Source organism: Komagataeibacter swingsii, assembly GCF_003207895.1.
Lineage (GTDB): Bacteria > Pseudomonadota > Alphaproteobacteria > Acetobacterales > Acetobacteraceae > Komagataeibacter > Komagataeibacter swingsii.
The window spans coordinates 1-55899 of record NZ_NKUB01000007.1 but is presented as its reverse complement, the minus strand read 5'-3'; the positions used below and the strand labels follow the sequence as shown (position 1 = coordinate 55899).

Annotated in this window: 54 protein-coding genes, 1 tRNA gene and 1 other RNA gene (1 of these 56 only partly in view); 23 read left to right on the top strand and 33 right to left on the bottom strand. The window is 64.8% G+C overall.

The window, feature by feature from the left end:
* On the top strand, window positions 1–395 hold the 3' portion of the coding sequence (thiE, locus tag CFR76_RS07420; RefSeq protein ID WP_110556564.1) for a thiamine phosphate synthase. It extends 241 nt beyond the left edge of the window; only the last 395 of its 636 coding nucleotides appear in the window; its start codon lies beyond the left edge, outside the window; it ends in the stop codon at window positions 393–395.
* A gap of 153 nt (window positions 396–548) precedes the next feature.
* Here thiE and epmA read toward each other — a convergent pair whose 3' ends face one another.
* Entirely contained in the window at window positions 549–1568 is a 1020-nt protein-coding gene (gene epmA / locus CFR76_RS07415; RefSeq protein WP_110556563.1) for an EF-P lysine aminoacylase EpmA, read from the bottom strand.
* Window positions 1569–1618: 50 nt separating this feature from the next.
* On the opposite strand from epmA, the gene CFR76_RS07410 reads away from it, so the two are divergent.
* The 6 genes from CFR76_RS07410 to CFR76_RS07385 all read left to right on the top strand — a co-directional run bounded on the left by CFR76_RS07410 (window position 1619) and on the right by CFR76_RS07385 (window position 7198).
* Entirely contained in the window at window positions 1619–2677 is a 1059-nt protein-coding gene (locus CFR76_RS07410; protein WP_110556562.1) for a lysine-2,3-aminomutase-like protein, read from the top strand.
* An 85-nt stretch (window positions 2678–2762) separates the two neighbouring features.
* Window positions 2763–3329, top strand: a complete 567-nt coding sequence (efp, locus tag CFR76_RS07405) for an elongation factor P (protein WP_010510155.1) — start codon at window positions 2763–2765, stop codon at window positions 3327–3329.
* 105 nt (window positions 3330–3434) lie between these two features.
* A complete protein-coding gene (locus tag CFR76_RS07400; RefSeq protein WP_026019777.1) occupies window positions 3435–4256 on the top strand; it encodes an inositol monophosphatase family protein in 822 nt (273 codons plus the stop codon).
* A 74-nt stretch (window positions 4257–4330) separates the two neighbouring features.
* A complete protein-coding gene (locus CFR76_RS07395; protein ID WP_110556561.1) occupies window positions 4331–5149 on the top strand; it encodes an OmpA family protein in 819 nt (272 codons plus the stop codon).
* A gap of 12 nt (window positions 5150–5161) precedes the next feature.
* On the top strand, window positions 5162–6208 hold the full coding sequence (locus CFR76_RS07390) for a flagellar motor protein MotA (protein WP_110556560.1): 1047 nt from the start codon (window positions 5162–5164) through the stop codon (window positions 6206–6208).
* Window positions 6209–6235: 27 nt separating this feature from the next.
* The gene (locus CFR76_RS07385; RefSeq protein WP_110556559.1) at window positions 6236–7198 is read left to right on the top strand and encodes a peptidoglycan -binding protein; all 963 of its coding nucleotides are present in this window, start codon (window positions 6236–6238) and stop codon (window positions 7196–7198) included.
* 311 nt (window positions 7199–7509) lie between these two features.
* On the opposite strand, the gene CFR76_RS07380 is transcribed toward CFR76_RS07385, so the two are convergent.
* From CFR76_RS07380 to CFR76_RS07370, 3 genes are all read right to left on the bottom strand, one after another.
* Entirely contained in the window at window positions 7510–8100 is a 591-nt protein-coding gene (locus tag CFR76_RS07380; RefSeq protein ID WP_408884361.1) for a tetratricopeptide repeat protein, read from the bottom strand.
* Window positions 8101–8221: 121 nt separating this feature from the next.
* A complete protein-coding gene (gene ykgO, locus CFR76_RS07375; protein WP_003617324.1) occupies window positions 8222–8347 on the bottom strand; it encodes a type B 50S ribosomal protein L36 in 126 nt (41 codons plus the stop codon).
* Between the two features lie 98 nt (window positions 8348–8445).
* Window positions 8446–9381 carry a hydrogen peroxide-inducible genes activator gene (locus CFR76_RS07370; RefSeq protein ID WP_110556557.1) on the bottom strand — a complete coding sequence of 312 codons (936 nt, stop codon included), beginning with the start codon at window positions 9379–9381 and terminating at the stop codon, window positions 8446–8448.
* Between the two features lie 127 nt (window positions 9382–9508).
* On the opposite strand from CFR76_RS07370, the gene CFR76_RS07365 reads away from it, so the two are divergent.
* The 4 genes from CFR76_RS07365 (at window position 9509) to CFR76_RS07350 (ending at window position 12182) form a co-directional block, all read left to right on the top strand.
* On the top strand, window positions 9509–10051 hold the full coding sequence (locus tag CFR76_RS07365; protein ID WP_110556556.1) for a peroxiredoxin: 543 nt from the start codon (window positions 9509–9511) through the stop codon (window positions 10049–10051).
* Between the two features lie 136 nt (window positions 10052–10187).
* Window positions 10188–10715 carry a carboxymuconolactone decarboxylase family protein gene (locus CFR76_RS07360; protein ID WP_025439639.1) on the top strand — a complete coding sequence of 176 codons (528 nt, stop codon included), beginning with the start codon at window positions 10188–10190 and terminating at the stop codon, window positions 10713–10715.
* A gap of 139 nt (window positions 10716–10854) precedes the next feature.
* A tRNA-Asp gene (locus CFR76_RS07355) sits at window positions 10855–10931 on the top strand.
* A gap of 153 nt (window positions 10932–11084) precedes the next feature.
* A complete protein-coding gene (locus CFR76_RS07350) occupies window positions 11085–12182 on the top strand; it encodes an NADH:flavin oxidoreductase/NADH oxidase (protein WP_110556555.1) in 1098 nt (365 codons plus the stop codon).
* Between the two features lie 110 nt (window positions 12183–12292).
* Here the strand turns inward: CFR76_RS07350 and CFR76_RS07345 are convergent, their stop codons facing one another.
* The 11 genes from CFR76_RS07345 to tkt all read right to left on the bottom strand — a co-directional run bounded on the left by CFR76_RS07345 (window position 12293) and on the right by tkt (window position 25270).
* On the bottom strand, window positions 12293–13111 hold the full coding sequence (locus tag CFR76_RS07345; RefSeq protein ID WP_110556554.1) for a fructosamine kinase family protein: 819 nt from the start codon (window positions 13109–13111) through the stop codon (window positions 12293–12295).
* Complete coding sequence (locus CFR76_RS07340; protein ID WP_110556553.1) at window positions 13108–13575, bottom strand: low molecular weight protein-tyrosine-phosphatase; 468 nt, start codon at window positions 13573–13575, stop codon at window positions 13108–13110. The genes CFR76_RS07345 and CFR76_RS07340 overlap by 4 nt, the downstream gene beginning before the upstream one ends.
* Before the next feature lie 9 nt (window positions 13576–13584).
* Window positions 13585–14151: a gluconokinase gene (locus CFR76_RS07335; protein ID WP_208623949.1), complete on the bottom strand. Its 567-nt coding sequence runs from the start codon at window positions 14149–14151 to the stop codon at window positions 13585–13587.
* Complete coding sequence (gene rpiA, locus CFR76_RS07330) at window positions 14148–14852, bottom strand: ribose-5-phosphate isomerase RpiA (RefSeq protein ID WP_110556551.1); 705 nt, start codon at window positions 14850–14852, stop codon at window positions 14148–14150. The genes CFR76_RS07335 and rpiA overlap by 4 nt, the downstream gene beginning before the upstream one ends.
* 96 nt (window positions 14853–14948) lie before the next feature.
* Window positions 14949–15698 (bottom strand): 6-phosphogluconolactonase, encoded by a 750-nt coding sequence (gene pgl, locus CFR76_RS07325; RefSeq protein ID WP_110556550.1) that lies wholly within the window; start codon window positions 15696–15698, stop codon window positions 14949–14951.
* Entirely contained in the window at window positions 15691–16521 is an 831-nt protein-coding gene (locus CFR76_RS07320; protein WP_110556549.1) for a Cof-type HAD-IIB family hydrolase, read from the bottom strand. The genes pgl and CFR76_RS07320 overlap by 8 nt, the downstream gene beginning before the upstream one ends.
* 27 nt (window positions 16522–16548) lie before the next feature.
* Complete coding sequence (locus CFR76_RS07315) at window positions 16549–17382, bottom strand: Cof-type HAD-IIB family hydrolase (protein WP_208623948.1); 834 nt, start codon at window positions 17380–17382, stop codon at window positions 16549–16551.
* Window positions 17382–18911 (bottom strand): glucose-6-phosphate dehydrogenase, encoded by a 1530-nt coding sequence (gene zwf, locus CFR76_RS07310; RefSeq protein WP_110556547.1) that lies wholly within the window; start codon window positions 18909–18911, stop codon window positions 17382–17384. The genes CFR76_RS07315 and zwf overlap by 1 nt, the downstream gene beginning before the upstream one ends.
* A 152-nt stretch (window positions 18912–19063) precedes the next feature.
* Window positions 19064–20062: a phosphogluconate dehydrogenase (NAD(+)-dependent, decarboxylating) gene (gene gnd / locus CFR76_RS07305; RefSeq protein ID WP_110556546.1), complete on the bottom strand. Its 999-nt coding sequence runs from the start codon at window positions 20060–20062 to the stop codon at window positions 19064–19066.
* Between the two features lie 123 nt (window positions 20063–20185).
* Entirely contained in the window at window positions 20186–23044 is a 2859-nt protein-coding gene (locus tag CFR76_RS07300; RefSeq protein ID WP_110556545.1) for a bifunctional transaldolase/phosoglucose isomerase, read from the bottom strand.
* Between the two features lie 114 nt (window positions 23045–23158).
* Window positions 23159–25270 (bottom strand): transketolase, encoded by a 2112-nt coding sequence (gene tkt, locus CFR76_RS07295; protein ID WP_110556544.1) that lies wholly within the window; start codon window positions 25268–25270, stop codon window positions 23159–23161.
* 384 nt (window positions 25271–25654) lie between these two features.
* Here tkt and CFR76_RS07290 point away from each other — a divergent pair, with 384 nt between their 5' ends.
* From CFR76_RS07290 to CFR76_RS07275, 4 genes are all read left to right on the top strand, one after another.
* Complete coding sequence (locus tag CFR76_RS07290; protein WP_110556543.1) at window positions 25655–26680, top strand: MBL fold metallo-hydrolase; 1026 nt, start codon at window positions 25655–25657, stop codon at window positions 26678–26680.
* A 103-nt stretch (window positions 26681–26783) separates the two neighbouring features.
* Entirely contained in the window at window positions 26784–27332 is a 549-nt protein-coding gene (locus CFR76_RS07285) for an ankyrin repeat domain-containing protein (RefSeq protein WP_110556542.1), read from the top strand.
* A gap of 94 nt (window positions 27333–27426) precedes the next feature.
* Window positions 27427–28497 carry a histidinol-phosphate transaminase gene (hisC, locus tag CFR76_RS07280; RefSeq protein WP_110556541.1) on the top strand — a complete coding sequence of 357 codons (1071 nt, stop codon included), beginning with the start codon at window positions 27427–27429 and terminating at the stop codon, window positions 28495–28497.
* Window positions 28498–28629: 132 nt separating this feature from the next.
* On the top strand, window positions 28630–28908 hold the full coding sequence (locus CFR76_RS07275; protein WP_110556540.1) for a hypothetical protein: 279 nt from the start codon (window positions 28630–28632) through the stop codon (window positions 28906–28908).
* 108 nt (window positions 28909–29016) lie between these two features.
* On the opposite strand, the gene CFR76_RS18695 is transcribed toward CFR76_RS07275, so the two are convergent.
* Window positions 29017–29151, bottom strand: a complete 135-nt coding sequence (locus CFR76_RS18695; protein WP_264986463.1) for a hypothetical protein — start codon at window positions 29149–29151, stop codon at window positions 29017–29019.
* Window positions 29152–29332: 181 nt separating this feature from the next.
* Window positions 29333–30649, bottom strand: a complete 1317-nt coding sequence (locus CFR76_RS07270; protein WP_110556539.1) for an MFS transporter — start codon at window positions 30647–30649, stop codon at window positions 29333–29335.
* Window positions 30650–31405: 756 nt separating this feature from the next.
* On the opposite strand from CFR76_RS07270, the gene CFR76_RS07265 reads away from it, so the two are divergent.
* Window positions 31406–31855, top strand: a complete 450-nt coding sequence (locus CFR76_RS07265) for a hypothetical protein (RefSeq protein ID WP_110556538.1) — start codon at window positions 31406–31408, stop codon at window positions 31853–31855.
* 19 nt (window positions 31856–31874) lie between these two features.
* Here the strand turns inward: CFR76_RS07265 and mdoH are convergent, their stop codons facing one another.
* From mdoH to CFR76_RS07250, 3 genes are all read right to left on the bottom strand, one after another.
* On the bottom strand, window positions 31875–34052 hold the full coding sequence (gene mdoH / locus CFR76_RS07260) for a glucans biosynthesis glucosyltransferase MdoH (RefSeq protein ID WP_110556537.1): 2178 nt from the start codon (window positions 34050–34052) through the stop codon (window positions 31875–31877).
* The gene (locus CFR76_RS07255) at window positions 34040–35545 is read right to left on the bottom strand and encodes a glucan biosynthesis protein (protein ID WP_110556536.1); all 1506 of its coding nucleotides are present in this window, start codon (window positions 35543–35545) and stop codon (window positions 34040–34042) included. The genes mdoH and CFR76_RS07255 overlap by 13 nt, the downstream gene beginning before the upstream one ends.
* Window positions 35546–35681: 136 nt before the next feature.
* Window positions 35682–36026 (bottom strand): winged helix-turn-helix domain-containing protein, encoded by a 345-nt coding sequence (locus CFR76_RS07250; RefSeq protein ID WP_025439659.1) that lies wholly within the window; start codon window positions 36024–36026, stop codon window positions 35682–35684.
* Between the two features lie 81 nt (window positions 36027–36107).
* Here CFR76_RS07250 and CFR76_RS07245 point away from each other — a divergent pair, with 81 nt between their 5' ends.
* Complete coding sequence (locus tag CFR76_RS07245; RefSeq protein WP_110556535.1) at window positions 36108–36650, top strand: GNAT family N-acetyltransferase; 543 nt, start codon at window positions 36108–36110, stop codon at window positions 36648–36650.
* Between the two features lie 135 nt (window positions 36651–36785).
* Here the strand turns inward: CFR76_RS07245 and CFR76_RS07240 are convergent, their stop codons facing one another.
* From CFR76_RS07240 to CFR76_RS07225, 4 genes are all read right to left on the bottom strand, one after another.
* A complete protein-coding gene (locus CFR76_RS07240; protein ID WP_110556534.1) occupies window positions 36786–38249 on the bottom strand; it encodes a mannitol dehydrogenase family protein in 1464 nt (487 codons plus the stop codon).
* A gap of 29 nt (window positions 38250–38278) precedes the next feature.
* Window positions 38279–39406, bottom strand: a complete 1128-nt coding sequence (locus tag CFR76_RS07235; RefSeq protein WP_110556533.1) for an FUSC family protein — start codon at window positions 39404–39406, stop codon at window positions 38279–38281.
* A gap of 5 nt (window positions 39407–39411) precedes the next feature.
* Window positions 39412–40995, bottom strand: coding sequence for a DegQ family serine endoprotease (locus CFR76_RS07230; RefSeq protein WP_110556532.1), 1584 nt, complete (start codon window positions 40993–40995; stop codon window positions 39412–39414).
* A 78-nt stretch (window positions 40996–41073) separates the two neighbouring features.
* Window positions 41074–42237, bottom strand: coding sequence for an OpgC family protein (locus CFR76_RS07225; RefSeq protein WP_110556531.1), 1164 nt, complete (start codon window positions 42235–42237; stop codon window positions 41074–41076).
* A 107-nt stretch (window positions 42238–42344) separates the two neighbouring features.
* On the opposite strand from CFR76_RS07225, the gene CFR76_RS07220 reads away from it, so the two are divergent.
* Window positions 42345–43634 carry an Mrp/NBP35 family ATP-binding protein gene (locus CFR76_RS07220; protein ID WP_110556530.1) on the top strand — a complete coding sequence of 430 codons (1290 nt, stop codon included), beginning with the start codon at window positions 42345–42347 and terminating at the stop codon, window positions 43632–43634.
* A 98-nt stretch (window positions 43635–43732) separates the two neighbouring features.
* On the opposite strand, the gene CFR76_RS07215 is transcribed toward CFR76_RS07220, so the two are convergent.
* The 5 genes from CFR76_RS07215 to queA are packed head-to-tail and all read right to left on the bottom strand — an operon-like array spanning window position 43733 to window position 48168.
* Entirely contained in the window at window positions 43733–44548 is an 816-nt protein-coding gene (locus tag CFR76_RS07215; RefSeq protein ID WP_110556529.1) for a TerB family tellurite resistance protein, read from the bottom strand.
* Window positions 44549–44574: 26 nt separating this feature from the next.
* Window positions 44575–44856: a ribbon-helix-helix domain-containing protein gene (locus CFR76_RS07210; RefSeq protein WP_110556626.1), complete on the bottom strand. Its 282-nt coding sequence runs from the start codon at window positions 44854–44856 to the stop codon at window positions 44575–44577.
* A 20-nt stretch (window positions 44857–44876) separates the two neighbouring features.
* Window positions 44877–45953 (bottom strand): tRNA epoxyqueuosine(34) reductase QueG, encoded by a 1077-nt coding sequence (gene queG, locus CFR76_RS07205; RefSeq protein WP_110556528.1) that lies wholly within the window; start codon window positions 45951–45953, stop codon window positions 44877–44879.
* The gene (gene tgt, locus CFR76_RS07200) at window positions 45953–47113 is read right to left on the bottom strand and encodes a tRNA guanosine(34) transglycosylase Tgt (RefSeq protein WP_110556527.1); all 1161 of its coding nucleotides are present in this window, start codon (window positions 47111–47113) and stop codon (window positions 45953–45955) included. The genes queG and tgt overlap by 1 nt, the downstream gene beginning before the upstream one ends.
* A complete protein-coding gene (gene queA / locus CFR76_RS07195) occupies window positions 47110–48168 on the bottom strand; it encodes a tRNA preQ1(34) S-adenosylmethionine ribosyltransferase-isomerase QueA (RefSeq protein WP_110556526.1) in 1059 nt (352 codons plus the stop codon). Before queA ends, tgt begins: the two co-directional genes overlap by 4 nt.
* Before the next feature lie 200 nt (window positions 48169–48368).
* Here queA and CFR76_RS07190 point away from each other — a divergent pair, with 200 nt between their 5' ends.
* Together CFR76_RS07190 and CFR76_RS07185 are read left to right on the top strand one after the other, a co-directional pair.
* Complete coding sequence (locus tag CFR76_RS07190) at window positions 48369–48596, top strand: hypothetical protein (protein WP_025439670.1); 228 nt, start codon at window positions 48369–48371, stop codon at window positions 48594–48596.
* Between the two features lie 67 nt (window positions 48597–48663).
* Complete coding sequence (locus CFR76_RS07185) at window positions 48664–49158, top strand: kinase inhibitor (RefSeq protein ID WP_110556525.1); 495 nt, start codon at window positions 48664–48666, stop codon at window positions 49156–49158.
* Between the two features lie 132 nt (window positions 49159–49290).
* Here the strand turns inward: CFR76_RS07185 and CFR76_RS07180 are convergent, their stop codons facing one another.
* The 4 genes from CFR76_RS07180 to ssrA all read right to left on the bottom strand — a co-directional run bounded on the left by CFR76_RS07180 (window position 49291) and on the right by ssrA (window position 52607).
* A complete protein-coding gene (locus tag CFR76_RS07180; RefSeq protein WP_110556524.1) occupies window positions 49291–49683 on the bottom strand; it encodes a VOC family protein in 393 nt (130 codons plus the stop codon).
* 64 nt (window positions 49684–49747) lie between these two features.
* Complete coding sequence (locus CFR76_RS07175) at window positions 49748–51400, bottom strand: fumarate hydratase (protein ID WP_110556523.1); 1653 nt, start codon at window positions 51398–51400, stop codon at window positions 49748–49750.
* A gap of 103 nt (window positions 51401–51503) precedes the next feature.
* Window positions 51504–52091 carry an SspB family protein gene (locus CFR76_RS07170; RefSeq protein WP_110556522.1) on the bottom strand — a complete coding sequence of 196 codons (588 nt, stop codon included), beginning with the start codon at window positions 52089–52091 and terminating at the stop codon, window positions 51504–51506.
* Window positions 52092–52287: 196 nt separating this feature from the next.
* Window positions 52288–52607: a transfer-messenger RNA gene (ssrA, locus tag CFR76_RS07165) on the bottom strand.
* Window positions 52608–52977: 370 nt separating this feature from the next.
* On the opposite strand from ssrA, the gene thyX reads away from it, so the two are divergent.
* The 3 genes from thyX to CFR76_RS07150 all read left to right on the top strand — a co-directional run bounded on the left by thyX (window position 52978) and on the right by CFR76_RS07150 (window position 55719).
* Window positions 52978–53928, top strand: coding sequence for an FAD-dependent thymidylate synthase (gene thyX / locus CFR76_RS07160; protein WP_167402075.1), 951 nt, complete (start codon window positions 52978–52980; stop codon window positions 53926–53928).
* 422 nt (window positions 53929–54350) lie between these two features.
* Window positions 54351–55088 (top strand): MlaA family lipoprotein, encoded by a 738-nt coding sequence (locus CFR76_RS07155; protein ID WP_110556625.1) that lies wholly within the window; start codon window positions 54351–54353, stop codon window positions 55086–55088.
* A 13-nt stretch (window positions 55089–55101) separates the two neighbouring features.
* A complete protein-coding gene (locus CFR76_RS07150) occupies window positions 55102–55719 on the top strand; it encodes an MlaC/ttg2D family ABC transporter substrate-binding protein (RefSeq protein ID WP_110556520.1) in 618 nt (205 codons plus the stop codon).
* Window positions 55720–55899 lie beyond the last annotated feature (180 nt).

Genomic DNA, 55899 nt, shown 5'->3' with positions numbered 1-55899 from the left:
GGGCGCATGTGGGCATGGACGATACGGATGTGGCCACGGCGCGCCGCATACTGGGCGACGAACTACAACTGGGCGTGTCGTGCTACGACAGTCGCGACATGGCCCTGCGCGCGGGTGAGGCCGGGGCCGATTACGTGGCGTTCGGCGCGTTTTTCCCCTCCCCCTCCAAGGAAACCGAAATCCGCGCCGATCCCGCCCTGCTGACGTGGTGGAGCAGCATGATCGAGCTGCCCGTCGTGGCCATTGGCGGCATCACGCCGGAAAACTGCGGCACACTGGTACGCGCGGGCGCTGATTTCCTGTCGGTCATCGGCGCCGTGTGGTCCCATCCCGATGGGCCGGGGGCGGGTGTACGCGCCATGAACGCAGCGATTGCGACAGCGGAAACCGCCTGAAAAATCAATAAAAGCCTTTGCGCGCCGCCTTTTTCCAAAAAGGCGGCGTTCTTTCGAAGCTTTTATAAAAAGCTTCACCAAAACTTCCTTTGATTTTAAAGCACTATCATGAGCTGACTTTCCAAACAGTCTCTTAAAAAAGCTTCTTTATCTTCAGCCTTCTCCCATCCACTGCACATCACTGATCCGCCCGGTCCCGGCCGCAAGCATGACCAGCCGGTCAAAGCCAAGGGCGAGACCCGCGCATGGTGGCAACGTGTCGAGAGCGGACAGGAAGGCTTCATCCACCGGCCAGTCCAGACCGGGTTCATCGGGATAGAGCGCCAGACGCCGGGCGCGGTCAGCCCTGAACCGCTGGCGCTGTTCGGTGCTGTCGGTCAGTTCCTCGAACGCATTGGCCAGTTCGATCCCGCCCGCATACAGCTCGAACCGCAGCGCTACGCGCGGGTCCGCCGGGTCACGGCGCGCAAGGGCGGCCTGGCTTGCGGGCCAGTGCGTCAGGAAGGTGGGGCGCGTGCGGCCGATATGTGGCTCGATCCGTGCCATCATCAGGCGGAAGAACAGGTCTTCCCATGTCTCGCCCCGCCGCAGCTCGCAGCCCGCCGCATAGGCCAGGGCGGCGGCATCCCCTTCATTGGCCAGGATATCCACGCCGACATAACGATGGAATGCATCCGCGACCCGCAGCCGTTCAAAGGGGGCCTCGATGCCGATTTCATCCCCGCCCGCCCGCACCACGGGCGGCAGGACGGCACGCAGCAGGCTTTCCGTCTCATCCATCAGCGCATCAAGCGTGGCACCGGGGTGATACCATTCCAGCATGGTGAATTCATGCGCATGCAGCCGGCTGCCTTCCGCATTCCGCCATACGCGGGCCAGTTGGTACACCGGCAGGCCGGTGGCCGCCACGATCCGCTTCATGGCGAATTCCGGGCTGGTGTGCAGCCATAGCGGCTGGCGCGCGCCATCCGCGCCCTCGCGTTCGGTGCGGAATACCTTCAGGTGCACCTCCTCGCCCGGAGTCGGCACGGCATAGGGGGTTTCCACCTCCACATAGCCGCGTGCATCGAAAAACGCCCGCACGCCACGCAGCACGAGGTTGCGCCGCAGCAGGAACGGCAGGCGGTCGGCAATACGGGCGGAATCGGGCTGGGGGGCGACAGAATCGGGCATGGGCGGGATCTCCGGTTGCAGCGGACGGGCGGGCGCAGTACAGCCCCGGCATGGCATCATCGGTCAATCCCCCCCCGCGCACGCTGCGCACCGTCACGGACCTGCTGGAGGCGGGGCTGGTCACCCCCACGCAGGCCCCGGCCCTGGAACAGGTGGCCCGGCGGTACGCAACCGCCATTCCCCCCGCCTTTGCCGGATTGATCGAAAGCCCCGACGACCCGATCGGGCGGCAGGTCATTCCCGATGCGACGGAATGCGAAATGGACCCCATGGAGCACCCGGACCCGATCGGGGACGACGCGCTGTCCCCCGTGCCGGGAATCGTGCACCGCTATGCCGACCGCGCGCTGCTCAAGCCGCTGCTGGTGTGCCCGCTGTACTGCCGCTTCTGCTTCCGGCGCGAACATGTCGGCCCCGGTGGCGGCGTGCTGGATGACGCGGCCCTTGAACGGGCGCTGGACTGGCTGCGCACCCATACGGACATTCATGAAGTCGTGATGACCGGGGGCGACCCGCTGATGCTGTCCCCGCGCCGCATGCGCGCGATCATGGCGGCGCTGGAGGGGATGGCGCATATCCACACCATCCGCATCCATTCGCGCGTGCCGGTGGCCGACCCCGAACGCCTGAATGACGAGATGGCGGCGGCACTCGAGACCACGCGCTCCATGTGGCTGGTGGCGCATGTCAATCACGCCCGTGAGCTTACCCCCGCCGCCCGCGCGGCCATCCGTCGCGTGCAGGCGCGCGCGATTCCGGTGCTGGGCCAGTCCGTGCTGCTGCGCGGCGTCAACGACACACCCGAGGCGCTGGAGGCCCTGCTGCGCGCGCAGGTGGCCGCGCGCATCCGCCCCTATTACCTGCACCAGCTTGACCCCGCCCCCGGCACCGCGCGCTTCCATGTGCCCATACGCGAGGGGCAGCGCCTTCTGGCCGCCCTGCGCGGGCGGGTGACGGGCATTGCCTGGCCAACCTACATACTTGATATCCCTGGCGGCCATGGAAAGGTGCCCATCGCCCCCGACTACCTGCATACGGGTGCGGATGGCACCCTGCGGGTGCGTGCGCCCGATGGCACAATCCACCGGCTTGCGCGTGAACCCGGCTGAAAAGACAGCCCGCAACCTTGCCCTGAGGCGCGTGGGGCGCTAGAAGCCGAACCGCCATACTTCCCACAACCATACAGGGACCACCATGAAGCAGCAGGCAAACCTGATCCGCGCCGGACAGGTTATTGAGCACGACGGCCGTCGCTGGACGGTCCTGAAACAGCAGATCATCACGCCGGGCAAGGGTGGCGCGTTCATCCAGGTGGAGATGCGCGACCTCAAGACCGGCAACAAGACCAACGAACGCTGGCGCACCGCCGACACCGTTGAACGCCTGATGACCGAGGAGAAGGAATACACCTACTCCTACATGGACGGCGACAACATCGTGCTGATGGACCCCGAGACGTTCGAACAGCTTATCCTGCCGCTGGACCTGCTGGGTGACCAGGCGCCGTTCCTGCAGGACAACATGACGCTGGTGCTGAACCTGGTCGAAGGCGACCCGGTTGGCGTCGTCCTGCCCGCGCAGGTCACGCTGGAAGTGGTCGAGGCCGATCCCGTGGTGAAGGGCCAGACCGCAAGCTCGTCCTACAAGCCCGCGCGCCTGTCCAACGGCGTCAAGACCATGGTGCCCCCCTTCATCGAAGCGGGCGAGCGTATCGTGGTCCGCACCGAGGACAGCACCTACGTCGAGCGCGCCAAGTCCTGACCATCCGCCCGCCCGTGCCGGGGTGTCCGCACCCCGCACGGGCCGGTTTTTCAATCCCCCGCCCCGTTCCACCGCACGAACCAGACAGGACCGATCACCGTGGCAATGCGACTCTCTCCCCATATGACGGTGATGCAGAACGCTGCCCAGAAGGCCGCACGCCGTCTTCTGCGTGACTTCAACGAAGTCGAGCAGCTTCAGGTCAGCATCAAGGGGCCTGGCGATTTCGTGTCGCAGGCCGACCTGCGGGCCGAAACCGCCATCCGCGAGGAACTGGCGCGCGCGCGCCCCGGCTATGCCTTCCTGATGGAGGAAAGCGGCGCCTCGGGGAACGAGGGATGGACGTGGCGCTGGATCGTCGATCCGCTGGACGGCACGACCAACTTCCTGCACGGCATCCCGCACTGGGCCATTTCGATTGGCCTGCAGCGCCGCCTGCCCGACGGCACGATCGAGATCGTGGCGGGGCTGGTGTACAACCCGGCCGCCAACGAGATGTTCTGGGCCGAAAAGGGCGTGGGCGCGTTCCTCAACGACCGCAGGCTGCGCGTCTCCGCGCGCCGGTCGATGAACGAGGCCCTGTTCGCCACCGGCATCCCGTTTGCCCGGGTTTCGGCCCGCAACCGCCTGTCATTCGCCCGCACGCTGGGCGCGCTCATGCCGCAGGTGGCCGGCATCCGCCGATTCGGTGCGGCAGCCCTCGACCTCGCCTGGGTCGCGGCGGGGCGGTATGACGGCTACTGGGAAATGGGCATCAAGCCATGGGACTGCGCGGCCGGCATCCTGCTGGTGCGTGAGGCGGGTGGCTATGCCACCGACCCCGAAGGCGTTGACCTCAATGACCTTGGCGCCTCCATCGACGCGGTGGCGGGCAACCCGCAATTGCATGGGCCGCTGCGCGAACTGGTGGCCAGCAGCATCGCCTGAAGCCCGCGGGCGCGGGCGCGCGGCCCGTTTGCCGATTGCGCCCCCGCCCGTCGCCCGGTAGCCTGCCGGGCACGATGCGATACATATCCCCCCCCTTTCGCCGCCGGTCCCTGCGTGGGCTGATCGTGCTGGGTGCTGCGGCAGTCGGGCTGTCCGCCCCCATTGCGGGCGCCCATGCACAGGTTACGACCAGCAGGAACGCGCTGGACGCGCTGGGCGCGCCACGGCGGCCCGCCATGCTGCCCGATGGCGGCAGCATGTCCGCCTCCCCCACCGGCACCACGACCAGCACGGAAGGCGGCAGCACCCCGGCTGCCAGCAGCACTGGCGGCCATGCCACCGGGGACATTCCCGGCAGCCACGCCCCCGCCACGGCCATTGCGTCGCCCGCGGCCATTGCCGCCCTGCCGCCGGTCGCGGCCCAGCCCCCCGCCAATCCCGTGCTGCGCCCACCGGAACTGCATGTGCCGCTGCATCCCTTCCCCATGCCGCCCGAGGTCAAGGCCGACCCGCAGGCGCGCGGGCGGGCGGAAAAGATTGCCGGCGGCACGCGCCTGCACTTCACCCCGCAATCGGCGGAGATGAATCCCCGCATGATTTCGGCGCTGCAAACATTTGCCACAGTCATGCAGAAGCTGCCCGACCAGCACATCAGCATCGCAGCCTACGGCGAAGGCCGCGCCGATGATCCGTCCACACCCCGCCGTGTCGCGCTGTCGCGCGGGCTTGCCGCGCGTTCGGTGCTGCTGCACGCAGGGATCGCGCCGACGCGCATCTATGTCCGCGCGGTGGGCCTGCCGGATGAAAATGCGCATGGGGCGGGCGCGGATTGTATTGACGTCACCCGTTCGGGTGTGGTGGCCTCGAACGCTACAGGCTCACCTTCGCGTTAAGGAAACCACTGCGTGACACGACCGACGACCTATCTTGTCCGGGTTCTGCTGTTCCTTCTGGCGGTCGGGGTTGTCGTAGCCCTGCTTTCCTCCACACTGTATCAGGCGTTTTGCAACAATCCCTACCTTGACGGCCTGATCATCGGCATCCTGCTGCTGGGCATCGGGTGGAACATCTCCATGATCCTGCGGCTGATCCCCGAAGTCCGCTGGGTCAACATCCTGCGCCACCCGCGCGAGGGCCTGACCACGCCGCCGCCGCCGCGCCTGCTGGCGCCCATGGCGTCCATGCTGGCCACCCATGACAAGGGACGCAGGCTGACCCTGTCCGCCCCGGTCATGCAGTCGCTGCTGGACAGCCTGTCGGCGCGGCTGGATGAAGGGCGCGAGCTGTCACGCTACCTGACGGGGTTGCTGATCTTCCTCGGCCTGCTGGGCACGTTCTATGGCCTGCTGCTTACGGTTGGCTCCATTGCCGACGTAATCGGCAACATGTCGGTGGGCAGCGGGGACACCACCGTCATGTTCGACCAGCTCAAGTCCGGGCTGGCCGGTCCGCTGCATGGCATGGGCACCGCGTTTTCGGGGTCCATGTTCGGGCTGGCGGGCGCGCTGGTGCTGGGCTTTCTCGATCTTACGGCGGGACAGGCGCAGACGCGCTTCTTCAACGAACTGGAAGAATGGCTGGCCACCATCACCCGCCTTTCGGCGGGCGGGCTGCAGGTGGGCGGCAATGACGCCAGCATTCCGGCCTATGTGCAGGCGCTGTTGGAACATACGGCCGAAAACATGGAAAAACTCCAGATCCTGCTGGCCCGCAGCGAGGAGACCCGCGCGCAGGAACAGCGCCTGCTGACCGCGCTGAACGACCGCCTGACGCAGCTTGCGGACAGCCGGGGCGAGGAACACCTGCAGGGCATCGAATCCCTGCTGGCCCGGCTGGTGCAGGAATCCGCGGCGGGACGGGAGCAGATCGCAACCGACATCCGCAACGACCTGCGCCTGCTTGCACGCACCATCGCCGCAAGCGCCCCGGGAACGAACCACTCCGCTTCCTGACCGTATCCCAAGGCTGAGGTTCATCCCATGGCGCGCCGTTCCCGTCGCTCGATCCGTTCCGAACTGAATGCATGGCCCGGCTATGTTGACGCGCTGTCAACGCTGCTGATGGTCATCATATTCGTGCTGCTAGTTTTCGTGCTGGGGCAGGCTTTCCTGTCCGTGGCGCTGAACAAGCGCCAGCAGGCCCTTGACCAGCTTGAGCGCGAGGTGGCGAAGCTGGGGCAGATGCTTTCCCTCGAAAAAAGCCACACGACATCGCTGCAGGGCGAGGTCGCCAGCCTGCACAAGGCGCATGATGCCGACATGGCCACCGCAACGTCACTGACCGCGCAGCTCAACCAGCAGACCAGCGAGCGCGACAGCGCGCAGGCCCGCGCCACGGCGCTGGATGACCAGGTGGCGCAGTTGCGCGCGCAGCTTGCCGCCGTCAGCACGGCGCTGGAAGTGACCGAGGACGAAGTGCATGACCGCGACCAGAAAATCAGCAGCCTGGGCATGCAGCTGAATGTGGCGCTGGCGAAAAAGGTCGAGCAGTTGCAGCAGTACCGTTCCGAATTCTTCGGTCGCCTGCGCAGCGTGATGCAGGACCACAAGGGCGTGCAGATCGTCGGTGACCGCTTCGTGTTCCAGAGCGAGGTACTGTTCCCCGTAGGCAGCGCCGAACTGTCGCCGGAAGGGGAGGCGGAAATCAAGGTGCTGGCCCGGACCCTGCGCCAGGTCGCAGCCCAGATTCCGCCCGATGTCCCGTGGATACTGCGCGTGGATGGCCATGCCGACCGCCAGCCGATCCACACCGCCTTCCCCAGCAACTGGGAACTGTCATCCGCGCGCGCCATTACGGTGGTCAAGCTGCTGATCGCCGAAGGGATCGACCCGCACCATCTGGCCGCGACCGGCTTTTCCGATTACCAGCCACTGGACCACGGCACGTCCCCCGAGGCCCTCGCCCGCAACCGGCGCATCGAATTCCGCCTGACGGATCGCTGATCCACCATGGGTGATACGTGGCGACAGCCAGCCCCGGCTGGTCTGTCGCTGCGTTATCATATCCGGGACACAAACGCGGCCACTACCTGCCGCAATGCCACGATCTGGCGAAAATGGTAAAAGTTTTAGAGACTGTTTGAAAAGTCAGATCATGATAGCGTTTTAAAATTAAAGGAAGTTTTTGGTGAAGCTTTTTGCAAAAGCTTCGAAAGAACGCCGCCTTTTTGAGAAAAAGGGGGCACCCAAAAACTTTTATTGTTTTTTATCAATGATTTGTTTTCAAACAGCCTCTTACCAAAAACTTCTCATGATTAAGTGGGCTGCCCGAAGGCTTTCAGGCGCAGGCGCTCTGTTTCATGGCCAGCATCGGGAATGGTGGGGTCAAGCTGGATCACGTGCTGCCACGCCTTCCATGCCGCCTGCCAGTCGCCACGCTGTTCCTCGGTATCCTCAAGGACCTTCCACGCGGTCACGTCGCGCCCGTCATGGTGCAGCGCCACGCCAATATCCGCCACCGCGCCATCGGGATTGGCCGCCGCCAGCCGGGCCTGCGCACGGTTACGCCACAGTACCTCGACATCCGGCTGCAGCAGCAGGGCATCATCCATGTCCTGCACCGCATCCAGCGGGCGCTGGGCATCGAGGTCGTCCTGCGCGCGCCTGAGCAGCAGGTTGGTGGTGGGGGCAAGATCCTTCTGGCGTATCTGCTCGATCCGGGCCAGCAGGTCGCGCGCCCCACGGGCGGTTGACGCATGGGCCAGTTCGGTTTCCAGATCATCCAGCGACGGTTCGGCTTCCGCCTTCCCCCTGGCCGGGGCATGGCTGTTCACGGCGGCCGGGCCGGCATGCTGGTCCACGCCATGCGCCGGCAGGGCGGCATGGGCCTGCGGGCCGCTGCCCATCAGGGTCACGGCCAGAATCATGGGTACGCACGAAAAGCCGCGAAAACAGGTTCCTAAAAACCTGCCTGCGCAGCTTTGCGGCTGTTCAAAGATGAACCTGACGGTCAAGGCCGTCCGGCAATCAGCCCTGACGGGCCTTCATGCGGGGGTTCTTCTTGTTGATGACGTAGACCTTGCCACGGCGACGGACCACACGGCAGTCCTTGTCCCGAACCTTGGCCGATTTCAGGCTGTTTCTGATTTTCATGATCCGACCCTCGACTAGCGGCGGAATACCGCCAAAGAGGCGCCCGAATACCCCTGCCTGCGCCAAGAGTCAACCGGCGGGCCGGATTCTGGCGTCATTTACAGGCGTAAAATCGTATCTGTGATCGAATCCGGCACGAAAAACGGGGCAATGGTCTGGAAATCGGCGGTGCGGGGCGAACGGGGCCGCCAGGCCAGCCCGATGGTGCGCCAGGCCTGCGCGCCGCTTACCGGGCGCGCCACCACGTCCAGCCCCGCCATCAGCGCGGATTCGACCGCAAGCCGGGGCAGCAACGCAAGACCCATGCCCGCCGCGACCATTTCCACCATGGTGTACAGGGAACTGACGGTGCATTCCGCCTCGTCCTCCGGCTGGGTCCAGCCCCGGACCTGCCGGCACATGGCCAGTGTCTGGTCACGCAGGCAGTGCCCGTCCTCCAGCAGGATCATCCGCTCATGCACGATGCTGCGCACCGGCACGTCCGGCAGGTGCGCCAGCGCATGGTCGCGCGGCAGGACCACCATGAAGGGATCGCGCCACAGGGGCAGCGTCTCGCTATCGGCGCAGTCGCACGGCATGGCCAGCAGCACGAGGTCCAGCCGCCCCGCCGCCAGCTTTTCCATCACGTTATGGGTCACGTCCTCGTTCAGCGACAGGCGCAGCTGCGGATAGGCGCCGGGCAGCCTGCGCACCAGTGTCGGCATGACAAACGGGCCGATGGTGGGAATGACCCCAAGGCGCAGCAGGCCGCTCATCGGCTCGCGCGAGGCCAGGGCCACGTCCAGCACATCCTGCAGCGCCTCCAGCGCCGTGCGGGCGCGCACGACCACCTTGTCCCCCAACGGGGTGAACACGACCTTCTTGCCCACGTCACGGTCAAGCAGCCTGACATCCATCTGGCGTTCCAGCGCCAGTATCCCGGCGGACAGCGTGGACTGCGTCACCGCGCAGGCCTTTGCCGCCCGGCCGAAATGGCGCAGTTCGGCAAGAGTGACGAGGTAGCGCAGCTGCTGTGCGGAGGGCATCGGAAGCATCGATAATTCCGATCATGCATATGTAAATTATTCAATGGCATGATAGCATCACTCCCGGCATAGATACAGCCTGCGGGGCGGCGCGCCCGTCCCGGCCCCATATAACACCCAACAGGAGATCACCCTGATGCTGACAGTCGGTGACAAGTTTCCCGCCTTCAACCTGAGCGCCGTTCCCGGTGGCCCCGAAGGCCTGAAGGGCGATTTCGTCCAGATCACGGACGAATCCGACAAGGGCAAGTGGAAGGTCGTCTTCTTCTGGCCGCTGGACTTCACCTTCGTCTGCCCGACCGAGATCGTGGCGTTCGGCAAGCTGGCCGGTGAGTTCAAGGACCGTGACGCGGTGGTCTACGGCGTGTCGATCGACAGCGCGTTCGTGCACCTGAACTGGCGCCTGAACCATGCCGAACTGAAGAACCTTGAAATCCCCATGCTGTCCGACATCAAGCGCGAGCTGATCGAAAGCTGTGGCGTGATGGCCGAGCAGGCCGGGGCAGCCCTGCGCGCCACCTTCATCGTGGACCCGCAGGGCGTCATCCGCCACGTCAGCGTCAATGACCTGTCGGTTGGCCGCAACCCGCAGGAAATCCTGCGTATCCTTGACGGCCTGCAGAGCGACGAGCTGTGCCCGTGCAACTGGAAGAAGGGCGACGCCTTCATCAAGGCCTGATCGCCGCGCGACCGGCCGCCCCCGCGCCCCGCACGGGGCGCGGCCACGCCGCCTGTCCCGATCCCTGCCCCGCCCGCAGGGGTCGGGACAGGTGGCGCGCCACCATCACACCCCCGGCAATACACGGAACCCGCCCATGTCGATCGACTCCCTCAAGGCCGCCCTGCCCGACTACGCCAAGGACCTGAAGCTGAACCTTGGCGCCCTTGCCAATGACTTCGTGCTGACGCCGCAGCAGCTGGGCGGCACGTTCATCGCGTCCGCCATCGCGTCGCGCAACCCGGCGGTGACGCATGCGCTGGTGGGGGAATACGGCCCGAAACTGTCGCCCGAGGCCCTGCAGGCCGCACGCGCGGCCGCCGCCATCATGGGCATGAACAATGTCTATTACCGTTTCGTGCACCTGGTGGGTGGCGATTATGAAAAAATGCCCGCCCGCCTGCGCATGAACGTCATTGCCAACCCCGGCGTGGACAAGGCGGATTTCGAACTGTGGGCCATGGCGGTCTCGGCCATCAACGGCTGTGGCCTGTGCATGGAAAGCCACGAACGCCAGTTGCGTGAAGCCGGCGTCACGACCGAGCAGATCCAGGCCGCCGTGCGGGTCGCCGCAACCGTGCATGGCGTGGCCGTGACGCTGGATGGCGTGGAAATCCCCGCCTGATCCCTTCCCGGTTACTGACAGGGCGCCATGAACATGTCGGTCATGGCGTTTTTTTTCACCTGCCCTGTTGCCATGATGGGGCCAGCCTGTTATTTGCCCTTTCACCGAACGGTTGCAGCCCCACGGGGCGGTAACGGATGCGGGTGTAGCTCAGTTGGTTAGAGCGCCGGCCTGTCACGCCGGAGGTCGCGGGTTCGAGCCCCGTCACTCGCGCCATTTTACGGTGCATTCTCCCCATACAAACATGCTGCGCGGTCTGTCCGGGCTGAAACCTGTCCTGCCGTTTCAGCATGTCCGCATGCATTGCGTCATGCCGCCAACATGCCTAGTCTGGGACCACATTCCCGCATGACGGAGCCATAACGGGCCATGACCGATCTCTTTACCCCCTATACGCTGAAGGGCGAGACCCTGCGCAACCGCATCGCCGTGTCCCCCATGTGCCAGTACATGGCGCGCGATGGCATGGTGAATGACTGGCACACCGTGCATTACCCCACCCTTGCGCGTGGCGGCAGCGGGCTGGTTGTGGTGGAAGCCACCGCCGTCTCACCCGAAGGGCGCATCACGCCGGGCTGCCTGGGCCTGTGGAATGACGCGCAGGCCGAAGCCTTCCGCCCGCTGGTGCGCGCCATGCGCGACGCAGGCGCCGTGCCGGGCATCCAGATCGCCCATGCGGGCCGCAAGGCCAGCGCCAACCGCCCGTGGGAAGGCGACGACCACATCGCCGCCGATGACCCGCACGGGTGGGACACCATCGCGCCCTCCGCCATCGCCTTCGGCGCTGGCCTGCCCAAGGTACCGCGCGCCATGACGCTGGCGGACATCACCCGCGTGCGGCAGGATTTCGTGGCGGCGGCGGTGCGCGCGCGTGACGTCGGCTTTGGCTGGCTCATGCTGCATTTCGCCCATGGCTATCTGGCGCAGAGTTTCCTCTCCCCCCATTCCAACCAGCGTGACGACAATTATGGCGGCAGCCTTGAAAATCGTGCCCGCTTCCTGGTGGAGACCCTGCGCGACGTACGCACCGTCTGGCCCGAGGACCGGCCGCTGAGCGCGCGCCTGGGCATGATCGAATTCGACGGCCATGACGAACAGACCCTGCAGGACGCCATTGCAGTTGCGCAGGTCTTTCGCGAATCGGGCCTGGACTTCCTTGATGTCAGCATCGGCTTTTCCACGCCTGCGGCAAAGATTCCGTGGGGACCGGCCTTCATGGCCCCGGTGGCGCAGCGCGTGCGGCGTGAAACCGGCCTGCCGGTCGCCACAAGCTGGTACCTGGGCACCGCACCCGCCATTAACGGGCTGGTGCGCGAGGAAAAGATCGACCTTGCGATGATCGGTCGCCCCTTCCTTGAAAACCCGCACTGGCCATATGCGGCGGCACGCGCGCTGGGCCGCGCGGATGCGGCATGGGTCCTGCCCGCGCCCTATGCGCACTGGCTGGCGCGCTACCGCTCCGCATGAATGATGAGTGATAAAAGTTTTTGGTGAAGCTTTTTGCAAAAAGCTTCAGGGAACGCCGCCTGTTTGAAAAAAGGCGGCACCCGAAAACTTTCATTATTTAAAGCAGCGCCCTACACCCCGGCATCATGCAGGTACTGCGCCACCATGGGCCGGTAGGTCGGGCCAAACAGCCGCAGGTGAACCAGTGCGGTCCACAGGCGGTAAATGGCGAAACGGACCCCATGCCCGCGCTCCAGCCCACCATGGCGGGCATAAAACCCCGCAGGGGGCTGGCTGAACACGCCCGGCGTGGCGAGGTCCACCTCGGCATGGCCATAATAGCAGCACGGATCGATCAGCCCGGTCACATGCCGTCCCGACACCAGCACGTTCCCGCCCCACAGGTCACCATGCAGCAGGCAGGGCGCGGGGGTGGCGGGCAGCAGGTCAGGCAGGCGGCGCATCAGGGTTTCAAGCTGGCGGGCTAGGTCGATGGGCACATGTTCCAGATGCACGCCGATCCGGTGGCGCGCCCAGAAATCCGGCCATGTGTCCGTCCAGCCATTGCACACCCTCACGGCGCCGAAGGCATAATCGCCTGTCCAGCCGTAACGGGCACCATCCCCTTCGGGCCGGCCCGTGTGCACAAGGGACAGCACGCGCGCCAGATCGTCCCAGCAGCGGGACAGGCGGCCATCGGCGGGCAGGCATTGCAGCACCAGCGCGTCCTCATCCACCGCCAGCACATCGGGCACAGGCGCGCCCGTCCGGCCAAGGGCATGCAGCATGGTGGCCTCCGCCACCGGGTCGGGGCCATGCTTGACCACGACCCTGCGCCCGTCATTCAGGTAGACCAGCAATACCTGCGCCACATCGCCACCGGGCAGCGGGTGCCAGTTCCACAACCCCGCCCCCAGCAGGGCGGCCCCATGCCGGGCAAGGCGCGTCATGGATCGTCGCGGCGCAGTTTTTCCACCAGCGCCGCGGCACCCGCCACGACATCGCGCCATGTAGTGTCGAACCCGCTGGCATCCCCGTAATACGGGTCGGCCACGGCCTGGCCCCTGCGTCCGGGCACATGGTCCAGCAGCAGGGAGACCTGCGCCTGGCTGCCCGCCGGTTTCATGTCCAGCAGATGCGCAAGGTTGGCATGGTCGAGTGCGATGATATGGGTGAAACGGTCAAAATCCGCCGCCCGCACCACGCGTGCGCGATAACGGGTAATGTCGATGCCATGCCTGCGGGCGACGGCGCAGGCCCGCCGGTCGGGCGGCGCGCCCGCATGCCAGTTGCCCGTGCCCGCCGAATCGACCGTGACCGGCAGCCCAGCGCGGTCAGCCGCCGCCCGGAATGCGGCCTCCGCCAGCGGAGAGCGGCAGATATTGCCCATGCAGACGAACAGGACCGCAGGCATGTCGGCCTTCTATCCCCTTTCGGGGGTGCGCTCGGGAAAACGCTGCCGCAGCAGGCCGATGGTCTCGGCGATCAGGTCGGCGGGCGTTTCTTCCAGATGCACGACAACCGGGTGCTCATCAACCGTTGGCGGCTGCAGCGTGGCAAGCTGGCTGGGCAGCAGGCTGGGCGGCATGTAATGCCCGCGCCGGCGCTGCAGGCGTTCGGCCAGCACGTCCTCGGGGATTTCCAGATAGACGAACACGATATCCGCCGCCCCGTCCGCGCGCAGCAGGTCGCGGTACGACCGCTTCAGCGCAGAGCAGGTCAGGATTCCCCCCTGCCCCGACGCCACGCGGCCCAGCAGCCATTCATGGCAGGCCCGCAGCCATGGCAGGCGGTCCGCATCGGTCAGGGGAATGCCCGCCGCCATCTTTTCCACATTGGCGCGGGGGTGCAGCATGTCGCCTTCCTGATAGGGCCAGCCCAGCAGGTTGTGCAGCCCTTCGGCCAGCGTGGTCTTGCCGCAGCCCGACACCCCCATGATGACCAGGACCAGCGGCCGGATGCCCTGATCCTGCAATTCCCGCCCGGTCACGCCGCGACCAGCTTCTGCAGCCCCGTGGCGGTCGCCACGATCACTTCGGAAGTACGGCCGATGAACAGCCCGGTCTCGATCACGCCCACGATTGGCGCAAGCTGTGCCTGCAACTGCGCGGAATTGGCGATTTCACCGAAATGACAGTCAAGGATCATGTTGCCCCCATCGGTTACGAACACGTTGCCGCTGCGGTCCAGCCGCTGGGTGATCCGCGCGCCCAGCGCCTCGATCTGCCGGGCGGTGGAGGTCCAGCCGAAGGTCGCGACCTCCACCGGCACGGGCACGCGCGCGCCCAGCCGGTCAACCAGCTTGCTGTCATCCACCACGACCACGAATTTGCGTGAGGCGGCGGCCACGATCTTTTCACGGAACAGCGCGCCCCCCAACCCCTTGATCAGGTTGAGGGACCCGCGTTCGACTTCATCCGCGCCATCAATGTCGATGTCGATCTGCGGGTGGGTTGCGAACGTCACCAGCCTGATCCCGTGCGAGCGCGCCTGCTCGGCCGAGCGTTCGGATGTGGGGATGGCGACAAAACGCAGCCCCTCCGCCCAGCGGCGGCCAAGTTCCTCGATCATGAAGGCCGATGTGCTGCCTGAACCAAGGCCGACCACCATGCCTTCCCTGACCATGTCGGCCGCCTCGATCGCCGCCTTGCGCTTCAGTTCTGCCCGTGGGTCCGCGTTCTGGGTGGACATGCGCTGCTTCCTCTCCTGCGGGGCATCCCGCCGCCGGGTGCCCCGTCGTTTTTATTGAACCGTGATCCGTATCGCATAAACACGATACCGTGCCACTTATTGTCCCGCCGCCGCCTTGTCCATAAGCCAGATGAGTTCGCCTTCAGTCGTGATGTGGCTGGCGGGTTCCGCCGGGTCACCGGCGCGCACTTTTGCAAAGGCTTCGCGCTTGCCCGCCCCCGCCAGCATGAACACCACATGGCGGCTGGAATGGATGGCGGGATAGGTCAGGGTGATGCGCGTATGCGGCGCGTCATCGGGCACGCAGGTTGAAACCCACAGCCTGCGCTCGTCAAGCACCGGCTGGCGCGGGAACAGCGATGCGGTATGCCCGTTATCGCCCAGCCCCAGCATCACCACGTCAAACAGCGGGCGACCGGGTTCCAGCACCGTGCCGCCGTACACCGCTTCCAGTTCCGCCTGGTATTCTGCCGCAGCCTGCGCCGGGTCGCCCGATGTCGGCATGGGGTGGACGTTAGCAGCGGGCACCGGCACATGGGCCAGCATCTCGGTCTCGACCATGTTGTAGTTGCTGGCGGGGTCGCTGGCGGGCACGAAGCGTTCATCGCCAAAGAAGAACTGCGTGTTCGCCCACGGGAAGCGGTCGCGATAGGCGCCGGACGCCAGGATCTGGTACAGCCGCCTGGGCGTGGACCCGCCCGAGAGCGCGATCACGAACGGGCCACCCTTTTTGGCCAGCGCCTGTTCCGTCAGCCATTTCGCCATGTGCTGCGCAATGGCCTCGGCATCGGGCAGGACCACCATCGCGCCCGTCTTCACGTCATGTCCAGCTGTCATGTCACGCATCTCCCAGCACGAATTTCTCGATCCCGTTGGCGAACCCTTCCTCCTCGCACGATGTCGAGACATGGGTCGCCTGCTTCTGCACCTCGGGGCTGGCCTGCCCCATGGCGATCGACATGCCGCTCTTGCGGAACATCAGCACGTCATTGGGCTGGTCGCCCAGGGTCACCATCTGGCTTGCCGGAATGCCCAGCAGGCGTTCCAGCGCCATCACCACGCCACCCTTGTTGGCGTCCCTGTTGGTCACGTCCACGTAGTACGGCTGTGACAGCGCGGCCGACGCCGTATCGCCCAGCGCCTGCTGCAGGTCGTGCTCAAGGCGCTTCATCATCGCCAGGTCATCGCTGACGCCGGTGACCTTGACCACCTGATCCAGCTTTTCTTCCACATTGCCGACCACGGGCGGGAATTTCACCGTCCACTGTTCGCGCGCGACATGCGGGGCATCAAGTTTCGAGACGATCCAGTCATTGCCGTTATACACCCACGGATCGGCCCCATGGTCGCGGATGATGCCGATCACCTTGCGCGCCGTATCGGCGGGCAGCGTGCGGGCCTCGATCACGGTGAAATCGGGCCGGACCATCATGCCGCCGTTGAAACCCGCGATCGGTTCGGAAATCTTCAGCGGGTCAATGACCATCTTCATGCCCTTGGGCGGGCGGCCGCTGGTGATGGTGAACAGGATGCCGCGTTCACGCAGGCGTTCGACCGCCCGGATCGCGCGGGGCGTCAGGATCTTATCCTTCGTGACCAGGGTGCCATCCACATCGGCCAGGACCAGTCTGATCTGGCTGGCGGGTGTTCCGGCTGCGTCCTGGGGCATGGTGCCTCTCCCTTCTGTGCCGCGCGCCTATGCACGGGGCAGTACAAAATTTTCCATGGCGAAAGCCCAGCCGTCCTGCGTATTGGACCGCGTCACGAAACGGGCATGGGCCTTCACGTTATCGGGCGCGTTGCCCATGGCGATGCTGACCCCGGCTTCCTTCAGCATGGGGATGTCGTTGTTCATATCCCCGATACACACCGTATCCCGGATATCAATATCCAGCAGTTTTGCCAGTTCTTTTGCCGCATAGCCCTTGTTCGCCCGCGGATGCGTAATATCAAGGTAAATGGGCGAGGACTGGTGTACGCTCGCCTTGCCATCCAGCAGCTCCGCAAGCTTGCGTTCCACGCCCGGCAGGCTGGCGGGATCAGACGAGACCCCCATGATCTTGCCCACATTCTCATAATGCCCGGCAAAATCGTCTACCCGCACCGGAGTTGTCTGCACCACGTCGCGTTCATGACGGACCTGCGGCGTATCGTCGCGGCGCACCAGCCAGTCATGATCGATGTACAGCCACGGCTCGACCCCGTGGGCGATCAGGAATTCAACCGCTGTCCGGGCCGTTTCCGGGTCAAGGGACAGCCGTTCACGGATCGTGCCGTCGGGATCGCAGATCAGCCCGCCATTCAGCCCGGCGATGGGGGTATCGATGCGCAGTTCCCTGACAAACTGCATCATGCCGCGTGGCGCGCGGCTGCTGACCAGGCTCAGCCTGATCCCGGCCCTGCGCACATCATCCGCCGCCTGCCGTGCGGCGGGGGTCAGCCTGCGTTCCGGTGTAATCAGGGTGCCGTCGATATCGGATACGACAAGGCGGACGCCGCCTGCGGGGGCAACGGGTGGGGTCATGGGCATTATCCAATCTTCAGCCAGTGGCGGTGGTCACGGGCCAGCAGGGCGTCGGCCGCTTCCGGCCCCTCGCTGCCAGCCGCATAGAAATCAAGGCTGCGCGCGTCCTGCCCCCAGTCCAGCACCGGCTGCACGGCGCGCCACCCGGCCTCGATATTATCGGCGCGCTGGAACAGCGTGGCATCCCCGATCATGCAGTCATAGATCAGGGTCTCGTACCCCGTGCTCGGCCCTTCGCTGAACCATTCGGCATAATCGAACTTCATCCGCACGCCACCCAGCCGCACGGACGGGCCGGGTATCTTGGCGGAAAACTGCATGGTCACGCCTTCGGTCGGCTGGATATGGATGACCATGATGTTGGGGGCCAGCTTGTCCACCGGCGTGTCGCGGAACAGCGCATAGGGGGCCGATTTGAAGTGGATGGCGATTTCGGTCTTGCGCGCGGCCAGCCGCTTGCCCGTGCGCACATAGAACGGCACCCCGGCCCAGCGCCAGTTATCGATCCGGAACTTTATCGCGATATAGGTTTCGGTCAGGGAATGGGGGTCAACGCCGGGTTCCTGCCGGTAGCCGGGCACTTCTTTCCCGCCCACGACACCCGGCGCGTACTGCCCGCGCACCACGTCCTGCGGCAGCAGGGGATGGATGGCGTCCAGCACCTTGGTCTTTTCATTGCGCACGGCATCGGCGTCGAACGAAATCGGCGCTTCCATCGCCGTCATGGCCAGAAGCTGCATGACATGGTTGGGCACCATGTCGCGCAGGGCGCCGGTGCCTTCGTAGAATTTCGCGCGCTGTTCCACGCCCACCGTCTCGGCGGCGGTGATCTGTACGTGGTCGATGTTCTGGCGGTTCCACAGGGGTTCGAAAAACCCGTTGGAAAACCGGAGTGCAAGGATGTTCTGGACCGTTTCCTTGCCCAGGTAATGGTCGATCCGGTAGATCTGCTGTTCCGTCAGCGTGCGCAGCAGCCGTTCGTTCAGCGCCACGGCGGATGGCAGGTCGCTGCCAAAGGGCTTTTCCACGATGACGCGGCGGAAGGTATGCCGTCCCTCGCGCACCAGCCCCGCCTCCCCCAGCCGGTCCACGATGGGGCCAAAGAAACGGGCGGCCACGGCAAGGTAGAATATGCAGTTCTGATCGCCCACCACCGTGGCGATGTCCTGATAGGTCCGCATGGTTTCGAAATCGCCGCGCACGTAGCGGATGCGCGGCTGCATCCACGCCCATATGTCCTCACGCAATGCCACGGCTTCAGCGCCCCGGCGGGCGGCGAAATCCTCCAGCGCCGCACGGACATTCTGCTGTAGCTGCGCATCGGTCAGGTCGGCGCGGTCAACCGCGACGACGCTGAACCCGTCATCCAGCAGCCCCGCGCAGGCAAGGTTGTATATGGCAGGCAGCAGGAGGCGGCGTGTCAGGTCGCCCCCGCCGCCGAAGATGACAAACGACCCCGGCGGGCTGCGCCTGGGGGCGGCTTCATGCCCGGGATCGCCAACCTGTGATACCGCCGAGGCAATGATGTTTTCCATTATACTGCTGTCCCTGGACTGTTTTCCGCCTGTATTCCGTCCCCCGGCTGTTCCGGTTGCAGTCATTGAGCGCTGTCGTCTTGTCCGGGAACAGCCGGGACCCAGCATGCGTAGCACCCTGGCGTCCCGTCAGTTACCAACCGTGCGTCAGGTCAGTTATTCGTACCCTCAATGTGACCGCCGAAGCCGAAGCGCATGGCGGACAGCATCTTTTCAGCAAAGTTGTTGCCCGTGCGTGAACGGAAGCGCGTGAACAGCGACGCGGTGATGACGGGCACCGGCACCGCTTCCTCGATCGCGGCCTCGATGGTCCAGCGGCCTTCGCCGGAATCGGCCACGTCGCCCTTGTAGTTCGACAGGTCGGGGTTGCCCGCCAGCGCGCTGGCCGACAGGTCCAGCAGCCACGACGATACGACACTGCCACGCCGCCAGACTTCGGCAATGTCGGCCATGTTCAGCTCGAACCGCTGGTCTTCGGCAAGGTCGGTCGAGTTCTTTGACTTCATCACGTCAAAGCCTTCGGCGAAGGCCTGCATGATGCCGTATTCGATGCCGTTATGGACCATCTTCACGAAATGGCCGGACCCTGCGGGACCGCAATGCAGGTAGCCCTGTTCCGCGCGCGGGTCGAAGCCGGGCTTGTCGCGGTTCGGGGTACGCGGGATATCGCCAATCCCCGGCGCAAGGGCCGACAGGATGGGGTCGATGTAGTCGGTGGCGTCCTTGGTGCCGCCGTACATCATGCAGTACCCGCGCTCCAGCCCCCATACGCCGCCGGACGTGCCGACATCGATGTAATGGATGCCCTTCTTCATCAGCTCGGCGGCGCGGCGGATATCATCCTTGTAGAAGGAGTTGCCGCCATCGATCACGATGTCGCCCTTGCCCAGCAGGCCGCCAAGTTCCTGCACCGCCGCTTCCGTCACCGCGCCCGCGGGCAGCATGAGCCAGACCACCTTGCGGCCCGACAGCCTGCCCACCATGTCCGCAAGCCCGGTGGACGGGATGCAGCGCCCGCCTTCGCCCTGCCCGCACACCTTTGCCGTAACGGCGGGATCGCGGTCGAAGGCCACCACGTCATGGCCATGCCGGGTCAGGCGGATGGAAATGTTGCCGCCCATCTTGCCAAGGCCAACAATACCGATCTGCATAATCAAACACTCCTGGAAGGGGGGATAGGATAGGGCCTTAGTCCTACCGCCCTGGCGGTCATTGCCCAATGACCCCAATCAAAAAACCCGCCCCTTCACCGGAAGGGACGGGCCAGCATGCGGTCAGACCGCGCGGGCGATATCCTGCCCAAGTTTTTCAAGGCCCGCCTTCAACGCGCCACGGATATGTACGCGCAGCACGCGGCGGCCACGTTCGGCCAGCACCTCCATGTCGCCACGGGCCTGCGCTTCCTTGACGATGCTGAAGGTGTATTTCTCACCCGGCACCGGCAGGTTCACTTCGTCGTCACAGGTAATCTGCAGGAACACGCCCGTGTCGGGGCCGCCCTTGTAGGCCTGCCCGGTGGAATGCTGGAAACGGGGGCCGAATTCGGCGGCCGTGGCCAGCTTCAGCGCATCACGCAGGTCCAGGCGGACCTTCTGTATCCACGCGCGCGTCCATGTATCACGATCGATATAGGCCAGCAGCGCAACATAGTCGCCTGCCTTGCCACGGGCGAAATGGGCCTTCAGGATCGCCTCCGCCGTCTTGGCGCCGCCCAGCGCCGAAGCGTTCTTCGGATCGGCATAGAAGGCGAACGGACCATCCTTGGCGAAGGGTTCATATGGCGGCAGCCTGCCGGTTTCGTTATAGGCGGTGGTGATCTTCTTGGTCTCGATCTTCGATTCCTCGACATCGGGCTGGTTGAACGGGTTGATCCCGATCACGGCACCGGCGACGGCGGTTGCGAATTCCCAGCGGAAGAATTCCTCCAGCACCTGACGGCGTTCATGCAGTTCGATGGTCACGACCGGCTCACCCGCCTCGACCAGCGCGGCAAAGGCCGCGTCCTGCTTCGGGCAGGGGTCTTCGGCCAGGCGCAGGTAGGCAAACACCCGGTCCTTTCCATACACGCCCGGCTTGCCGATGGTCTCGTCATCAATGGGGATCAGGCCGCGGCCATCCTTGCCGGTCGATTCCGCAATAAGCTGTTCCAGCCATGCGCCCATGTCGTAAATGCCGGGGGATGCGATGATGGTCACCTTGTCGCGCCCGAAATCACGCGCGGCGACGCCCAGCACGGCGCCCAGCACCACGCCGGGATTCTGCGCGGGCGGGACGGAGGCGGCGCAGGATTTCTCGCCACGCTGGGCTGATTCCAGCAAAAGCTTCAGCGGCAGTCCGGCGACGGCGGCTGGCACCATGCCGAAATCGGACAGCACGGAATACCGGCCACCGATCTGCTTTTCACCGTAGAAGATTTTCCAGAACCCGTCCTTCTTCGCCACGTCTTCCATGTGCGAACCCGGATCGGTCACGGTGATGAAGTGCGAACCCGCCTTGTCACCCAGCACCTTTTTCGCCTGGTCGAAGAAATAGGCCTTGAGGATGTTCGGCTCCAGCGTGCCACCGGACTTGGACGAGACGATGAACAGCGTCTTGCTGATATCGATCTTCTTCCCGAAATCACGCACCTGCTGCGGGTCGGTGCTGTCGAGCACGTACAGGTGCGGGAAGCCTTCGTGCTTGCCGAATGTCTGCGCCAGCACTTCGGGGCCAAGGCTGGAACCACCCATGCCCAGCAGCAGCGCATCGCGGAAGCCGCGCGCCTTCACCTCCGCCTGGAAATCCTCGAACTTCGACAGGGCGGCCACCTGGTCATCGGTGATGTCCAGCCATTTCAGCCAGCTTGCCTCGTCCTTGCCGGTCCACAGGGTTGCATCCTTGTCCCACACGCGGCGGACATTGCCCTTCTTGCGCCATGTCTCCAGTTCCGCATCAACCGCCTTCTGCAGGTCGGCAGGCAGCCTGAGCGCGGTGGAGGTGACCTTCCTGCCAAGGAACGCCGCCTGCTTGGCCGCGACCGAACCCAGCAGGTCATCAAACGCATCGGCGAAGGAGGCCACACCCTCATCCACCAGCACCTTCGTGACGCCATCAAGGTCCAGCCCGAGGCGCTGGGCTTCAGCCATCACTTTCCTCGCACCCTCGACATCCTGCGTCAGGGTGGGCGCGACCTTGCCGTGGTCACGGAAGGCGTCGAACGTGGCGGGCGGGATGGTGTTGACGGTTTCGGGGCCGATCAGGCCATCCACATACAGCACGTCGCTGAAGGACTTGTCCTTCGTGCCGGTGCTGGCCCATAGCAGGCGCTGCGGCTGGGCGCCGGCATCGGCCAGCTTTTTCCATCGCGCGCTGGCCGTAACGTCCTTCCAGTGCTCGTACGCCATCTTGGCGTTGGCGATCGCGACCTTGCCGCGCAGCGCCTTCAGCGCGGCACTTTCCTTGTCGCCCTTCGCCACGCGGGCGTCGATTTCCTTGTCGATCTTCACGTCGATGCGGCTGACGAAGAAGGACGCGACACTGGCGATGCCCGCGACACTCTCGCCACGGCCAAGGCGGTCCTCCAGCCCGGTGATGTAGGCTTCCAGCACCTTCTTGTAGGCATCGATCGAGAACAGCAGGGTAACGTTGATGCTCAGCCCTTCGGCAATGGCGGCGCGCACGGCGGGCACGCCTTCTTCAGTGCCGGGAATCTTGATCATGAGGTTGCGGGCACCGACCGCCTTCCACAGGCGCAGCGCCTCATGCAGCGTGCCCTTGGTATCCCGCGCCAGATAGGGCGACACTTCAAGGCTGACGTAACCGTCCACGCCCTTCGTCTGTTCATAGACCGGATACAGCACTTTGGCTGCCGCCCGGATATCGTCCACGGCCAGCAGTTCGTACAGCGCGCCTGCATCAAGCACCTGGTGCGCCAGCACCGAACGGATCTGGGCATCGTAATCCGTGCCCTGCCCCATGGCCTTCTGGAAGATGGCGGGGTTGGAGGTCACGCCCTTCAGCCCGTCTTCATCAACCAGCTTCTTCAGGCTGCCATTTTCGGTATAGGAACGCTGGATGAAGTCCAGCCACGGGGACTGGCCATAGCGGGCCAGTTCCTTCAACGGATTTTCGCTACCAGATTCTTGCGCACTCATGCCGTGCTTCCTTTGCTTGCCGACAGCGCGGGCAGGCCCCGCGTCGCCAATACTGCGTCCTTAAAACAGCAAGGCAGGCGGAACGCGCTGTCCCGCCTGCCTGCCCATCCTTACCTATTTGCCCGCCTGCCTGCGGGCGGCGGCCACCACGGCGTCAACCGTGAAACCGAATTTGACTTCCAGCTGCTCCGCCGGGGCGGAGGCGCCAAAGCCGTGCATCACGATCGTCTCCCCCGCCAGGCCGGTATAACGGTCCCAGCCCAGCGCTGCCGCCTGCTCCACCGCGACACGCGCGGTGATATCGGGCGGCAGGACGCTGTCGCGGTAAGCCTTGGGCTGGGCCTCGAACAGGTCCCATGACGGCATGGAGACAAGGCGCGCCCTGATCCCGTCCGCCTTCAGCTTTTCCCCGGCCTTCACGATCAGGCCGACCTCGCTACCCGTTGCCATGAGGATGACATCGGGACGCCCATCGGTATCCGCAAGGACATAGGCCCCTTTTGCCAGACCTGTTGCTGGCGCATAGGTCTTGCGGCAGATGGTGGGCAGGTTCTGGCGGCTCAGCGCCAGCACGCTGGGGCGGTCGGTCAGCCGGACCAGCGTGCGCCAGGCTTCCGCCACCTCGTTCGCATCCGCCGGGCGCAGCACGGTCACGCCGGGGGTGGCGCGCAGCTGGGCCAGCTGTTCGATGGGCTGGTGGGTCGGGCCGTCCTCGCCCACCCCGATCGAATCATGGGTGAAGATATAGGTCACCGGCAGCTTCATGAGCGCCGAGAGCCGGATGGGCGGCTTCATGTAATCGGAGAAGATCAGGAAGCCCGAGCAGTAGGCGCGGATGCCATACAGCGCCAGGCCGTTGCTGATCGATCCCATCGCGTGTTCGCGCACGCCGAAATGCAGGTTGCGCCCGCCATAGGTCCCGCCCCATTGCGGCGGCTGGAAATCGCCCGCGCCATCGAACGTCAGGTGCGTCTTGGTGGACGGCGACAGGTCGGCCGAGCCACCGATCATCCACGGGTAATTCTTCGCGATCTCGTTCAGCACCTTGCCCGAGCTTGCGCGGGAGGCGACGCCCTTGGCGTCCGCGTCGAATACCGGGATGTCCCTGTCCCACCCTTCGGGCAGGGTGCCGGCGAAGATATGGTCAAGCTGGGCCGCCTCATCGGGATATTTGGCGCGATAGGCCCTGAACAGGTCGTCCCATGCCTGCGACGCGGCAGCACCCCGCGTGGCGATGCCCACCTGGAAGTGTTCGGGCACGCCGTCGGGCACATAGAAGCTTTTGTCTTCCGGCCAGCCGTAGAATTTCTTGGTCTCGCGGATTTCCTCGACACCCAGCGGGGAGCCGTGCGCTTCCGCCGTCCCGGCAAGGTGCGGCGCGCCCCAGCCGATGATGGAATGGACGATGATCAGCGTGGGCCGCGAGGTCTCGGCCTTCGCTTCGGCCAGCAGGCGGCGCATGTCGCCGGTGTCGTTGGCGTCCTTCAGTTCAAGGACATGCCAGCCATAGGCCTCGAAGCGTTTGTGCACGCTTTCGGTAAAGGCGATGTTGGTCGAGCCTTCGATGGAAATATGGTTGCTGTCATAGATCCATGTCAGGTTGCCCAGCTTCAGGTGGCCCGCGATGGACGCGGCCTCGCTGGAGACGCCTTCCATGTTGTCGCCATCACCGCACAGCGCATAGATATGGTGGTCGAACAGCCTGAACCCGGGGCGGTTATACCGCTCGGCCAGCCATTTTTCCGCGATCGCCATGCCGACGGAGTTACCGCAGCCCTGGCCCAGCGGGCCGGTCGTGGTCTCGACGCCAGCGGTGTGGTGGTATTCCGGATGGCCGGGAGTGAGCGAGTCCAGCTGGCGGAACTGCTCAAGATCCTCCAGCGTCAGGGCGGGCCGGTCATTGCTGACCCCGCCGGGGCGCACATCGCGGATACCGGCCAGGTGGATCAGCGAATACAGCAGCATGGAGGCATGCCCGATCGACAGCACGAAACGGTCACGGTTGGGCCATAGCGGGTTGGCCGGGTCATAGTTCAGCACATCGCGCCACAGCGTATAGGCCACGGGGGCAAGCGCCATGGCGGTGCCGGGATGGCCGGAATTCGCCTTCTGCACCGCATCCATGGACAGCGTGCGGATGGTGTTGATGCACAGCGTATCGATATTGGTGGGCATTGCGCCACCTCCTTCAGGTGCCATCACGGGGGATGTTGTCAAAGAACGCATGGAAGACCGGCCTCCTTACAGCCATGGTCGTTGTCCTGATCGGGCCGGGCCTGCTGCCTGGACACAACAACCTTTCTTGTTTTTCTTTCCATTCCACCCGCACCCGGGCCGCCCACTGATGGATAGCGCGGAGCGCAAGGAAACAAAGGCTTTTCACGGCACGCACCTTCTCACGACCTTCGGGACGGAACAAGCCATCTCATCAAGCCGTTACCCGCGGCCCGGGGGAACAGGCCGCCGTGCCCCGCCATTCCCTATGACAGCGCATGGCTTCCCACCCGGTTGCCTGCGCGTCCTGACGGCGCACGGGCGTGGAATTTGACACGGCCCCCCGCCTCCCCCACCAGATCAGGGCCACGCACCGTCCGCCGATGGAGACCACGCATGCCCCCGCTACCCGCCAGCGACCACACGGATGGCGCCCGCTTTTTCAATCCCCCCGCCATCCGCCCCGACGCCGCGCCACCGGGGCGGATGCGCCGGATGTCCATCCTGAAATGGCAGTGGAACCGGCCGAAATCGGACTGGCCCGCGTGGATTGAAAATCCCCTCCCCACCGGCGACCCGCACGCCCTTCCCGCGCCGGGCACCGCACAGGTGACGTTTATCGGGCACAGCACGTTCCTGATCCGCCTGCCCCGCCCCGATGGCACGGCGCTGGGCATCCTGACCGATCCCATTTTTTCCATGCGCTGTTCGCCCTTTTCCTTCATGGGGCCAAAGCGGGTACGCGCGCCGGGCCGCGCGCTGGCCGACCTGCCGCGTATCGACGTGGTGCTGGTGTCCCACGCGCATTACGACCATATGGACCTGCCCACGCTGCGGGCCATCGCACGGCGCGGGGATGACCCGCTGGTGGTGACACCGCTGTGCAATGCCCGCTTCATGCGCAAAACCGGGCTGAAACGCATCATGGAACTGGACTGGTGGCAGTCCGTGGCGATCACGGGGCTGCAGATAACCTGCACGCCTGCCCGCCATGGCGCGGCCCGCACCCCGTTTGACCACAACAAAAGCCTGTGGGGCGGGTTCATGCTGCATGATGACGCAGGACACCGGCTGTTCTTTGCGGGCGACACGGCCCATGGGCGGCACTGGGGGCTGATCCGTGACCGCCTGGGCGCACCCGATATCGCCTTCCTGCCCATCGGGGCCTATGACCCGCGCGCACTGATGGCGGGCGTGCATACCACGCCCGAGGAAGCGCTGGAGGGCCTGCGCCAGCTTGGGGCGCACCATGGCATCGGCATGCATTTCGGCACGTTCCGCCTGACGGACGAACCCATGGATGAGCCGGTGCGCAGGCTGGCCCGCGCCATGCGCGATACCGGCCTGCCGCCTGATGTGATGGGGGTCATGGAACACGGGGAATGCCGCGCCATCGCATGGCGGCAACCCGGGGACGCGTGACGGCCCGTATGTTCTTTTCAGCCGAACCGTCCTATGATCCGCCGCACCTGACGGGACCGGCCCCCGCCCCCGTTTTCCGCAACCCGACCAGCGAGGCAGGCACATGAGCAAGACAATCGCCAGCGGCGACCCCGCCGCCGCCGCACCCGAATCCTTCAGCAACGCGGAAATCGAGACCCTGTTCCTGTCCGCCGCCCGTGACGGGCAGACAGACCTGGTAAGCGAATTCCTGAAAGCGGGCATCAACCCCGACACCCGCAATGACAAAGGCTACACCGCGCTGATCCTGGCGGCCTATAACGGCCATGCCGAAACCGTGCGCGCGCTGCTGGCGGGCGGGGCCGACCCCAACCTGCAGGATGCAAAGGGGGCGACCGCGCTGGCTGGTGTGGCGTTCAAGGGCGACCTGCCCTGCGCGCGCGTGCTGGTTGACCATGGCGCCGGAATTGACGTGCCCAATTTTGTCGGGCGCACGCCGCTGATTTTTGCGGTCATGTTCAACCGTGACCCCATGGTGACCTTCCTGCTGGAACATGGCGCCAACCCCGACCTGCGTGATGGCGAGGGGATCAGCGCGCGTATCCTGGCCACCCGGCAGGGCAACGCCGCCCTTGTATCCGCCATGGGCCGCCCGGCCCCGGCGCAGGGCTGACCTGCTTTCCCCCTGACCCGACCCGCGCCCGTATCCTGAACGCAGGGACGGGCGCGCCTGTTTTCATGATCCTGACAATCTGGAATTCACCCTGATGAGCCGTTTCTGGAGTCCTGTCGTCCACACCCTGACCCCCTATGTGCCGGGGGAGCAGCCCAGACTGGCCAACCTGATCAAGCTGAATACCAATGAATGCCCGTACGGTCCCTCGCCCAGGGTGCTGGACGCCATACGGGCGGCGACCAATGACACGCTGCGCCTGTATCCCGACCCCACGGCGCAGGCGCTGTGCGCCGCCATCGCGCGCACGCATGATATCCCGGCCGACCACGTTTTCGTGGGCAATGGGTCGGACGAAGTGCTGGCCCATACCTTCCAGGGGCTGCTCAACCATGACGCGCCGCTGCTGTTTCCCGACATCACCTACAGCTTCTACCCCGTTTACTGCGGCCTGTATGGCATACGGCATGAAACGGTGCCGCTGGATGATGACATGCGCATCGACATTGCCGCCTATCGCAGGCCGTGTGGCGGCATCATCATTCCCAACCCCAATGCCCCAACGGGAATCGCACTGGGCCTGGACGCCATCCGCACCGTGCTGACGGACCATCCCGATGCGGTGGTGGTGGTGGACGAAGCCTATGTCGATTTCGGCGCGGAGACGGCGATCACGCTGGTGGGCCGGCACCCCAACCTGCTGGTGGTGCGCACGCTGTCCAAATCCAGCGCGCTGGCGGGATTGCGGGTGGGCTACGCCATCGGGCAGCCCGACCTGATCGCGGCCCTGACCCGTATAAAGGACAGTTTCAATTCCTATCCGCTGGACCGTCTGGCGCAGGCGGGCGCCATTGCCGCGATCGAGGATCGGGAATGGCTTGCAAACACCCGCGGGAAAATCATAAGCTCACGGGACAGGCTGACCGACAGCCTGGGAAAGATGGGGTTCGCGGTCCTGCCATCACAGGCGAATTTCATATTCGTCCGGCACCCGGACCGTGATGCCGCATACCTTGCCGCCGCCCTGCGGGAACGGGCAATCATCGTGCGTCATTTCCGGACCCCGCGCATTGCACAATGGCTACGCATCACCATTGGTACTGACGCCGAATGTCAGGCCCTGATAGCGGGACTGGCTGACGTGCTGGCGCAAAACGGGGGTTAGCCCCCGGTTCATCACGTATCCGCGCCCGCCCGACCTGCCGTGATGGCAGGCGGGGCCGGTACGTGCCGTCCGTCTTTCCACCCTACGATCGACAACTCATTTCCTGGACCCGAGGTCCACAGGACACTTATCATGCGCGCATTCCACGGACAGATGTCCGACAACCAGCCGATCCGTCGCACGCTTGCTGAAAAACAGAAGCAGCTGCGCGACCTGCGTGAAACGCTGGCCACCATGAAATCGCATACATCCCCCGCCCTGCGCGAAAGCGTGCAGAAGCGCATCCGCCAACTGGAAAGCGAAGTCAGCGCCGCCCCCGCCCTGAAGGCCGGGGAACAGCGCAATACCCCCCGCCCCAGCGGCACGGACCGGCCACGCAGCCCGCGCAGGCGGCCCGAACGCAGCATCTGAACAGGCAAAGGAAAGGCCGGCCCCGACAGGGTGCCGGCCTTTTTCATGCCCCGTCGCCTGTCAGGGCAACGGGCCGGACATTTCCTGCCCCTATGCCCGTCGCATCGGTTAGCGACTGTTTGAAAACAACTGACTGATAAATAAAAGTTCTTTTGTGCCACCTTTTTCAAAAAAGGCGGCGTTCTTTCGAAGCTTTCTGGAAAAAGCTTCACCAGAAACTTCTTCATAATTGGCAATCCTCACCTGTTGCCCGGTTCCTGCCCATACGACAGGTTGTACCAGCCAGATGGGAAATCGCCCTGAACCACAGCGTTTCAGGCTGCGCCTGTGACTACACCCGCACTTTTTCAGGGCAATAAAAAACGGGCCTGCCTTGCGGCAGACCCGTTTTCCACCCGTATCGGAACAACCGACCGGCTCAGGATCAGTGACCGGCCGTCACTTCTTCCGCCACATCACCGCGTGCGGCAGCGGTGTCAATATAACGACGGGCTTCCGGTGAGACGGTCAGCACCAGCGTCAGCAGGGCCGATGCGGCATACAGGCCGGAGAAGATCCAGATGATCCCCTCGATCCCGTGCCAGTTTTCAAACCACGTCACGATGGCCGGGCCAACCCACGTGCTGGCGCCGGCACCCAGGCCAAGGGCGGACAGGGCGGCGGCCTTTTCCTTCGGGCAGATCTGCGGCACCAGGCCGGATAGCGGCACGAAGGCGGCAATCGTCGCGCCATACAGCGCGCCCATGGCGGCCGCGATGGGGAAGTTGCCGGGGAACATCTGCGGCACGTAGTAGAACAGCGGCACGGTGATCGCCGCCCCCACGCAGCCGAACAGGGCGACAACGGTGCGATGGCCCAGACGGTCCGCCGTGATGCCGGACACAAGGTTCACCAGGATGTTCGACAGGAAGATGATCGACAGGAGCTGCAGCCACTGCGACAGCGAGAAGCCGATGACCTTGGTGAAGAATGCCGGCATGATGACCAGGAACGCATATTCGGACGACGTGTTGATGGTCCGCACGATCATGGCGACAAACGTCTTGGGTTCACGCCACAGGATGCTGATCGAACTGAAGAAGATCGTGCCGGGCCTGGTGCCCGCCGGGGCAAGGCGGCGGGAGCCGATGGGTTCGCGCGTCATAAGCAGGGCCAGCAGCCCACCGAACATGACCAGCGCCAGCGAGGACCAGAACGTCGCCATTTCGCCGATCAGCGGAATGGAGAAGCTGGCGAACAGCGACCCCAGCGTGGGCAGGCCGCCCGAGAACGCGAACCAGAACCAGCCCGCGGCCGAGCCGAGCTGGCGCGGCGGGGTGGCGGCGGCGATCCACACAAGGAAGCCGTATGTGAACAGCGGATAGCCAAAGCCACGCATGGTGTATGCGGCCAGCATGATGGGATAGCTGTTCACGGCCACGCCAAAGGTCAGGAACGCGACCTCGAACACGCCCCATATGGCAAGGCCGATCCACATGACCCGCTTGGGACCCCACAGGTCGGACAGCGGCCCCGACGCCCATGAGGACAGCGAGACGGTCACGCCATAAATGGTAAACAGCAGCGCGGTATCGCGCGATGAAATGCCCTGCCCCTCCAGATAGGGGGCCAGGTAGCCGGCCTCGACACCATCACCGATCATGAAGAACAGCAGGCCGACAAAGCCCCAGAACAGGGGCGCCGGGATGCCAAGCCTATCAGCTATGGACGTTGATTCGGACAGATTGTCTGTCTGTTTCAAGGGGAGATTCTCCTCTTTCACAGGCAGCCGACACGAAGATGAGGGGCTCCACCTCATTGTGGAGCGTCGATGCAGGCTGCGTCCGCACAGTCCGGATTTCCGGCAAACACCAGTGCGGAACCTCAGTTTCACAAGTTCGGGCGTGCAGTCACCCGGACCGGCTACAGCAATGCGGGAACAGAAAGGGTGGCGCCAGCGCCAAAACGCCAGCGCATCATGCCTGGCAAACCTGCTTCCCCATAAATGCCACCGGCCAAAAGTCGTCAATCCAGCAGAAAACGCACCGATTGGTACGGCTGCATAGCAATATCGATGAAAAAAACACCCGCTCACACCTGAAGAAAGGCACAACCGCGTGATCTCCCACCACCGGAAAGACCATGAATTGGCTGGATATACAAAATCGTTGCAGTTGCGGACGATTTCACAGTGATCCGATAGTCTCCAACCTCCATACGGATACAAAAAATATATTCAGTGGGTTCAATCTATACTCAAAAACTCCCGAGAATGTAAGGGAAATCTCGAATTTTCGATACGATTCGGATTTTTCCCTTATTATATCAGCAGATTTCAGATCATATTTTTATGCATACGGTATATGCATCACGACCGGACAGCACCTTCCGTCCCGGGTGGGTTCCTGCCATAGTCACCCTTCCCGCCCGCGCACGGACGGGGCCGCACCCCGGTGCGGGACAGGCATTGCCTGCTGCACCCTCCCATGCCGGGGCATGGACAGACGGAACGGTTACGGTGAACATCAATTCCATACGCCTTGCCGCATTGCCGGTTGCTTTGCTGCTTTCCCCCGCGCTGGCCTGCGCGCCCGCCCATGGCCAGAGCCTGGCCACACAGAAGGTGCAGCGCGCGATGGATGTCCTGCGCCTGAAGCCGGACCTGGCCAGCAAGACCTGCCTCGACAAGCTTGAAGACCTGCACAAGATGGAAAAGGTCATTGAGGAAGCGGGGGACAGTGCGCACAACCCCAACCTGTCGCTGGCGCACGACATCATGGAATCCGATTACGAGGACGCAACCGAATCCTGCGTGCCAGACGCCGCCAAGCTGTGCGCCGCCCCCGGCAAGCTGGCCAGTGCCAACCAGAAAAAGCTGTGTGACGCGCTTGATGCGATCATGTCGGTCGACGGGTCGGATGAAGGCGAGGAAATCGCAACCCCGCCCGAGGGCACGTCCTCCGACTGAGGACGCGCCCCGCTCCGGCTCAGGACAGCCGCGCCAACAGGTGCAGCCCTTCCGCATTGCCCAGCACGGCCGATTTTTCCGCCCGGTTGAGTTCACGCAGGGCGGTGGCCAGGTCCGGCGCCTCGCGCAGTTTCAGCAGGCCGACCAGCAGGGCCGGATTGATCGGGTCACCCGGCCTGCGGGGCGGCGGCAGCATGATTTCATGCACCTTCAGCAAACCTGCCCGCGCGCGCAATGCCGCCACCGCATCCTGCACGGGCTGGCCCGCCATCTGCGCCATGTAGGCCACGGCCGCGCGCAGGACCGGCGGGGGGGCGGTTTCCTCGGGTATCAGCAGCAGGTGGGCACGCCGGAACGCCTGCCCCACGGCCGCGCTGCCCGTCAGCACCGCCAGCGGTATGGCGCAGACCAGCCCCAGCGTGACCGGCAGCATCCACAGGAACAGGGGGAGCGAAACACTCCACGCCGCCGCCGCCAACGCGATACCCAGTATGGTATGGACCATGTACAGCCGCACGTTCTGCATGACCTGCAGGCCGCCGGCATCACGCCGCTGCGCGTTCCACCCCGAGTCACGGCCCAGCAGGATGGAAATGACCCCCGCCGTCTGGATCATCATGGCGACAGGGGCCAGCAGCCCCCCCACCACCGTTTCCACCACGATGGACGCCGCCGCCGCAATCGCGCCGCCGCAGCCGCGGCGCAGCGGCCCGTCAACCAGCAGCAGCAGGTAGGCCAGTATCTTGGGCGCCAGCAGCACGCCCATGGTGCCGATGAACATGTATTCCGCCTGCACCGGGTCAACATGTGGCCAGTGGGGATAAAGCAGCTTGGTATCGCCAAAATATTCCGGCTTGTAGAACCGGTTCTGCAGCGAGACCACGATCCCCACCAGCAGGAAGACCAGCCATAGCGGGGCCGTGACATACGACCCGATGCCCATGAGCATGTGCATGCGGCTGATCCAGTGCAGGCCGCGCGCCGACACCACCTTGGCATGCTGCAGGTTGCCTTGGCACCACCGGCGGTCGCGGATGGCGATGTCGGTCAGGGATGGCGGGCTTTCCTCGTACGATCCGGCCAGGGCGGGCACCATGTGGATGGCCCAGCCGCCCCGGCGCATCAGCGCCGCTTCCACGAAGTCATGGCTCATGATCGCGCCACCAAAGGGCTTGCGCCCCGGCAGGTGCGGCAGGCCCGCCTGTTCGGCAAAGGCCGCGGTGCGGATGACCGCGTTATGGCCCCAGTAATTGCCTTCCGACCCGTGCCACCATGCAATGCCATGGGCGATCAGGGGACCGTAGACGCGGCCTGCGAACTGCTGCATGCGGGCAAACAGCGTCTGCCCGTTGACAATGACCGGCAGGGACTGGATCAGCCCGACACCGGGATTGCGCTCCATGGCCGCCGTCAGCCGCACGATCACGTCGCCCGACATGACGCTGTCGGCATCCAGCGTGATCATCTGCTGGTAGGCCGCGCCATAGGCGCGCACCCATTCGCCGATATTGCCCGCCTTGCGGTCGGTATTGAGCGCGCGCCGGCGGTAAAACAGCCGCCCGCCCCAGCCGGTGGCGCGGCACAGGGCCATGTAGGCGGCTTCCTCGGCCACCCACACATCGGGGTCCGTGGTATCCGACAGGATGAAAACGTCAAACGCGCGTTCCTGCCGGGTGGCCGCAAGGCTGTCGATGGTGGCGCGCAGGCCGGCCATGACACGGCCGGGGTCCTCGTTATAGGTCGGCATGAGCAGCGCGGTACGGGTGGCCAGGCGCGGCAGCGCGCCGCCGCGCTCGATCCCCAGCCCAAGCCCGCCATGCGCCAGCATGGAGCCAAACCCCGCAAGCGCGGAGGTAAAGGCCAGCGCGATCCACAGGAACAGCGTGACAAACAGCACCAGCATCACCATGCCCGCCACCGAGCGCTGCACGGCATTGAACACCAGGTCCATTTCGTAACCGGCAAGCCCGGTCATGACCACGGCGCCGCCGATCACCAGCAGGCGGCGCAGGTGGATCATCCGCCATTCGGTGGGCGGCACCGGGCCACGCCCATGCAGGTCGGGCGCGGCCCCCAGCGGATGGACCGGCATGTCCAGCGGGGCTGCGGGCGGCAGGGCGCGCCACCCCTGCGGCAGCAGCGGCGCGGGCTGGCCCGCCGCCGGGCCGGATGGCGCGTTCGCGGCTAGGGTGTCCATCGATAGACCCATTCTTCCGACACTGGTCCGTTGTCGTCGGCCAGCACGCAGTTCAGTTCCGCCACCTTGGCGTCACCGGGCGCGAATTCGAACGTGCTGCGCCAGCCATGGATGGGGGGAACCGGCTCGACCACCACATTGCGGATTTCACCTGCCGACGTACGGCACTGCAGGTGGAAATGCGGTTTTTCAGGCAGGGTGTCGAAGGGTGTGCCCACAAAATCGAGGTCAAAGAAACGGGTATGCGAATCATCCGTCGCCTCCCCCACGCGGGTGGCGGAAATACGGGCCAGCTTGGTGGGCCATGGCGTATCCCACCCCCAGTACATGCGATAGGTGAACACATATTCATGCCCCGCCGCCAGCGCGTCCTGCGGCCGCCAGAAGGCGACGATATTGTCATTCACCTCGTTCGGGGTCGGGATTTCCACAAGGTCCACCGACCCTGCCCCCCAGTCCCCGATCGGTTCGATCCACAGCGAGGGGCGCTTTTCATAATTCAGCGACACGTCCTCGAAATCGGTAAAGGCGCGCTTGCGTTGCATCAGGCCAAAGCCGTGCGGGCGCACGTCACTGAAGGCGGAAAACTGCAGGTCGCGCGGGTTGCGCAGCGGCCGCCACAACTGCTGGCCACTGCCCGTCCACATCGACAGGCCCTCGCTGTCATGGGCGGCGGGGCGCCAGTCATCCACGCGCGTACGGTCATTGGCATCGAAATAGAACATGCCCGTCAGGGGTGCTATGCCGGATTCCGCAATCGCCTTGCGAGGATAGAGATAGGACTGGACATCAAAGACCGTCGTCTCACCGGGGCGAATGGTGAAGCGGAACGCCCCCACCAGGGATGGGCTGTCCAGCAACGCGTGGATGACCACGCTATCCACGCCCGCCTTGGGCTTTTCCAGCCAGAAGGCGCGGAACAGGGCGAATTCCTCCCCCTTCGGGTCGCCGGTCCCATTGGCGAAACCACGCGCGGACAGGCCATAATTCTGCCCCTTCGCCACCGCGCGGAAATAGGACGCGCCAAGGAAGACGCAGAATTCCTCCATCACGCCGGGCGTATTGATCGGCGCGCGCAGCCGCAGGCCGGCAAAGCCGATATCCTCGCTCACCCGCAGGGCGGGATCGTTATAGGTGAACATGTCGGGGCTGAAGGCAATGGGCCGGGACTGCCCGTCAATGACTTCATTCATGTCGATGCGCGGGGCATACAGGTAGCCACGCGGAAAGAATTCGACATCGAAGCCCAGGTTCTCGCCATGCCACAGGGCCTGTTCCGAACGGAAGGCCATGGAATTGTACTGGTCGAAATTCAGGTTACGCAGCGCGGAAGGCAGGGATTGTGACGGGGCCTGGTATGCCTGCTGCGACAGCTGGTGCGCCAGCGTGCGCACCGTGGTGGAATCGAAATTGCCACTCTGCGTCGCGCGGGCGGGGCGCGTGGCGCCCATCCCCGCCAGGGTCACGGCGGACAGGGCTGTTCCCGCTTTCATGAAATCACGTCGTAACACTGAGTTTAACTCCAGTTCATTCTTCTTGTTTACTTGTCCAAACGTATTGGCACATGATTTTTACCAATTGGCAAAAATGATGCCGGAACACCCCTGATCACGGCTGCCTGAGGCTTTTTCACGGCGGGGGCGAACACATGGCCGCCAAGGTTTCCAGCGGTCCCTGCACGGCGACACGCGCGGAGTGTTCGATTTCACGGTACAACCGCAATACGGCTTCACCTTCGGGCGACAGGCCGGCCCCCCCGCCCCCGCCGGGCCGGGCGGAGACCAGCGGCCGCACGAAGGTCGTGTTCATGGCCTCGACCAGCAGCCACGCGCGGCGATAGGACATGCCCATGGCCCGTGCCGCGGCCGAAATGGACCCGGTCTGGCCAATCTGTTCCAGAAGCTTGATCTTGCCATGCCCCAGCAGGGGCGAGCCATTCGCGTCCACCCGTAATGTCAGGCGCATTTCTGTCATGGTTTCAAAACTCCTGGCCACAGCTCTATCATTGCCCCTTACTACCGGAAACGGCCTCACCTGAAACGGAATTTTCCCGCAATGACCCAGCCCATTTCCCCATCGGGGCCACTGTCGGGCGCATGGCGGCCCATGGGGGCACGGGATCTGCCCGCCGTCATGGCGCTGGCCACCGCCATGCATCCCGACTGCCCCGAACGGGCCGATGTGCTGGATGAACGCCGCAGGCTGTGCCCGGCGGGGTGCCTGGTCCTGCCCGATGCATGGGGGAAACCGGGCGGTTATGTCCTGAGCCATCCGTGGCGCATGGACCGCCCGCCGGCGCTGGACACCTACCTGCGCCGCCTGCCGCCGCGGGTGGATTGCTGGTACCTGCACGACATCGCCATCTCCCCCGCCCTGCGCGGGCGGGGCGCGATGCATGACGCCCTGCGCATCCTGACACGGCGCGCCCGCGACCATGGCGTGGGGTGGATGGCACTGATGGCGGCGGAAGGGGCACGCCCGGTCTGGGCGCATATGGGGTTCGAACCCATGACCGGAGTCCCGGCGGACATTACCGCATCCTACGGGGCGGATGCCTGCCCCATGCGCCGCGCCCTTTTCACGACGACGAATATATAATAACAATTTGAAAATAAATAAAGTTTTTGGTGAAGCTTTTTTCAAAAAGCTTCAGGGAACGTCGCCTTTTTGAAAAAAGGCGACACCCAAAAACTTTTATTATTTATTATTGCCAGTCTGTTCTGAAACAGTCGCTTATGCTGGCAGACTGGCCCGCACGCCGCGATCCCGGATGGCCCTGCGCGCGGCGACAACCGCCGCATCCAGCGCGGTGGTGTCCATGTCCCGCCAGCCATCAAAGGCAGGCAGGACCAGGGCGGCCGCAAGGTCACGGTCATTGGCCAGCACGATCTGGTCGGCATCCAGCGTGGGTTCGATCGGGGCGTAGGTCTGGCCCTTTTCATCCTGCCCGCGCAGCATTTCCAGATAGGCGGCGATGCCGAAGGCGATCCGGTCAAGGTCATGCCCGCTGTCCAGTGACCGGCGCACGGTATCGGTCCAGAACACCCGCACCTTGGATGCGCCATCGCTACAGATCCGCAGCAGCGTATCGGCCACGGCGCGGTTGGAAAACCGGCTGAGCAGGCGCCTGCGATAGGCATCCAGGTCCACGCCCGCCGGGGCATCGATCTGCGGCATCGCGTCCTTTGTCCAGTACGCGTTGGCCAGGCGGACCAGATCGGCATCCTCCACCGTTTCATGCGCATAGCGATGCCCCAGCAGCAGGCCCGCGGCACCCAGCAGCACATGCGCCGCATTGAGCATGCGCACCTTCACCTGCTCATACCCCGCCACATCATCCACGAATTCGACCCCCACCCGTTCCAGCGCGGGGCGGCCATTGCAGAAACTGTCCTCCAGCACCCACTGGCTGAAATCCTCCGCCAGTACCGGCAGGTCGTCATCCAGGCCACTTGCTTCGTTCAGGGCATTGCGGGTTGCGGTATCCACCCCCGGCGTGATGCGGTCCACCATGGAACAGGGGAAGGTCACATTCGCGTCGATCCATTCGGCAAGGTCCGCATCCAGCGCGCGGGCGTAGCCCACGAACGCCTCATGCGCGACATGGCCGTTACTGCGCAGGTTATCGCAGGACAGGACGGTAAACGGCCCCGCACCCGCTTCGCGCCTGCGGCGCAGCCCTTCGACCACATAGCCGAACACGGTGGCGGGGCGGCGGGGGGTCTTCAGGTCGGCCTGCACGGCGGGGGTGTCGAGGCGGAACTGCCCGGTTTCCTCGTTGATGTTGTAGCCGCCTTCCGTGATCGTCATGCTGACGATGCGCGTCCGCGGGTCGGCAAGGCGGGCCAGCACGGCTTCGGGATCGGCAGGTGCGAGCAGGTATTCACGCAGCGCACCGATAATGGAGACCGTGCGCGCGCCATCGGCCGCCACGTCCGTCAGGGAATACAGGCAGTCCTGCTGCGTGAAGGCATGGGCCTTGGCCTCGCCGCGCGGACCACCGCCCAGCCCCACGCCCACGATGCCCCATTGGGACTGCCCCGGCAGGGCGAGGCACCTGTTGACGTACCACGCCTCATGCGCGCGAAAGAAGTTGCCGACACCAAAATGAACGATCCCTCGCCCCACTTCCTCCCGCCTGTAACGCAGCGGCTGGACGCTGGCGGGAAGGTGATTCAGGGTTTTTTCGTTCAGCATGGTGCCTTTTGCACTCCTTGGTTGTGGTGTCAGCCCCCGCCCTGTCGCGTCACGACCGTATCGGTGGGGGCAGGCTCGAACGCAGCACCGGACTGGAACGGATGGTCCGAAAGCGGGAACGACCCGTCATCCATCTGCCCGTCCGACCAGATATTGCGCACGGCAAGCCGCATGTCGGCGTGCAGCAGCCCGATGGCAAAACGCATGACAGGGGTCCAGTGTTCCCCCTGGCGTTCCAGTTCATCCAGAATATCACGCATGCCGTCATCGGGTAGCACGCGCCCGCGATGGGACGCGGCCAGCATATCGCAGCGATCGGCCATCTGGCCCAGTATCCGCGCCAGCATGTCACGCTCCTGCTGCAGGATGTCGCCCGTCCGGGCGGTTTCGCCTTCCACCGCCGCGCGTGAAATGAAGATGGCATCGGAACGGACCCGGCGCAAAAGCCCCGGCAGGCGCATCACCAGCGGATCATGCCGCGCCAGTGACCCGGGATGTTCGACCTCCGCCTCCTGCACGCCGTCATTGATGTCCTGCAACAGGGAACGACACATCACATCCACCGTGCCCAGCGCGTCATGGTCGGGATGCTGGTGCAGCGCCGTGGACAGCAGGTCGGACAGGCGGCGCAGCAGGCTTGCGGCATTGCGCAGCACCTCGCGCCGCGCCTCGTTGCGCAGTACGAAGAACGAGACCGCGAACGACACCACAACACCCGTCATGATCGAGGCGATACGCTGCAACGGCCTTGAGAACGGTTCCCCCGTGGCGGGAAACAGCAGCACGACCATGAGCGTGACAATGGCCACCCGCATCTTGGGCCGCAGCGCCACCAGCACCGCCAGCGGCATGAGCATGACCCAGAACACCATGCCCACCGACAGCGCGCACCACTGTTCCAGCGCGATGGCCGACATGCCGGCCGCAGCCCCGATCAACGTGCCCACGATCTGCTCGCGCCCGGTGGATAGCGTCTGGGTCAGGCGGGTCTGGGTAATGACGATGACCGACGTGATCAGCGCCCAGACCGGTTCATCCAGATGGATGATGGTGGCGATGATACCCGACAGGATGAGCGAGACGTTCATCCGCACGACCTGCCGCCATGTCCCCCGCCGCATGATGGACAGCAGCAGGGTCTTCAGGCGTTCCTGCATGCGGTTCAGTGCCCGGCGCCATCCGGCAGGGGAAAGGGCACCCAGCGCAGGCCATCGGAATTCTGCACCAGGAACAGCACGGTCTTGCGGTGCTGGCTGCGGGCCGTGTCAAGCTGGCGGCGCAGGTCGGCCGGCGTGTTCACGGCCGACTGCTGCACCTCGGTCACCACGTCACCGGGGCGCAGGCCGCGTTCGGCGGCCGGGCTGTCATCGGTCACGCCGGTGACCAGCACGCCCTTCTGCCCTTCCGCCATGTTGTATTTCTGGCGCGCGATGTCATCCAGATCACCCACCGTAAAGCCCATGCCGGTAATGGCCATGCTGCCCTGTGCCGGTTTTTTCGCGGGCTGGCTGGCGCCATCGGCCTTGTCGGCCTTTTCCTCGGGCAGGGCGCCGATGGTGATGGCGACATTCATCTCCTGGCCCTTGCGCCAGATCCCCAGATGGGCCACGCTGCCGCCGGCAAGCTCGGCCACAAGGCGCGGCAGGGCGCGGCCATCGATTTCCTTGCCGTTCAGGCTCTGGATCACATCACCCGTCTGCAGGTGGGCCATCGCCGCCGGTCCCTTCGGCTCCACCCCCGCGATCAGCGCGCCATGCGCGCTTTTCAGGCCCAGCCCATCGGCGATTTCCTGCGTCACGTCCTGAATGCGCACGCCAATCCACCCGCGCGTGACGCGGCCATGGCGGCGAAGCTGTTCGATGATGCCCTGCGCCTCGGCCGAAGGGATTGAAAACCCGATCCCGATCGACCCGCCCGAAGGCGAGAAGATGGCAGTGTTGATGCCGATCACCTCCCCGTTCAGGTTGAACAGCGGGCCACCGGAATTGCCCTTGTTGATGGGCGCGTCGGTCTGGATGAAATCATCATACGGACCCTGCTCGATATTGCGCCCGCGTGAGGAGACGATGCCCGCCGTCACCGTGCCCGACAGGCCGAACGGGTTGCCGATGGCCAGCACCCAGTCGCCCACGCGCGCATGGTCGCTGTCGCCAAAGGGCACGGCGGGCAGCGGCCTGGGGCTGTCCACCTTCAGCACCGCAAGGTCGGTGCGGTCGTCATGGCCCAGCAGGCGCGCCTTGAGCACGGTATTGTCCTGAAGAGTAATGGTGATCTGGTCGGCATGGCGCACGACGTGGTTATTGGTCACGATCACGCCCGAAGGGTCGATAATGAAGCCCGACCCCAGCGCCTGCATCTTGCGCGGTGGCGCGTTGGGGCTGTCCTGCCGGTTCATGAAGTCGTGGAAGAATTTCTCGAACGGTGACCCTTCGGGGAAATTGGGCACCTGTGGCGTGCTGTCCCCATCGTCGCCATCGTCATCATCCTCGCCGGGGCGGACCATCTCGGTGGTGGACACGTTGACGACGGCGGGCAGCAGTTTCGCCGCAAGATCGGCAAAGCTGTCGGGCATGTTCCGCCCCTCGCCCGGCAGGCGCAGGGGGGCCGTGGCGGCAGGCGGCGCGCCGGCGGGCGCCGCATTCGGGGCGGGGGCGGGATCAGCCGCGCGCGCGGCATGCCCCCCAAGGGCCGTAACCAGCCCCATGGCAAGGCAGGATCGGGAAAAGGCAGCGGCACGAAAGGACATGGGGCTTATATATCCTGCTGAACTGGATCTGACGCGCTACCCTATACCATGCCCTTCATGCGCGCGGAAACCACGGCCTCAGTTCCGGCACAGCGGCGCGTGCGCGGGCAGGCCATCGGGTTTGGGTGGCGCGGGCCTGCGGGCCGCCACGCGGGCGCGTTCGCGGTTGCGCGCCACCCACAGCAGCACCACGAACCCCACCACGTTCACCACCACCTGCATGACCCAGCCGGTGCCGAAACTGGTCAGCACCAGACGCGCGTACAGGTCCACCAGCGTGCCTGCGGTAAAGATTTCCAGCGAATGCCGCCCGAACAGCGCCATAAGCTGGCCGCCCCGCGTCCCCGCCAGCACGGTGGCCCGTGGCGAGGACTGCACCAGGTAGAACAGCGCCAGCACATCCAGCAGCCGCCACGGGGCCAGGATCATCTTGTCGGGCACCGCCATGCCGACGGGCCGCAGGTCGGCAAAGCCCCAGTCCGTCCAGGGAAAGGACTGCACGAAGGAAAAGACCAGGTACAGCCCGCACACCGCCGCCAGCACGCGCGAACGCGGCAGGCTGCCATCATGCTGCCCCGCAACCCGCGCCCCGCACACCCCCAGCACGAACAGGAACTGCCATGCCAGCGGGTCGAAATACCACCCGTCGGGGTCAAGCCAGTTGGGAAAGTTCAGGCGCGGGTCCAGGTTGACCAGCAGCCAGACCGCCCCGCTCATCCCCAGCACCACGGGCGTCCCCACCCCACGCAGCAGCGCGTACAGGGGCGCGAACCCCAGCAGCAGCACGATATAAAGCGGCAGGATGTTCAGGTTGCCCGGCAAGGCCTGCAATGACAGCACCCGCCATGCCGAATCCAGCCCATGCGCCAGTTCGGGTTCAAGGAAATCGACCGGCACCGGCCAGAAATGCCGCCATATGCGGATGGTGGAAATGCACACCACCACCATCACCATCTGGAATACGTAAAGCTGCCAGCACCGCCGCCCGATCCGCGCCAGCACCGACATGACCGGCTGCTTCCTGCCAAACGCGCGGCCATAGGCCAGCCACGAGGCATAGCCCGCCAGCAGCACGAACACCTCCGCCGCGTCGGCAAAGCCTATATTGCGCATGGTGAAGCGGTTCAGCACATCCTGCGGGATATGGTCGATGCACATCATGAGCAGCGCCACCCCGCGCAGCGCATCGATCCGGTGATCGCGCCGGTGGGGTGTCGCCCCCCGCGAAGTGGAAATGCCCATCGTGTCCCCTGTCCGCCTGAACGATGCACAGAAATGGCTGCAACCATCCTGGCGCAGCGAGCGTAAAGCAGCAAACCGCGCAGCCAGCCATTCCCTCAATGGCAGGGATGCCCCGCATGCCGGGCATGACATATGGGTGGCATGCGGGCGGGTGCCCACCGTTTCATGACTCGACCACCATGGGTCGCCCCTTCTATACCCGCACGGGCCAGAGAGCAGACAGCAGGGAGCGCACAACCATGACCAGTCCCGACAGGGCAACCATCGAAACCGTGCTGCAACATGTGCGCACCGCGGATCATGCCATCAGTGTTGCGGATATGGGCAGCCTGGATGCCTTCATGGTGCGTGATGGCGTCCTGCATGTCGCCATCGCGACCGACCGCACGCGGGCGGGATCGCTGCAACCACTGCTGCCCGAACTGGAACGTGCCCTTGTGGCCGCGGTTCCCGGCTGCACGGCGGCCAGCGTCATCCTGACCGCGCACCGCCCGGCACCCGCCACGCCCGCGCCACAGGCGGCGCCTGCGCCCACCGGCGGCGGCCACCGTCCCCTCAACCTTGGGGGCAAGGCGCCAAAGGCCGCCACCGGCCCGCTGCCGCCAGACGTGGGCGTGGTCATTGCCGTGGCATCGGGCAAGGGGGGCGTGGGCAAGTCCACCACGGCCGTCAACCTGGCGGTGGGCCTGGGGCTGGAGGGGCTGAAGGTCGGGCTGCTGGATGCGGACGTGCATGGCCCTTCCCTGCCACGCATGATGGGTGTTGGCGACCAGCCCGAAGTGCGTGACGGCCGCCTGATCCCGCCGCATAAATGGGGCATCAGCGCCATGTCGATCGGCATGCTGGTGGATGAAAGCAAGGCCATGATCTGGCGCGGGCCAATGGTCATGGGGGCGATCGGGCAGTTGCTGGGCGATGTGGAATGGGGCGCGCTGGACGTGCTGGTGGTGGACATGCCGCCGGGCACGGGGGATGCGCAGTTGACACTGGCGCAGAAAACCGCGCTGGCTGGCGCAGTGATCGTTTCCACCCCGCAGGATATCGCCCTGCTGGACGCCCGGCGCGGGGTTGCCATGTTCGAGAAGATGAACGTGCCGGTGCTGGGTGTCGTGGAAAACATGTCCTATTTCTGCTGCCCCAACTGCAACCACCGCACCGAACTGTTCGGCCATGGCGGGGCAAGGACGGAGGCGGAAAAGATGGGCGTGCCGTTCCTGGGTGAAATCCCGCTGCTGGCCGATATCCGCGCCAGTGCCGACAATGGCGCGCCGATCGTGGTCGCCGCCCCCGACAGCCCGGCGGGGCTGGCCTATCGCGCGCTGGCCCATACGGTTGGCGGCGCGCTGCGTCGCCTGCTGGAACAGAAAAAGAAGGCCACGCGCCAGGCGGACCAGTAAAGAGGAATAAAAGTTCTTCCGGGTGCCGCCTTTTTTCAAAAAGGCGGTGTCTTTCGAAGCTTTTTGAAAAAAGCTTCACCAAAACCTTCCACGATTTCTTACAGCCTGCGGTCGCGCTTGATCCGGTCCCACGCCGCATTGATCTGGGCAATGCGGGCCGCACCCTGCGCCTGTTGCGCGGGGGTGGCACCACGTGCGGTCATGATATCGGGATGGTGTTCGCGCACCAGCCTGCGCCAGACCACGCGGACCTCGTCATTGCTGGCATCGCGTGAGATACCCAGCACCTCGTAAGCGTCAACCTCGCTCACGCCCGGTCGCGCACCGCCGTCACGCGCGCGCTCCCATGCACCGGGGCTGAGGTTGAAGGCCCTGTGCACCCCGCGCAGGAAGGCTTCCTCGCTTGCATTGACCGCGCCATCCGCGCGCGCGATCACGAACAGGGACGCCAGCGCGTCTTCCAGCATGCCGGTCTTGTTGGCGAAGGCGCGGCCCAGTTCGGTGGCGAAGGCACGGTAGTCATCGGTGCGCTGGCGCGCGCTGTCGAACAGGCGGCCGACTTCGCGCATGTTTTCGGGCGGCAGGTGGAAACGGCGCTTGAAGGCATCGATTTCGGCGCGGTTCACCGGCCCGTCGCACTTCGCCATCTTGGCGGACAGGATGATGATGACCAGCCCGTACATCTGGTCGCGCTTGCCCATCACCGCCGCCATCTTGGCCGCCATGAAGGTTGCCGCGCCATTCGGGTCCGCGTTCAGCCGCGGCCCCCAGCGGTCGGTCCATCCCCCTGCCGGCGTTTCCAGCAGGGAGCCATTATCCGCCGCGTGACCCAGCGCCGTGCCCACGACGGCGCCCATGGGGCCGCCAACCGCGAACCCCGCAACGCCACCAAAAAGTTTGCCCCAGATTGCCATGCCCCAACGCTAGCACGGATGCCCGGTCAACCCAACTGATCTTCCCTGTCCGCACCAGCGATTTCCGGCAATGCAGGCATCCATTCCCGCAATGCCTCCACCCGCAGCGCGGATGCCAGCGGGCGGTCCGGCGGGCGGGCGGCGTCAATGCGCCCCACCAGCCCGGCAAGGGTCAGGCCACGCTTTTGCGCGATCAGGCGCAGGGCGTGCCAGAACTCCGGCTCCAGCGCCACGCTGGTGCGATGCCCCGACAGGTTGAGGCTGCGCTTGCGCAGCAGTCGCGCGCCACGCTGCGCGGGCAGCGGCATGCCCGTGGCCTCCGGCTCCGTCACCGGGGCAGCCTGAGCGTGGCCCAGCGCGCGGCATCCGCCACCACCGGGTCGGCATCGTCGCACAATGCCGCGACACTGGGGCGCAGGGCGGGCTGGGCGCTGTTGCCGATGGCCACAGCCACGTTGCGCACGAAACGGTTCCGGCCAATGCGCTTGATGGGGGAGCCGGAAAACCGTGCGCGGAATCCGGCATCATCCAGTGCGGCAAGGTCCTGCAACGCAGGCGCGCGCAGGTCGTCACGCGCGGCCAGTTTCATGTGGTTCGTGGCTGCGGCAAAGCGGTTCCACGGGCAGACGGCCAGGCAGTCATCGCACCCGTAGATGCGGTTGCCCATGGCGGGACGCAGCGCCTCGGGAATCGGGTCGCGGTTTTCAATCGTCAGGTACGAAATGCACCGCCGCGCATCCATCACGCCGGGGGCGGGAAACGCATCGGTCGGGCAGGCCACAAGGCAGCGGGTGCAACTGCCACAGCCCCCGCCCGACGGGGCCGATTGCGGCAGGTCCAGCGTGGTATAGACCTCGCCAAGGAACAGCCAGCTGCCATGCCGGCGCGAGACAAGGCTGGTATGCTTGCCCTGCCAGCCCAGGCCCGCGTTCTGCGCCAGCGGCTTTTCCATCACCGGGGCGGTATCGACAAAGACCTTCACCTGCGTGCCGTCCATGCCCTGCCGCCGTCCTTCACCCACCACGAACTGCGCAAGGTGCTTGAGCATCCCCTTGACCACGTCATGGTAATCGCGGTTGCGGGCATAGACGGAAATATTGCCCGCATCGGGCACGCGGGTCGTGGCCAGCGCATCACCTTCGGGCGCGTAATTCAGCCCAAGGGCGATGACGCTGCGCACTTCGGGCCACAGCGCGCGTGGGTCGCCGCGCTGTTCCATGCGCTGCGCCATCCAGCCCATGCCGCCCGCGAATCCGTTTTCCACGAACATGGCCAGACGATTACGCACCGCATCATCAAGGCGTGCGGGCGCGAATCCCACCGCGTCAAAACCCAGGTCGCGCGCATGGCCGGCAATCCGCGCAGCCATCCGCACGGGGTCAGGGCCGGACGGCGCGGACGGCATCAGGCCACCGGGGGAATGTCGGGAAAGGGCATTTCATCACCACTCCAGTCATCCATCGCCCACTCAGCACGCAGGTGGCCGGCATGGGCGGTGAACGCGCCATCGACGATCGCCGCCCGCATCCCGCGCATGAGCCGCTGGTAATAGGCAAGGTTATGCCATGTCAGCAGCATCGGGCCGAGGATTTCATTCGCCCGGAACAGGTGATGCAGGTAGGCGCGGCTGTGGCGCGAACAGGCCAGGCAGTCGCAATGCGGCGAAATGGGCCGCGAATCGGTGGCATGGCGGGCATTGCGCAGGTTCAGCGTGCCCCGTTCGGTATAGGCGCGCGCTGTTCGCCCCGCGCGCGTGGGCATGACGCAGTCGAACATGTCCACGCCGCGTTCCACGGCGCCAAGCAGGTCATCGGGCGTGCCGACGCCCATAAGGTAACGCGGGCTGGAATCGGGGATCAGCGGCACGGTCGAGTCAAGGGTCGAGAACATGAGATCCTGCCCTTCCCCCACCGCAAGGCCGCCAATGGCATAGCCCTCGAAGCCGATCCCGGTCAGCGCCCTGACGCTTTCGGCGCGCAGTTCCGGCTCGGTCCCGCCCTGGATGATGCCGTACTGCGCGTAGCCGGGGCGCTGGACAAACGCCGTGCGGCAGCGTTCGGCCCAGCGCATGGACATGCGCATGGATTTCGCGATCACGTCGGGGGCCGCAGGTAGTGCTGGGCATTCGTCAAAGCACATGCTGATGGTGGCATCGAGCGCGTGCTGGATATCGGTCGAGCGTTCGGGCGTCAGCCGGTGCTTCGAGCCGTCAATATGCGAGCGGAACGTCACCCCGTCCTGATCCAGCTTGCGCAGCGGCCCAAGCGACATGACCTGGAACCCGCCCGAATCGGTCAGGATCGGCCCCGGCCAGTCCATGAACCGGTGCAGCCCGCCCAGCGCGCGCACCCGTTCCGCCCCGGGCCGCAGCATCAGGTGATAGGTATTGCCCAGCACGATGCCAGCACCCGTGGACCGCACGCTGTCCATCGTCATGGCCTTGACGGTGCCAACGGTGCCAACGGGCATGAAGGTGGGTGTCGGCACGCTGCCATGGGCGGTGTCCAGCCAGCCGGCGCGGGCATGGCCCGCGCGGGCTTCGGGCCGCCAGCGGAATGTGGTCATGGCAGGTCTCCTTCGGTGCGGCGCAGCAGGCAGGCATCGCCATAGGAATAGAAGCGGTAGCCGCTGGCGATGGCGTGTGCATAGGCCGCCTTCATGCGATGATACCCGCCAAAGGCGCAGACCAGCATGAACAGCGTCGAGCGCGGCAGGTGGAAATTGGTCAGCAGCATGTCCACCGCGCGGAAACGGTAGCCGGGGCGGATGAAGATCGACGTCTCGCCATGGAAGGGGTGGACGATGCCGTCTTCATCCGTCGCACTTTCCAGAAGGCGCAGCGAGGTGGTGCCAACCGCAACAATCCGCCCCCCCGCCGCGCGGGCGGCATTGATGCGGGCTGCGGCATGGGGGGAAATCGTGCCGCGTTCGGCATGCATGCGGTGGGCGGAAATCTGGTCGCTGCGCATGGGCAGGAACGTGCCCGCGCCGACATGCAGCGTCAGCGTCTGGCGAATGACACCCGCCGCATCCAGCCCCGCCAGCAGCCCAGGGGTGAAATGCAGCCCCGCCGTGGGGGCGGCCACCGCGCCACGGTGCTGGGCGAAGATGGTGCTGTAATCCTTCCGGTCCTCGTCCGTGGGACCGTCGGGCCGGGCGATATAGGGTGGCAGGGCCAGGTGGCCCACATCATGCAGGAACTGGTCGAATGCCGCCCCTTCCGCGCTGAAACGCAGGGTCACGTCGCCCCCTTCCCCACGCGCGATCACCTGCGCCGTGACAGGGGATGCGCCAAAGGCCAGCACATCACCGGGACGGAGACGGCGGGCATTGCGCGCCAGCGCGTGCCATGTGCCATCGGGCAGGATGCGGTCCAGCGTGATGCCGATCTTCGCGTCTCCCCGCATGGCCTGCAACTGCGCCGGGATCACCGCCGTATCATTGGCCACCAGGATATCGCCCGCGCGCAGGCACCCCGGCAGGTCGCGCACGTGGCGGTCGAGGAAGGGGCCATCCACCGGCACGTCCAGCAGGCGCGCGCTGTCACGCGGGCGGGCCGGATGGTCGGCGATGTTCTGCGGCGGCAGGGTAAAGTCGAAATCAGAAACCAGGTCCGTCATGCGGCTCCCTTTACGGAATCCGCACCATACTTGCCAGCCCGAACTGTCACCATTGCAACAAAGCGGCCAGCCATAGGCCCGCCGCATGGCGATGTTGGACAGACGCAGCCGGGGAAGCCAGAATAAGGCAGCGATTCCCGCACGGGAATTCCATGAACCCGGTTCCCGCCGGGTCATCAGACAGATGGAGAAGAAGACCCATGTCCTATGCCGCACTTGATGCCGCCCGCATTACCCGCGCCTGCCATACCGCGCTGCAGGTGCTGGAATCGGTCGAGGAAAAGGACCGCAACGAGACCTACCAGCGCAAGACGCTGATGATCCAGCGCATCGAGGCCCTGGCCCGCGCCGCCGCCGAAAGCAAGAACGGCGACCAGGTCATCACCCTGACATCGGAAGAATTCTGGCTGATCAGCCAGAACTGGTAACGGCCGCCCCCCGGCCAACGTTGACCCCTATCCGCGCGGCGCACCGCGCGGAAAGCAGGAAACCGACATGACCTTTACACTGACAAGCCGTTCCTTCCACGATGGCGACCGCCTGCCCGCAGCACAGGTGTTCGACGGGATGGGCTATTCGGGCGGCAATATCTCGCCGCCGCTGGCATGGCAGGACCCGCCCGCCGGCACCAAGAGCTTCGCCATCACCCTGTACGACCCCGACGCGCCCACGGGTTCGGGCTGGTGGCACTGGGTTGTCATCAACATTCCCGCCACGGTGTCGTCCCTGCCCGCGGGCGCCGGATCGGGTGACAACAACCTGCCCGAACCCGCCGAAATGACGCGCACCGATTTTGGCGGCAATGTCTATGGTGGCGCAGCCCCCCCGCCGGGGCCGGACCACCATTACATTTTCACCATCCATGCGCTGGATATCGAACGCATCGAACTGCCCAATGATGCATCGGGCGCCATGGTGGGCTTTGTCATCAACCAGCACAGCCTTGGGTCCGCCAGGCTGACCGCCGTGTTTGGCAGGCAGCCGAAATGACGGCCCGCAAGGGCGTTGACCCGATAAACGGTTGATAGGGACAAAACAGTTTTGGGGCGCCGCCTTTTGTCAGAAAGGCGGCGTTCCCTGAAGCTTTTTGAAAAAAGCTTCACCAAAAACCTTTACCACACATTACCCCTGATAGGACGCGATCTCGATCAGGTTGCCATCGGGATCGTTGCAATAGACCGATGTCACCGGCCCGAGCGCGCCAAGGCGGGCCACCGGCCCCTCGGTCACCCGGACGCCGCATTTTTCAAGGTGCTCGATCACATCGACACTGTTCAGCGCGGTGGTGAAGCACAGGTCGTTGGTGCCGGGCAGCGCATCGTCCGCCGTGGTCCAGCCCTCGGCCCCGTAGGGGCGGAGGTTGATTTTCTGGCCACCGAATTTCAGCGCCGTGCGGTTGTTGCGCCCGTATTCCTCGCGCTCCATGCCCAGCACGCGCTGGAACCACGAGGCCGAGACCTCAAGGTCGCGGACACTCACCACAAGGTGGTCAAGACGATCGACGGTAAAACGCATGGCGCTCTCAAACCTCCGGTTGTCCGGCCCGACAGGCAGGCCGGACGCACCGCAGGGGGTACGTTCAGCCAGTCAGGCCGTCATAAAAATCATTACCCTTGTCGTCGATCACGATAAAGGCCGGAAAATTCTCGACCTCGATCTTCCACACCGCTTCCATGCCCAGTTCGGGGTATTCCAGCACCTCGACCTTGCGGATGCAGTCCTGCGCCAGACGGGCGGCGGGGCCGCCTACGGAACCAAGGTAGAAACCGCCATATTCCTTGCACGCATCGCGCACGGCTTTTGAGCGGTTGCCCTTGGCCAGCATGACATACGATCCGCCAGCCTTCTGCAGCATGGCCACATAGCTGTCCATGCGGCCCGCCGTGGTGGGACCGAAGGAGCCGGTGGGCATGCCTTCGGGCGTCTTGGCGGGGCCGGCGTAATAGACGGGATGATCCTTGAGGTACTGGGGCAGGCCCTCGCCCTTTTCCAGCCGTTCGCGGAATTTGGCATGCGCGATGTCACGGGCCACGACCATCGTGCCGGTCAGCGACAGGCGCGTGCGCACGGGATACTGCGACAGCTTGCGGCGGATTTCATCCATCGGCTGGTTCAGGTCGATCTGCACCGCCTCCCCATCCAGATCGTCATCCGTGGTTTCGGGCAGGAAGCGGGCGGGGTCGGTCTCAAGCTGTTCAAGGAATACGCCGTCGGCGGTAATCCGTGCCTTGACCTGACGGTCAGCCGAGCACGAAACCCCGATCCCCACCGGCAGCGACGCACCATGGCGCGGCAGGCGCACGACGCGCACGTCGTGGCAGAAATACTTGCCGCCGAACTGCGCGCCGATCCCCAGGCGCTGGGTCAGCTTGTGGATTTCCGCTTCCATCTCCAGGTCACGGAAGGCGTGGCCATGCGCGCTGCCTTCGGTCGGCAGGCTGTCGAGCCAGCGGGTGGAGGCAAGCTTCACGGTCTCGAGGTTCTGCTCGGCCGACATGCCGCCGATCACCACGGCCAGGTGGTACGGCGGGCAGGCGGACGTGCCCAGCGTGCGGATCTTGCCATCCAGCCATTTCAGCAGGTTTTCCTTGCCCGACAGCAGGGCGCGGGTTTCCTGGAACAGGAAGGTCTTGTTGGCCGACCCGCCGCCCTTGGCGATGAACATGAGGTCCATCTGCTCGGCATGGTAGTCACCGGGTGTGGCCGAGATATGGAACTGCACCGGCAGGTTGGTGCCGGTGTTCACCTCCTCGAACATCGAGACCGGCGCCATCTGCGAATACCGGAGCGCCGTGCCGGTATAGGTGTCGTACACCCCGCGGGAGAAGGCTTCCTCCTCATTGCCGTCCACCCATACGCGCTGGCCCTTCTTGCCATATACGATGGCGGTGCCGGTATCCTGGCACATGGGCAGCACGCCACCTGCGGCGATGCAGGCGTTCTTGAGCAGGTCCAGCGCCACGAAACGGTCGTTTTCCGACGCTTCCGGGTCCTTCAGGATCTTGGCAAGCTGCGCCAGATGGCCGGGACGCAGCAGGTGCGCCACGTCGTTGAACGCGCGGGCGGCCAGCGCGGTCAGTGCTTCGGGGCGGACATGGACCACCGTGCGGCCACCAAGGACCGAGGTGGTAATCCCCCCGATCTCCAGCTTCTTCCACGGTGTGTCATCATCATGCAGCGGGAACAGCGGGCCATAGACAAATGGCTTGCGCGTGGGTGCGGATACATTCAACGGACGGTCTCCTGCCTTTTTTCCCCCGGATTGCTTCCGGGTGGCGGCGTTCAGGTTCAGGGCGCGCCCGGCGCATCCGGCGCGCCCGGATGGAAGATGTGGCTCAGCCCGGTCCCCCCGGCCCCTTCTTGCGGAAGGCGGCGAGACTGACAACCTGCGAGCCTTCGCCCTTGTCCGCATCCGCGCCGTCCGCTGCCGTATCGGTGGCGGGGGCAGCCTGCGCCGTGTCCGCAATCGCGGGCTGGACCGGCACCACGTTGGGCGCCGCGGCAGCCACGGGCGGCTGTTCGGGCACGGTAAAGCGCAGGGCAAGGCGGATATGCGGGTCGGCGAAGGCGGATACGGCCGCCACCGGGATCACCAGCGTGGAGGGAATCCCCCCGAATGACAGCCCGACCGATATGATCTGGCGCGCGCGGTCCACCTTCAGGTCCCAGAACTGGTGCTGAAGGACGATGGTGATTTCGTGCGGGTACTGGGCACGCAGGCGGTCGGGCATTTCAACACCCGGCCAGTCGGTCCTGAATGTCAGGTAGAAATGATGATCACCCGGCAGTCCCTGCGCCGTCGCGTAGTCGAGCGCGCGCAGCATGACCTGCCGGTAGGCATCCTCGATCCAGGAATCATAGGGCATGAGGCTGTCGGGAATGGCGGTGTCAAAACCGTTTTCCTCGTCGTGATCATCGGACATTATCGGACTTCTCCGTACATCCGCCCGGACGGTTTCCCCGCCGGACCGGATTTTTGCAGACATGCGGGTTCAGGCCACGCCGTGCCACAGCTTCAAGCTGTGCGTCAAACTTCATGGCGTGGCAAGCCACTGAGGCCGGGCATCCCTTCACGAAGCGGATACCGCGCCATCAACCTAACATGAACAGCAGACGAGGTGGGAGGGCTTCTGTTGCCCGGTGCCCTCCCGAACCGCGCTTATCGCTTATGCAGCGACAGCGAGCACCTCAGAGTTATCATTGGCACTTGTGATTTAGCCCGATAACGGTGGTACAATGCCGGGCAAAAGGCGGGTCTTTACCATGCGTGTCGAGCCTGTTTCGTCCCCATGTTCCCCATCAGGGGAAATTGGTGGAGACGCCGGGTACCGCCCCCGGGTCCACAACACTTATTCCACGCGCCGTTTATCGCCATAGCCAAGGGGCAAGCCCCTCCGGCATTTCGGGATATAGGGTCTGGCCGCACATCTGGCAAGGGGCGGCAGGGCCGGTGGCGGCGCACGGGGTGGGATTGCCGCGCCCGAAAGGGGGATGGATATTTTTTTGTCCAGGCCCGGTTTTGTCCAGGCCCGGTGGCCGCCCCGTTTCGGCAGGGCGTGCCAAACCCGCCGCGCGCCGGTCGCGTGATGGCGCGGCCGGGTGGCCCCAGGCCCTGGCCTTTCATGAAAAACCGCTGGCCCCGTGCGCCCGGCCCGCGCCATGATGCCGCCATAAGGACGGGCCACAGCCACAGGAGCGCGACAGGCCACGCGGGCGACCATTACGGGCTGGCGTCTTGGATATGCCATGCCCCGTATGGTATGGCCCGCGTCCTTTGCTATGATCGACACAGACGGGACGGGGCGACACATGTTTTCCAGTGAGCAGAAATCGGCAATCGAGGCAGCCCGCGCCGGATGGGCGCAGACGCGCCGCCTTGTCGTCCCCGCGATGGAGGACGTGCTGTACGCCCCCATTCCCGTGCTGGAAACCGGCTTCATCCGCGCGGTGGACTACATGGGCGGCGATAGCGGGATCGTGCAGGGGGCGCGCGTCTCCTACGGCAAGGGCACGCGCAGCACGTCCGATGACCGGGGGCTGATCCGCTACCTCATGCGCCACCGCCACACCAGCCCGTTCGAGCTTGCGGTGTTGAAACTGCATGTGCGCGCGCCCATTTTCGTAACCCGCCAGTGGTTCCGCCACCGCACCGCCAGCATCAACGAATACTCGGCCCGCTATTCGGTGCTGGAAAAGGAATTCTATTTCCCCCGCCCCGAGGACATCGCCGCCCAGTCTACGAACAACAAGCAGGGCCGGGCCGATGCCCTGCCGCCCGAACAGGCGCGGCAGGTGCTGGATATCCTGCGTGATGACGCATCGCGCTGCTATGACCATTACCTCGACCTGCTCAACGAGGACGAAAACGGCGAAAGGCGCGACCCGGGCCGTCCGGCCATCGCGCGGGAACTGGCGCGCATGAACCTGCCGGTCAACATCATGACCCAGTTCTACTGGCAGATTAACCTGTGGAACCTTCTGCACTTCCTGCGCCTGCGCGCGGACAGCCACGCGCAGTACGAAATCCGCGCCTATGCCGACGCCATCCTACAGATCGTGCAGAAATGGGCGCCGCTGACATACGAAGCCTTCACCGATTACATGCGGGACGCGGTCCTGCTGTCCGGTCCCGCGCTGAAGGTGCTGCGCGCGGCCATGGGCGGCCAGCCCGTCGATCCGGCGCAGGCCGGCCTGTCAAAGCGCGAGATCCGGGAACTGGCGGAACTGTTCCCCGAAATCGCGCCAAATCTTGCCCGCTGAGGGCCGCCGCACCTTCAACAAATCGTGATTGAGTGCCACCGCGCCAGCGACATGGCGTTAAAGGCATTGTGGATTTTACGTCACACTCAGCGCGGCAATTCTGCCAGCTTCCCCCGTCCCATGGTCGCTTCAGGGCAGGCTTTGTCCCATGTTCCCCATGCAGGGCAGACACAATATGCCCCCATCCCGTGGCAAGCGGATTGCACAACAGCAATCCCATGCTAGAGAGTGACGCAAGAAAGGGGCGTCATTGCCCGGTTCGGGATTCTTGCAAACACATTGGGCCATCCCGCCATGCCAGCATGGCGGGCAAGCGAATACAGAGGGAAGCGGAAACGAGTATGCGCGCAGAGACAGGATCGAATTCTTGGTCGTCCCGCCCGTTCCCGTCCCCGCGTCGCTCGTCGCTTCGCGTGGCCGGGCTGGCGCTTGGGCTGCTCGGGCTTGCCTCATGCGCAACCCCGCCCCCCAAGGACCCGGACGCGCTGGCTGAATACAAGGAAGCCAACGACAGGTACGAAAAGCTGAACCGCAAGAATTTCGACCTGACCATGTGGGCCAACAAATACACCCTGCGCCCGGTGGCGAAGGCCTATATCTGGGCCGTGCCGCGCCCGCTGCGCAATTCGATCGGCGGGCTGTACCAGACCATGAACGAACCCGTCGTGTTCTTCAACGACGTGGGCGCGGGCAAGCCCCGCCGCGCGGGCGACGCCTTCGTGCGGTGGTGCATCAACATGACGGTCGGCATCGGCGGCCTGATCGACGTGGCCAATTACGCCGGCTACAAGCACCACGACAACGACGCCGGCCTGACGCTGGCGACGTGGGGCGTGCCATCCGGCCCCTACCTGTTCCTGCCGGTGCTGGGTCCGTCCTCGTTCCGTGACGGGGTCGGCTATGGCATCGACGTCGGCCTGTCACCGTGGAACTACGTGCCCCGGGGTTACGGGCTGCTGACCTTCAACTGGGCCTATAATATCATGGGCACCATCAACGGCATGGCCACCAATGTCGACGCGCTGGACCAGGTCATGAAGGATTCGCTTGATCCCTACGCCACCATCCGCAGTGCCTACCAGCAGCAGCGCAAGGCAATGGCGGAAAACATAAAGAACGACCATCGGGCCACCGTGCCCGACTGGTACCACAACAGATAAAAGGGACACAGCGATGCAGACATCCATCCCCCGTCGCCATGCACTGGCTCTGCTGGCAGCGACCGCCGCCGCCATGCCTGTTGCTTCAGCATGGGCGGTTGATGCCAGCGCGCAGGCCCGTTCCTTCGTCACCATGTTCGGCAACAAGCTGGTTGGCGTGGTCAACAGCGATATCCCGCTGGAAAAGAAGAAGCAGGATATCCTGCCCCTTCTGGAACAGTATGTGGATGTGGATGCGATCGGCCGCTACTGCCTTGGCCGCTACTGGCGCACCGCAACGCCGGAGCAGCAGGCGCGCTACATCAAGCTGTTCCACCAGGTGCTGGTCAACGCCATTACCGACAAGATCGGCGATTATCGCGGCGTGACCTTCGTGGTGGGTTCCAGCGCCCCCGCGGGCGAGGACACGGCCGTGTCCACCGTCATCAACCGCCCCGGCCAGCCAGGCGCGGATACCCAGTGGATCATCAGCACAACCAGCGGCAGCCCGAAGGTCGTGGATGTGGTGGGCGAAGGGGCAAGTCTGCGCCTGACCCAGCGGCAGGATTACGGCTCCTTCATCGCACGCAATGGCGGCAATGTGGATGCCCTGCTGCATGCGCTGGACAAGCAGATCGCAAACCATCACTAGAGTTCTCCTGCCCTGCCAAGTAGGGTCAGGTAGCATTGGGAATGCCGGTATTTCTTCTTTTTTAAAACAAAATACTTTTTCTTAGAGCATTCTGTGATTAGGTTGATGCATATCCTGAGTTTTTGAGGTAGTTGGCACATTCCTGTGGTGAGAAGCCTTTGATGAGTGAGCCGATGCGTT

Coding starts and splice junctions, on each gene's coding strand:
- epmA (WP_110556563.1), bottom strand. CDS start 1,568: ATGCCCGATTCTGTCGCCCCCCAGCCCGATTCCGCCCGTATTGCCGAC.
- CFR76_RS07410 (WP_110556562.1), top strand. CDS start 1,619: ATGGCATCATCGGTCAATCCCCCCCCGCGCACGCTGCGCACCGTCACG.
- efp (WP_010510155.1), top strand. CDS start 2,763: ATGAAGCAGCAGGCAAACCTGATCCGCGCCGGACAGGTTATTGAGCAC.
- CFR76_RS07400 (WP_026019777.1), top strand. CDS start 3,435: ATGCGACTCTCTCCCCATATGACGGTGATGCAGAACGCTGCCCAGAAG.
- CFR76_RS07395 (WP_110556561.1), top strand. CDS start 4,331: ATGCGATACATATCCCCCCCCTTTCGCCGCCGGTCCCTGCGTGGGCTG.
- CFR76_RS07385 (WP_110556559.1), top strand. CDS start 6,236: ATGGCGCGCCGTTCCCGTCGCTCGATCCGTTCCGAACTGAATGCATGG.
- CFR76_RS07380 (WP_408884361.1), bottom strand. CDS start 8,100: ATGGGCAGCGGCCCGCAGGCCCATGCCGCCCTGCCGGCGCATGGCGTG.
- ykgO (WP_003617324.1), bottom strand. CDS start 8,347: ATGAAAATCAGAAACAGCCTGAAATCGGCCAAGGTTCGGGACAAGGAC.
- CFR76_RS07370 (WP_110556557.1), bottom strand. CDS start 9,381: ATGCTTCCGATGCCCTCCGCACAGCAGCTGCGCTACCTCGTCACTCTT.
- CFR76_RS07365 (WP_110556556.1), top strand. CDS start 9,509: ATGCTGACAGTCGGTGACAAGTTTCCCGCCTTCAACCTGAGCGCCGTT.
- CFR76_RS07360 (WP_025439639.1), top strand. CDS start 10,188: ATGTCGATCGACTCCCTCAAGGCCGCCCTGCCCGACTACGCCAAGGAC.
- CFR76_RS07350 (WP_110556555.1), top strand. CDS start 11,085: ATGACCGATCTCTTTACCCCCTATACGCTGAAGGGCGAGACCCTGCGC.
- CFR76_RS07345 (WP_110556554.1), bottom strand. CDS start 13,111: ATGACGCGCCTTGCCCGGCATGGGGCCGCCCTGCTGGGGGCGGGGTTG.
- CFR76_RS07340 (WP_110556553.1), bottom strand. CDS start 13,575: ATGCCTGCGGTCCTGTTCGTCTGCATGGGCAATATCTGCCGCTCTCCG.
- rpiA (WP_110556551.1), bottom strand. CDS start 14,852: ATGTCCACCCAGAACGCGGACCCACGGGCAGAACTGAAGCGCAAGGCG.
- pgl (WP_110556550.1), bottom strand. CDS start 15,698: ATGCGTGACATGACAGCTGGACATGACGTGAAGACGGGCGCGATGGTG.
- CFR76_RS07320 (WP_110556549.1), bottom strand. CDS start 16,521: ATGCCCCAGGACGCAGCCGGAACACCCGCCAGCCAGATCAGACTGGTC.
- CFR76_RS07315 (WP_208623948.1), bottom strand. CDS start 17,382: ATGCCCATGACCCCACCCGTTGCCCCCGCAGGCGGCGTCCGCCTTGTC.
- zwf (WP_110556547.1), bottom strand. CDS start 18,911: ATGGAAAACATCATTGCCTCGGCGGTATCACAGGTTGGCGATCCCGGG.
- gnd (WP_110556546.1), bottom strand. CDS start 20,062: ATGCAGATCGGTATTGTTGGCCTTGGCAAGATGGGCGGCAACATTTCC.
- CFR76_RS07300 (WP_110556545.1), bottom strand. CDS start 23,044: ATGAGTGCGCAAGAATCTGGTAGCGAAAATCCGTTGAAGGAACTGGCC.
- tkt (WP_110556544.1), bottom strand. CDS start 25,270: ATGCGTTCTTTGACAACATCCCCCGTGATGGCACCTGAAGGAGGTGGC.
- CFR76_RS07290 (WP_110556543.1), top strand. CDS start 25,655: ATGCCCCCGCTACCCGCCAGCGACCACACGGATGGCGCCCGCTTTTTC.
- CFR76_RS07285 (WP_110556542.1), top strand. CDS start 26,784: ATGAGCAAGACAATCGCCAGCGGCGACCCCGCCGCCGCCGCACCCGAA.
- hisC (WP_110556541.1), top strand. CDS start 27,427: ATGAGCCGTTTCTGGAGTCCTGTCGTCCACACCCTGACCCCCTATGTG.
- CFR76_RS07275 (WP_110556540.1), top strand. CDS start 28,630: ATGCGCGCATTCCACGGACAGATGTCCGACAACCAGCCGATCCGTCGC.
- mdoH (WP_110556537.1), bottom strand. CDS start 34,052: ATGGACACCCTAGCCGCGAACGCGCCATCCGGCCCGGCGGCGGGCCAG.
- CFR76_RS07255 (WP_110556536.1), bottom strand. CDS start 35,545: ATGAAAGCGGGAACAGCCCTGTCCGCCGTGACCCTGGCGGGGATGGGC.
- CFR76_RS07250 (WP_025439659.1), bottom strand. CDS start 36,026: ATGACAGAAATGCGCCTGACATTACGGGTGGACGCGAATGGCTCGCCC.
- CFR76_RS07245 (WP_110556535.1), top strand. CDS start 36,108: ATGACCCAGCCCATTTCCCCATCGGGGCCACTGTCGGGCGCATGGCGG.
- CFR76_RS07240 (WP_110556534.1), bottom strand. CDS start 38,249: ATGCTGAACGAAAAAACCCTGAATCACCTTCCCGCCAGCGTCCAGCCG.
- CFR76_RS07235 (WP_110556533.1), bottom strand. CDS start 39,406: ATGCAGGAACGCCTGAAGACCCTGCTGCTGTCCATCATGCGGCGGGGG.
- CFR76_RS07230 (WP_110556532.1), bottom strand. CDS start 40,995: ATGTCCTTTCGTGCCGCTGCCTTTTCCCGATCCTGCCTTGCCATGGGG.
- CFR76_RS07225 (WP_110556531.1), bottom strand. CDS start 42,237: ATGGGCATTTCCACTTCGCGGGGGGCGACACCCCACCGGCGCGATCAC.
- CFR76_RS07220 (WP_110556530.1), top strand. CDS start 42,345: ATGCCCCGCATGCCGGGCATGACATATGGGTGGCATGCGGGCGGGTGC.
- CFR76_RS07215 (WP_110556529.1), bottom strand. CDS start 44,548: ATGGCAATCTGGGGCAAACTTTTTGGTGGCGTTGCGGGGTTCGCGGTT.
- CFR76_RS07210 (WP_110556626.1), bottom strand. CDS start 44,856: ATGCCGCTGCCCGCGCAGCGTGGCGCGCGACTGCTGCGCAAGCGCAGC.
- queG (WP_110556528.1), bottom strand. CDS start 45,953: ATGCCGTCCGCGCCGTCCGGCCCTGACCCCGTGCGGATGGCTGCGCGG.
- tgt (WP_110556527.1), bottom strand. CDS start 47,113: ATGACCACATTCCGCTGGCGGCCCGAAGCCCGCGCGGGCCATGCCCGC.
- queA (WP_110556526.1), bottom strand. CDS start 48,168: ATGACGGACCTGGTTTCTGATTTCGACTTTACCCTGCCGCCGCAGAAC.
- CFR76_RS07190 (WP_025439670.1), top strand. CDS start 48,369: ATGTCCTATGCCGCACTTGATGCCGCCCGCATTACCCGCGCCTGCCAT.
- CFR76_RS07185 (WP_110556525.1), top strand. CDS start 48,664: ATGACCTTTACACTGACAAGCCGTTCCTTCCACGATGGCGACCGCCTG.
- CFR76_RS07180 (WP_110556524.1), bottom strand. CDS start 49,683: ATGCGTTTTACCGTCGATCGTCTTGACCACCTTGTGGTGAGTGTCCGC.
- CFR76_RS07170 (WP_110556522.1), bottom strand. CDS start 52,091: ATGTCCGATGATCACGACGAGGAAAACGGTTTTGACACCGCCATTCCC.
- thyX (WP_167402075.1), top strand. CDS start 52,978: ATGTTTTCCAGTGAGCAGAAATCGGCAATCGAGGCAGCCCGCGCCGGA.
- CFR76_RS07150 (WP_110556520.1), top strand. CDS start 55,102: ATGCAGACATCCATCCCCCGTCGCCATGCACTGGCTCTGCTGGCAGCG.